Annotated in this window: 54 protein-coding genes (1 of these 54 only partly in view); 23 read left to right on the top strand and 31 right to left on the bottom strand. The window is 67.4% G+C overall.

Features of this window, described 5'->3' with window-relative positions:
* A protein-coding gene (gene rpoD / locus FM111_RS05995) for an RNA polymerase sigma factor RpoD (RefSeq protein WP_087139945.1) crosses the window boundary here: on the bottom strand, positions 1-1,187 show its 5' portion. Its footprint begins 736 nt before the window's first position; 1,187 of the gene's 1,923 nt are visible here — the first part of the coding sequence; it begins with the start codon at positions 1,185-1,187; the stop codon falls past the left edge of the window.
* A gap of 75 nt (positions 1,188-1,262) precedes the next feature.
* Positions 1,263-3,143 carry a DNA primase gene (gene dnaG, locus FM111_RS05990; RefSeq protein WP_087139944.1) on the bottom strand — a complete coding sequence of 627 codons (1,881 nt, stop codon included), beginning with the start codon at positions 3,141-3,143 and terminating at the stop codon, positions 1,263-1,265.
* Between the two features lie 173 nt (positions 3,144-3,316).
* Here dnaG and FM111_RS05985 point away from each other — a divergent pair, with 173 nt between their 5' ends.
* Positions 3,317-4,489, top strand: coding sequence for a patatin-like phospholipase family protein (locus tag FM111_RS05985; RefSeq protein ID WP_087139943.1), 1,173 nt, complete (start codon positions 3,317-3,319; stop codon positions 4,487-4,489).
* 186 nt (positions 4,490-4,675) lie between these two features.
* On the top strand, positions 4,676-4,939 hold the full coding sequence (locus FM111_RS05980) for a hypothetical protein (RefSeq protein WP_087139942.1): 264 nt from the start codon (positions 4,676-4,678) through the stop codon (positions 4,937-4,939).
* 6 nt (positions 4,940-4,945) lie between these two features.
* Here the strand turns inward: FM111_RS05980 and FM111_RS05975 are convergent, their stop codons facing one another.
* From FM111_RS05975 to FM111_RS05965, 3 genes are all read right to left on the bottom strand, one after another.
* Complete coding sequence (locus tag FM111_RS05975; protein ID WP_087139941.1) at positions 4,946-5,911, bottom strand: hypothetical protein; 966 nt, start codon at positions 5,909-5,911, stop codon at positions 4,946-4,948.
* Entirely contained in the window at positions 5,912-7,072 is a 1,161-nt protein-coding gene (gene carA, locus FM111_RS05970; RefSeq protein ID WP_087139940.1) for a glutamine-hydrolyzing carbamoyl-phosphate synthase small subunit, read from the bottom strand.
* A gap of 86 nt (positions 7,073-7,158) precedes the next feature.
* Complete coding sequence (locus tag FM111_RS05965; protein ID WP_087139959.1) at positions 7,159-8,466, bottom strand: amino acid permease; 1,308 nt, start codon at positions 8,464-8,466, stop codon at positions 7,159-7,161.
* Between the two features lie 119 nt (positions 8,467-8,585).
* Here FM111_RS05965 and FM111_RS05960 point away from each other — a divergent pair, with 119 nt between their 5' ends.
* From FM111_RS05960 to FM111_RS05925, 8 genes are all read left to right on the top strand, one after another.
* Complete coding sequence (locus tag FM111_RS05960) at positions 8,586-9,287, top strand: HAD family hydrolase (protein ID WP_087139939.1); 702 nt, start codon at positions 8,586-8,588, stop codon at positions 9,285-9,287.
* A gap of 145 nt (positions 9,288-9,432) precedes the next feature.
* Positions 9,433-9,753, top strand: a complete 321-nt coding sequence (locus tag FM111_RS05955; protein WP_087139938.1) for a ribonuclease E inhibitor RraB — start codon at positions 9,433-9,435, stop codon at positions 9,751-9,753.
* A gap of 11 nt (positions 9,754-9,764) precedes the next feature.
* Positions 9,765-13,064, top strand: a complete 3,300-nt coding sequence (gene carB, locus FM111_RS05950) for a carbamoyl-phosphate synthase large subunit (protein WP_087139937.1) — start codon at positions 9,765-9,767, stop codon at positions 13,062-13,064.
* 397 nt (positions 13,065-13,461) lie between these two features.
* A complete protein-coding gene (locus tag FM111_RS05945; RefSeq protein WP_087139936.1) occupies positions 13,462-14,790 on the top strand; it encodes an amidohydrolase in 1,329 nt (442 codons plus the stop codon).
* Between the two features lie 73 nt (positions 14,791-14,863).
* Complete coding sequence (locus tag FM111_RS05940) at positions 14,864-15,079, top strand: cysteine protease (protein WP_087139935.1); 216 nt, start codon at positions 14,864-14,866, stop codon at positions 15,077-15,079.
* 54 nt (positions 15,080-15,133) lie between these two features.
* A complete protein-coding gene (locus tag FM111_RS05935; protein WP_087139934.1) occupies positions 15,134-15,346 on the top strand; it encodes a hypothetical protein in 213 nt (70 codons plus the stop codon).
* Positions 15,347-15,524: 178 nt separating this feature from the next.
* Positions 15,525-15,998, top strand: coding sequence for a transcription elongation factor GreA (gene greA / locus FM111_RS05930; RefSeq protein ID WP_087139933.1), 474 nt, complete (start codon positions 15,525-15,527; stop codon positions 15,996-15,998).
* Entirely contained in the window at positions 15,989-17,017 is a 1,029-nt protein-coding gene (locus FM111_RS05925; RefSeq protein WP_087139932.1) for a mitochondrial fission ELM1 family protein, read from the top strand. The genes greA and FM111_RS05925 overlap by 10 nt, the downstream gene beginning before the upstream one ends.
* On the opposite strand, the gene FM111_RS05920 is transcribed toward FM111_RS05925, so the two are convergent.
* Positions 17,014-17,280 carry a hypothetical protein gene (locus tag FM111_RS05920; RefSeq protein WP_087139931.1) on the bottom strand — a complete coding sequence of 89 codons (267 nt, stop codon included), beginning with the start codon at positions 17,278-17,280 and terminating at the stop codon, positions 17,014-17,016. The genes FM111_RS05925 and FM111_RS05920 overlap by 4 nt on opposite strands.
* Before the next feature lie 27 nt (positions 17,281-17,307).
* Complete coding sequence (locus FM111_RS05915; protein ID WP_179205032.1) at positions 17,308-18,813, bottom strand: TIGR00341 family protein; 1,506 nt, start codon at positions 18,811-18,813, stop codon at positions 17,308-17,310.
* A gap of 79 nt (positions 18,814-18,892) precedes the next feature.
* Here FM111_RS05915 and trxB point away from each other — a divergent pair, with 79 nt between their 5' ends.
* Positions 18,893-19,912 (top strand): thioredoxin-disulfide reductase, encoded by a 1,020-nt coding sequence (gene trxB / locus FM111_RS05910; RefSeq protein WP_087139929.1) that lies wholly within the window; start codon positions 18,893-18,895, stop codon positions 19,910-19,912.
* 17 nt (positions 19,913-19,929) lie between these two features.
* Here the strand turns inward: trxB and FM111_RS05905 are convergent, their stop codons facing one another.
* Complete coding sequence (locus FM111_RS05905) at positions 19,930-20,886, bottom strand: MBL fold metallo-hydrolase (RefSeq protein ID WP_256968113.1); 957 nt, start codon at positions 20,884-20,886, stop codon at positions 19,930-19,932.
* Positions 20,887-20,967: 81 nt separating this feature from the next.
* Here FM111_RS05905 and FM111_RS05900 point away from each other — a divergent pair, with 81 nt between their 5' ends.
* Both FM111_RS05900 and FM111_RS05895 read left to right on the top strand, forming a co-directional pair.
* Positions 20,968-21,570, top strand: a complete 603-nt coding sequence (locus tag FM111_RS05900) for a DUF2975 domain-containing protein (RefSeq protein ID WP_087139928.1) — start codon at positions 20,968-20,970, stop codon at positions 21,568-21,570.
* A complete protein-coding gene (locus FM111_RS05895) occupies positions 21,570-21,821 on the top strand; it encodes a helix-turn-helix domain-containing protein (protein ID WP_087139927.1) in 252 nt (83 codons plus the stop codon). The genes FM111_RS05900 and FM111_RS05895 overlap by 1 nt, the downstream gene beginning before the upstream one ends.
* 11 nt (positions 21,822-21,832) lie before the next feature.
* On the opposite strand, the gene FM111_RS05890 is transcribed toward FM111_RS05895, so the two are convergent.
* The 4 genes from FM111_RS05890 to FM111_RS05875 all read right to left on the bottom strand — a co-directional run bounded on the left by FM111_RS05890 (position 21,833) and on the right by FM111_RS05875 (position 24,597).
* Positions 21,833-23,080 (bottom strand): cell wall hydrolase, encoded by a 1,248-nt coding sequence (locus FM111_RS05890; protein ID WP_256968112.1) that lies wholly within the window; start codon positions 23,078-23,080, stop codon positions 21,833-21,835.
* A gap of 73 nt (positions 23,081-23,153) precedes the next feature.
* Positions 23,154-23,630 (bottom strand): Dps family protein, encoded by a 477-nt coding sequence (locus FM111_RS05885; protein WP_087139955.1) that lies wholly within the window; start codon positions 23,628-23,630, stop codon positions 23,154-23,156.
* 168 nt (positions 23,631-23,798) lie between these two features.
* Complete coding sequence (locus tag FM111_RS05880; RefSeq protein WP_087139926.1) at positions 23,799-24,161, bottom strand: DUF6481 family protein; 363 nt, start codon at positions 24,159-24,161, stop codon at positions 23,799-23,801.
* Between the two features lie 238 nt (positions 24,162-24,399).
* Entirely contained in the window at positions 24,400-24,597 is a 198-nt protein-coding gene (locus FM111_RS05875; protein ID WP_087139924.1) for a hypothetical protein, read from the bottom strand.
* Positions 24,598-25,053: 456 nt separating this feature from the next.
* On the opposite strand from FM111_RS05875, the gene FM111_RS05870 reads away from it, so the two are divergent.
* Positions 25,054-26,142 (top strand): cell wall hydrolase, encoded by a 1,089-nt coding sequence (locus tag FM111_RS05870; protein ID WP_087139923.1) that lies wholly within the window; start codon positions 25,054-25,056, stop codon positions 26,140-26,142.
* 60 nt (positions 26,143-26,202) lie between these two features.
* On the opposite strand, the gene nadC is transcribed toward FM111_RS05870, so the two are convergent.
* The 7 genes from nadC to FM111_RS05835 all read right to left on the bottom strand — a co-directional run bounded on the left by nadC (position 26,203) and on the right by FM111_RS05835 (position 32,133).
* Positions 26,203-27,078, bottom strand: a complete 876-nt coding sequence (nadC, locus tag FM111_RS05865; RefSeq protein WP_087139921.1) for a carboxylating nicotinate-nucleotide diphosphorylase — start codon at positions 27,076-27,078, stop codon at positions 26,203-26,205.
* On the bottom strand, positions 27,079-28,647 hold the full coding sequence (locus FM111_RS05860; RefSeq protein WP_087139920.1) for an L-aspartate oxidase: 1,569 nt from the start codon (positions 28,645-28,647) through the stop codon (positions 27,079-27,081). It abuts the gene before it with no gap.
* Between the two features lie 4 nt (positions 28,648-28,651).
* Positions 28,652-29,494 (bottom strand): metalloprotease, encoded by an 843-nt coding sequence (locus FM111_RS05855; RefSeq protein WP_087139918.1) that lies wholly within the window; start codon positions 29,492-29,494, stop codon positions 28,652-28,654.
* A 160-nt stretch (positions 29,495-29,654) separates the two neighbouring features.
* Complete coding sequence (gene nadA, locus FM111_RS05850) at positions 29,655-30,734, bottom strand: quinolinate synthase NadA (protein WP_087139916.1); 1,080 nt, start codon at positions 30,732-30,734, stop codon at positions 29,655-29,657.
* A 107-nt stretch (positions 30,735-30,841) separates the two neighbouring features.
* A complete protein-coding gene (locus FM111_RS05845) occupies positions 30,842-31,051 on the bottom strand; it encodes a helix-turn-helix transcriptional regulator (protein ID WP_087139914.1) in 210 nt (69 codons plus the stop codon).
* Positions 31,044-31,736: a hypothetical protein gene (locus tag FM111_RS05840; protein WP_087139912.1), complete on the bottom strand. Its 693-nt coding sequence runs from the start codon at positions 31,734-31,736 to the stop codon at positions 31,044-31,046. The genes FM111_RS05845 and FM111_RS05840 overlap by 8 nt, the downstream gene beginning before the upstream one ends.
* 61 nt (positions 31,737-31,797) lie before the next feature.
* On the bottom strand, positions 31,798-32,133 hold the full coding sequence (locus FM111_RS05835) for a GIY-YIG nuclease family protein (RefSeq protein ID WP_087139910.1): 336 nt from the start codon (positions 32,131-32,133) through the stop codon (positions 31,798-31,800).
* Between the two features lie 173 nt (positions 32,134-32,306).
* Here FM111_RS05835 and ilvA point away from each other — a divergent pair, with 173 nt between their 5' ends.
* Positions 32,307-33,824, top strand: a complete 1,518-nt coding sequence (gene ilvA, locus FM111_RS05830) for a threonine ammonia-lyase, biosynthetic (protein ID WP_087139908.1) — start codon at positions 32,307-32,309, stop codon at positions 33,822-33,824.
* Here ilvA and FM111_RS05825 read toward each other — a convergent pair.
* The 7 genes from FM111_RS05825 to FM111_RS05795 form a co-directional block, all read right to left on the bottom strand.
* Complete coding sequence (locus tag FM111_RS05825; protein ID WP_143276051.1) at positions 33,821-34,126, bottom strand: hypothetical protein; 306 nt, start codon at positions 34,124-34,126, stop codon at positions 33,821-33,823. The genes ilvA and FM111_RS05825 overlap by 4 nt on opposite strands.
* A gap of 52 nt (positions 34,127-34,178) precedes the next feature.
* The gene (locus FM111_RS05820; RefSeq protein ID WP_256968111.1) at positions 34,179-34,580 is read right to left on the bottom strand and encodes a host attachment family protein; all 402 of its coding nucleotides are present in this window, start codon (positions 34,578-34,580) and stop codon (positions 34,179-34,181) included.
* A gap of 40 nt (positions 34,581-34,620) precedes the next feature.
* The gene (locus tag FM111_RS05815; RefSeq protein ID WP_087139954.1) at positions 34,621-35,184 is read right to left on the bottom strand and encodes a methylated-DNA--[protein]-cysteine S-methyltransferase; all 564 of its coding nucleotides are present in this window, start codon (positions 35,182-35,184) and stop codon (positions 34,621-34,623) included.
* The gene (locus tag FM111_RS05810; RefSeq protein ID WP_087139902.1) at positions 35,180-36,271 is read right to left on the bottom strand and encodes a bifunctional transcriptional activator/DNA repair enzyme AdaA; all 1,092 of its coding nucleotides are present in this window, start codon (positions 36,269-36,271) and stop codon (positions 35,180-35,182) included. Before FM111_RS05810 ends, FM111_RS05815 begins: the two co-directional genes overlap by 5 nt.
* A 67-nt stretch (positions 36,272-36,338) precedes the next feature.
* Positions 36,339-37,463 carry a hypothetical protein gene (locus tag FM111_RS05805; RefSeq protein ID WP_087139900.1) on the bottom strand — a complete coding sequence of 375 codons (1,125 nt, stop codon included), beginning with the start codon at positions 37,461-37,463 and terminating at the stop codon, positions 36,339-36,341.
* A gap of 20 nt (positions 37,464-37,483) precedes the next feature.
* Complete coding sequence (locus tag FM111_RS05800) at positions 37,484-37,783, bottom strand: PadR family transcriptional regulator (RefSeq protein ID WP_087139953.1); 300 nt, start codon at positions 37,781-37,783, stop codon at positions 37,484-37,486.
* Between the two features lie 176 nt (positions 37,784-37,959).
* Entirely contained in the window at positions 37,960-38,283 is a 324-nt protein-coding gene (locus FM111_RS05795; protein WP_087139898.1) for an ArsR/SmtB family transcription factor, read from the bottom strand.
* A 52-nt stretch (positions 38,284-38,335) separates the two neighbouring features.
* On the opposite strand from FM111_RS05795, the gene FM111_RS05790 reads away from it, so the two are divergent.
* From FM111_RS05790 to FM111_RS05770, 5 genes are all read left to right on the top strand, one after another.
* Positions 38,336-38,821, top strand: coding sequence for an SRPBCC domain-containing protein (locus tag FM111_RS05790; protein WP_087139896.1), 486 nt, complete (start codon positions 38,336-38,338; stop codon positions 38,819-38,821).
* An 8-nt stretch (positions 38,822-38,829) separates the two neighbouring features.
* Positions 38,830-39,192 carry a hypothetical protein gene (locus FM111_RS05785; RefSeq protein ID WP_087139894.1) on the top strand — a complete coding sequence of 121 codons (363 nt, stop codon included), beginning with the start codon at positions 38,830-38,832 and terminating at the stop codon, positions 39,190-39,192.
* 234 nt (positions 39,193-39,426) lie between these two features.
* A complete protein-coding gene (locus tag FM111_RS05780; RefSeq protein WP_087139893.1) occupies positions 39,427-42,057 on the top strand; it encodes a M14 family metallopeptidase in 2,631 nt (876 codons plus the stop codon).
* Positions 42,058-42,222: 165 nt separating this feature from the next.
* Complete coding sequence (locus FM111_RS05775; RefSeq protein WP_087139891.1) at positions 42,223-42,432, top strand: hypothetical protein; 210 nt, start codon at positions 42,223-42,225, stop codon at positions 42,430-42,432.
* Positions 42,433-42,673: 241 nt separating this feature from the next.
* Positions 42,674-43,060, top strand: a complete 387-nt coding sequence (locus FM111_RS05770; protein WP_087139889.1) for a hypothetical protein — start codon at positions 42,674-42,676, stop codon at positions 43,058-43,060.
* On the opposite strand, the gene FM111_RS05765 is transcribed toward FM111_RS05770, so the two are convergent.
* From FM111_RS05765 to FM111_RS05745, 5 genes are all read right to left on the bottom strand, one after another.
* On the bottom strand, positions 43,057-44,325 hold the full coding sequence (locus FM111_RS05765) for a dicarboxylate/amino acid:cation symporter (protein ID WP_087139888.1): 1,269 nt from the start codon (positions 44,323-44,325) through the stop codon (positions 43,057-43,059). The genes FM111_RS05770 and FM111_RS05765 overlap by 4 nt on opposite strands.
* Positions 44,326-44,386: 61 nt before the next feature.
* Positions 44,387-45,316, bottom strand: a complete 930-nt coding sequence (locus FM111_RS05760; protein WP_087139885.1) for a DUF6999 family protein — start codon at positions 45,314-45,316, stop codon at positions 44,387-44,389.
* Complete coding sequence (locus tag FM111_RS05755) at positions 45,313-46,053, bottom strand: iron-containing redox enzyme family protein (RefSeq protein ID WP_087139883.1); 741 nt, start codon at positions 46,051-46,053, stop codon at positions 45,313-45,315. The genes FM111_RS05760 and FM111_RS05755 overlap by 4 nt, the downstream gene beginning before the upstream one ends.
* Positions 45,993-47,129: a beta-ketoacyl-ACP synthase III gene (locus tag FM111_RS05750; RefSeq protein ID WP_087139881.1), complete on the bottom strand. Its 1,137-nt coding sequence runs from the start codon at positions 47,127-47,129 to the stop codon at positions 45,993-45,995. Before FM111_RS05750 ends, FM111_RS05755 begins: the two co-directional genes overlap by 61 nt.
* Before the next feature lie 118 nt (positions 47,130-47,247).
* A complete protein-coding gene (locus tag FM111_RS05745) occupies positions 47,248-50,268 on the bottom strand; it encodes a TonB-dependent receptor plug domain-containing protein (RefSeq protein WP_087139880.1) in 3,021 nt (1,006 codons plus the stop codon).
* Positions 50,269-50,665: 397 nt separating this feature from the next.
* On the opposite strand from FM111_RS05745, the gene uvrB reads away from it, so the two are divergent.
* From uvrB to FM111_RS16160, 3 genes are all read left to right on the top strand, one after another.
* Entirely contained in the window at positions 50,666-52,981 is a 2,316-nt protein-coding gene (uvrB, locus tag FM111_RS05740; protein ID WP_256968110.1) for an excinuclease ABC subunit UvrB, read from the top strand.
* Positions 52,982-53,099: 118 nt separating this feature from the next.
* Positions 53,100-54,539, top strand: coding sequence for a deoxyguanosinetriphosphate triphosphohydrolase family protein (locus FM111_RS05735; RefSeq protein WP_087139876.1), 1,440 nt, complete (start codon positions 53,100-53,102; stop codon positions 54,537-54,539).
* A complete protein-coding gene (locus tag FM111_RS16160; protein WP_143276050.1) occupies positions 54,536-55,333 on the top strand; it encodes a hypothetical protein in 798 nt (265 codons plus the stop codon). The genes FM111_RS05735 and FM111_RS16160 overlap by 4 nt, the downstream gene beginning before the upstream one ends.
* Positions 55,334-56,166: the final 833 nt, after the last annotated feature.

The following is a 56,166-nucleotide window of genomic DNA, read 5'->3' as shown; positions in this document are numbered from 1 at the left end:
TCGCCCTTCTGCACCATCTGGACGATGCGGCGATAGTCGTCGATCGGCACGCCCGCCTCGGTGGCGACGGCGGCGATATGGGTGCGGATCGCGTCGATCTGGACGGATTCGTTCTCGCTGAACTTGGTCCAGCGGACGCCCATCTCCTTGATGCGCTCAGCCCAGTTCGGGTCCATTTCCGAGCCGAAGTAGGCCTTGAGGAACTCGGGCCGCGAAATGCCGTAGCCGTCGGCCAGACGCAGCAGTCGGCCTTCCTGACCGATCAGGCGCTTGTTGATGGCGTACAACTGCTCGACCAGCGCCTCGATGCGGGCGTTGTTCAGCTTCATCGTCTTCAGGCGGTCCGAGATGGACGCCGTCAGGGATTCATAGGTCTTCTGATCCTTGGCCGTCAGGACGTCGCCCTTCAGGCGCGCCTCGACCAGCTTGTCCTGCAGCTTGCGGAACTCGCTGAAGTCGACGGCGATGGCGTCCAGCACCTCCATGACGCCGTCGCGCAGCTCGGCCTCCAGGGCCGAGATCGACATGGCGCCGCCGTCGTCGAAATCGTCCTCGTCATCTTCTTCGCCGTCGCCGTCCGGCTCGCCGGTCGGCTGGGCCGGAGCCGGCTGGTTGTGCGGCAGGGACGAGGGATTCAGGATGCCGTAGGTGGCGTCCAGGTCGATCACTTCGCGCAGCAGGATGCGGTTGTTGGCCAGCTCCTCGCGCCAGACCATGATGGCCTCGAAGGTCAGGGCGCTTTCGCACAGGCCCGAGATCATGGCGTCGCGGCCGGCCTCGATGCGCTTGGCGATGGCGATTTCGCCCTCGCGGCTCAGCAGCTCGACCGTACCCATTTCGCGCAGATACATCCGCACGGGGTCATCGGTGCGGTCATAGGCGGCCTTGGCCGGGGCTTCGGCGACCGAGGTCTCGGCGGCGGCGGCCACGTCGGTGCCGGTCGCCTCGGCGGCGTCCTCTTCGGCTTCGACGACGTTGACGCCCATCTCCGACAGCATGGCCAGGATGTCTTCGATCTGGTCCGGCGTGACTTCTTCGGACGGCAGGACCTTGTTCAGCTCCTCCATCGTCACATAGCCGCGCGTCTTCGCCTGACGGATGAATTTCTTCACCCCAGCGTCGGTGAGATCGAGCAGGGGCCCGTCGGCGTTGGTTTCGGCGTCCTGCGTCTCGGTCTGCGCGCTCATTCAGTCTGTCTCCACGGCCGGCGGGGGGTGATCAGGCCCCTGCGGCGAAAATACAACGCCCGACGACTTCGTTGGTTACGAAGAAGCCGAGTCTTCCCAAATCGTTCCGGTCTTGATGGCTCGCCGCAGGGCATCGCGCTCGGCCTTCACCAAAGCGAAAGCCGAGTTATCGAAGGCCCGATGAGCCTCCGACTTTGCTGAAGCCAGCGCCTCGTCCAACGCCGCTGCGCGGGTCAGAGCGTCGAACGCTTGCGACCACCGGGTCCTCGCCTCGCCGAGGGGCTTGTCTGCAGCCAGGAATGGCGCGCCGGACTTCGCCGCCGCCTTCTCGACCTCGTGCATCAAGGCATCATGACCCGATTGGGCCAGATGGCGGCGCAGGGCGGCAGAGTCAAGGGTCCGGCCCGAGAAACGCAGTCGAACCAGCTCCTGGGCCAGTCCGTCCAGGGCCGGATCGCCGAAACCGTAGCGCGCCACCGCCTCCATATGATCGTCCAGCCGCTCCGGGTCGTCGATGGCGCCGTGGGCCAGGGCGGCGGCGATCGGCTCGACCGAACGGAACAGCGCCTGCATGGCCTGGGCGCCCTCGGCCGTCTGCCCCTGCAAGGGCGGCGGACCACGCCAGCGCCCGCCCGGCCCCGGCCGTCCACCCTGTTGCGGCGGCCGCTGCTGTTGCTGGCGCGGGAACAGGGCGTCGAAGCGGTCGAACAGGTCGCGCCGGTACTGTTCGGCCAGATCCTTGTCCTGCACGGCGTTGGCCGCCTGACGCAGCCGCCCCTTCAGCCCCGCCTTGCGCTCGGGCGTATCCAGCGGCTCGGCCTCGACCTCGCGGCGGAACAGCACCTCGGCGAAGGGCCGCGTATCAGCCATGGCCTGACGCAGGGCCGGCGCCCCGCGATCGCGCAGGATGTCGTCCGGATCCTGCCCGCCCTCCAGCAGGGCGAAGCGAAAGGACTTGCCCGGCTTCAGCAGCGGCAGCGCCCGCTCGATCGAGCGATAGGCGGCGCGCAGGCCCGCCGCGTCGCCGTCGAAGCTCAGCACCGGCTCGGACGAGACCCGCCACAGCCGCTCCATCTGCTCTTCGGTCAGGGCCGTGCCCATCGGCGCGACCGCAGGCAGGCCCGCCCGGTGGCAGGCGATGACGTCCATATAGCCTTCGACGACGATGATGCCCTGCTCGCCCCGGCTCTCGGCGCCCATGATCCGCCGCGCTTCCGGCAGGCCGTAAAGGGTCGCCCCCTTGTGAAACAGCGAGGTCTCCGGCCCGTTCAGATATTTGGCCCGGTCGTCCGGGTTCATCGCCCGGCCGCCGAAGCTGACGATACGCCCGCGCGCATCCAGGATCGGGAACATCAGCCGGTCGCGGAAGCGGTCATAGGGCTGCCCCCCGCCTTCCGGCGCGATCAGCATCCCGGCCTCGACCAGATCGCCCGGCCGCGCCCCGCGCTGGACCAGCGCCTGCTTCAGCCCCTCGCGGTCGTTGGGCGCATAGCCCAGGCCGAAGCGCTCCCACTGATCCTCGGGCAGGCCGCGCTTTTCCAGATATTCACGCGCCGCCTTGCCAACGCTGCGGCGCAGATTGGCCGCGAACCATTTCTGGGACAGGTCCATCCAGTCGGCCAGACCCTGACGCTTCTGCTCGCGCTCGGCGGCCTGGGGGTCTTCGGCGGGCAGCTGCATCCCGGCCTCGCCCGCCAGTCGGCTAACCGCCTCGACGAAGCTGAGACGCTCCGTCTCCTGCAGGAAGCTGATGACGTCGCCGTGCTTGCCCGAGCTGAAGTCGTGGAAGAAGCCCTTGTCGTCATTGACGAAGAAGCTGGGCGACTTCTCCTTCGAGAAGGGGCTGAGGCCGACGAACTCGCGTCCCTGACGCTTGAGCTTCACCGTCCGCCCGATGATGTCGGACGGCCGAAGGCGGGCCTTCAGCTCCTCGATGAACCGTTCGTCAAATCGCACGCCTGACCTATGCCGTCCGATGGCGTGCAAAGGCCAGCCCTCGCCCGCCCGCCGCCGCGACGGCCCCCGGCCAAAACGCCGCCTGGGGATAAGTCCGGGGACAACCGCCTGACTTCCTTCTGTCGCACGACTGGGCTTTAAGTCATCCCAGCCTTGCCGGAGCCCTTGCGATCATGCGCCAACTTCGTCTGCTCGTTCTGATGTTGCTGCCCGCCGCCTTCCTGGCGCTGGGCGCCTGCCAGACGATTCCGCGCCCGGCCTTCGACGCCGCCGACCTGGCCGCCGCCAGCCCGCCCTGGCGCTACGACTTCCAGACGGAGGAAGAGCGCGCCCGCTTCGTGCACGAGACGATCAATACGCAGAACGCCGCCAGGGACGGGACTTTCGACATCCTGGCCCTGTCAGGGGGCGGGGCCAACGGGGCCTATGGCGCAGGCGTCATGGTCGGCTGGAGTCAGGCCGGAAACCGGCCCCAGTTCGAAGTGGTCACCGGCGTCTCGACCGGCGCCCTGATCGCGCCCTTCGTCTTTGCGGGCCGGCGGTTCGACCCCGCGCTGGAGCACGCCTACACCAGCGGCCAGACCGACCAGCTGCTGAAATCGCGTGGTCTCTACGCCCTGATGCTGCCCGGCGTGTTCAAGCCCGAGCCCCTGACCAATCTGGTGCTGAACAACATCTCGCCCGAGCTGCTGACGGCCATCGCCGAAGAGCACCGCAAGGGCCGTCGCCTCTATGTCTCGACCACCAGCCTGGACACCCAGACCCAGGTCGTCTGGGACATGGGCGCCATCGCCCAGCAGGACGATCCGGCCTCGCGCCTGCTGTTCGTCAATGTGCTGATCGCCTCAGCCAGCATCCCCGGCGCCTTCCCGCCTGTCCTGCTGGACGTCGAGCATCAGGGCCGCCGCATTCAGGAGCTGCACGTCGACGGCGGCACGGTGTCCAGCTTCCTGGTCGTGCCGCAGGCGCTACTGCTCGACACCCCGTCAAACCGCCCCCTCAGCAACGCCCGCGTCTGGATCGTCGTCAACGGCCAGTGGGACCCGCGCTTCGAGGTGGCGCGCATCTCGGCGGTCAGCATCGCCGCGCGCAGCTTCGACACCATGATGAAGGCGTTGCAGCGTTCGGACCTGACGGCCGTCACCCAGTTCGCGCACCGTCACAACATGACCCTGTCGGTCGCCGCCATTCCCGATGAGGTCGAGGCCAACACCCTGGACTTCACCCAGGCCCACATGACCAGCCTGTTCCAGGCCGGCGAAGCTCAGGCCCTGTCCGGCCGCGCCTTTGACACGCGCGTCGACCCCGCCGCGCCGCAGCCGCCGCGCGCCGTTTCGTCACCTTAAGGGTTGATTAACCATATGGGCCGCAATGCGGCGATAAGCATCTGAATATGAACAATATTTTCTCAGATAACGCCGGAACTATCCACAGACCTGTGGATTCTTCGATCGGCCCCTGAGAAGCAGGGACCGCCATGACGCCGCCGCCGCGGACCGCGTCCGGCGCCGTAGTTCAACGGTCCTCGTCCCATGTTCATCGCCATCGCCCGCCCGGCGGTGGAGCCCCAAGGCCCCGACGCCGTCGCCGTCCCCGGCTCTCCCGCTGTTCCCTTGCTCAAGCCCCGCGCCCTGCACGCCCGCCTGCTGGCCAACGCCGCCCTGCGGCGCCAACGCGGCTGGCTGCGTCGGCAGGAGAAGCGCAGCGAGGACGCCGACTACTGGCTGCACGCCGCCGTCATCGCCATCGGCAAGGCCGCCGCCTTGCGCCGCGCCGAGGCCGCGCCCCTGCCCTGAGCAGGCTCAGCGCAGTTCGGGCAGACGCCGCGCCAGCGAGTCCTTCAGCTTGCGGCCGCGCTCGGACAGGCTCTTGCCCCGGCGCCGCTCGCGCACCTCGAAGCCCTGGCCCCAGCGTTCGTGCATGGCGGCCATCAGGGTCGGATGGCGGTCATACTGGTGCACGATCGCGCTGGTCCCGCCATCCGGGTTCACGATCCGACCGTCCGCCAGGGACAGGCCCTCGCTCGGCGTCAGGCCGACGGTGGCGATGCGACCGTAGTTGGCCGCCGCCTCGCCCTCGACCAGCCCCAGATGCAGGGCGATGTTGCAGGCCGCCTGATCCGCTCCGAAGGCGCCGCCGATCTCGGAACGGGGAATGGCCGCCAGCATCAGCAGGGTGCGGCAGAAGCGGATCATGCTCTCGCGCGGCCCCATGACGGTGCCGACACAGACGCACGGCTTGTCCGCCAGGGCGCGCGCCACGTCCTCGCCGCCGACGCCGCGCAGGTATTTCATGTTGAAGGCGTGGCCCTTCAGCCCGCCGTCATACTCGACGTAGAACTCGGGCTTGGCGGGCGGCGGGTCGAACGGCGGCGCCTGGAAGACCACGTCGCGCACATCCGTCAGCAGGACGCTGCGCGCCCAGGGCCGCTCGCTCATCAGAATGTCGAAGGCGGCGAAGCGCTGCATCACCGCATGCGGCCGCCAGGCGCCGTTGCACAGGCACGCGGGCGGCACGGACTCCACGTCGTGTTCGGCCAGGAAGGCCAGGAGCGCAGGCTCCTGATCCGTCACCAGCACCACGGGACCAGCATAGACCGCGCGCAACGAGCGCACGAAGACCGCCACGTCGGCGGCCTCATATCCTGTGGCGTAGCCCAGGATCAGATCATGCTCGGCCGCCGCAATAGCCGGAGAGGCCCCCCTCTCCCCTGCGATCGCAGCAGAAACCCAGCCGAGATAAGCGGACCTCGCTGCGGGAGCCCCCATTTACGCCCTCATGGAATCCACGAAACGCTTGAACAGATAGAGGCTGTCGGTCGGACCCGACGAGGCCTCCGGGTGATGCTGCACGCTGAACACGGGTTTATCCTTCAGCGCAATCCCGCAATTCGTACCATCGAAAAGCGACACATGGGTTTCAACCACAGCCTCGGGCAGGCTGTCGCGGTCGACCGAGAACTCGTGGTTCATCGACACGATCTCGACCTTGCCCGTGGTCAGGTCCTTGACCGGGTGGTTGGCGCCGTGGTGGCCCTGCTCCATCTTCAGCGTCTTGGCGCCGAGCGCGATGGCCAGCATCTGGTGGCCCAGGCAGATGCCCATCAGGGGCTTGCCGCTGTCCAACAGCTTCCTGATCTCGGGCACGGCGTATTCGCCCGTCGCCGCCGGATCCCCCGGACCGTTCGACAAGACCACGCCGTCGGGATTGCGGGCCAGGATATCCTCGGCCGTGGTCGAAGCGGGGACCACGGTGATCTTCACGCCGGTCGAGGCCAGGGCGCGCAGGATATTGCGCTTCACGCCATAATCGATGACCACCACCGACTGGTCGCCAGCCTCGGGCTTGGCGTAGCCGATCGGCCATTCCCAGGCGCCCTCGGTCCATTCAAAGGCCTGGGTGGTCGAGGCGTCCTTGGCCAGGTCCAGGCCGACCAGGCCCTTCCAGTCGCGCGCCTGGGCCGTCAGGGCCTCCAGGTCGAACTTGCCTTCGGGGTCATGGGCGATGACGGCGTGCGGGGCGCCCTTCTCGCGGATCAGCTGGGTCAGGGCGCGGGTGTCGACGCCGGCCAGGCCGATGACGCCGCGCGACTTCATCCAGGCGTCCAGCCCGCCCGTGGCGCGCCAGTTGGCCGGATCGGTCGGCACGTCGCGCAGGATGACGCCGCGCGCGGCGCGCTCGGGCGCCTCGCCGATCTGCTCGACGTCTTCCAGGTTCACGCCGACATTGCCGATGTGCGGGAAGGTGAAGGCAAGGATCTGGCTCATGTACGACGGGTCGGTCAGGATCTCCTGATAGCCCGTCATCGAGGTATTGAAGACCACCTCGCCGATGGCCGAGCCGGTCGCGCCGACGCCGATCCCCGACAGGACCGTTCCATCTGCGAGCACGAGGACGCCAGTGGCGCCGGACAGGATTTGAGTCGTCATGGCGCAGGGCTCCTAGCAGTGAATACGGGCGGACAAACGGCGGGGTCGCTAAAGAGATGAAGGGGCCGTGTCAACACGGCCTCTGATTATGCCGCCTGGAAGCGTCCCTGTCGCTTGCGAACCCACAGCCAGGCCAGGCTGGTCATGGCGAAGAATCCGACGCTGGGCCAGATGTAGTCCCCCGCCGCCGCCGCGACGGCGAAGGCCGAGAACACCGCCCCGCCGACCGCCAGCAGGCGCCAGCCCGGCTTGGTCGTCAGCTTCCACAGCGTCACCGAGCACAGGGCGTACAGGCACAGCGTCAGCACCGAGGTCACGCCGATCAGCTTGCTGAATTGTTCTCCCAACCTCGGCTGGGTGCTGGCGATCACCAGAACGCTCATGATGACGCCGTTGATCAGGGGGTTGGACAGGGGCGTCTTGCCCTTCTGCGCCCCGCCGAACCAGCGCGGCAGCCAACCCGCCTCGGCCGAGGCGCGCGCCGTCTCGCCGCCCATCATGGTCCAGCCCGCGATGGTGCCGGTCGCCTTGATGACGGCGCAGGCCGCCACCAGACCGGCCACCGAGGCCCCCATCACCCGCGCCACCAGATCGGCGTAGGGGCTGGTGGAGTGGGCCAGGACGTCGGCCGGGATGACGCCGAACACCGCCACGCTGGCCGCCACATAGACGACGAACGCCAGCAGAACCCCGCCCAGCGAGGCGCGACCCACGTCGGTCGCCGGGTTCTTGACCTGGCTGGACAGGGCCGCCGCGCTCTCGACGCCCAGGAAGGCCCAGAAGATGACGGCCAGCGACGCCGGAACCGTCTTCATCAGCGGCTCGCCCGCCGGGCTCCACGACGCGGCGAAGGTCTCGCCGCTGAAGGCGATAACGCCGGCGATGATGGCCAGGCCGATCGGAATCAGCCCCAGCACCAGGGTGATCGCCCCGAACCGCGCCGCCGTCTTCGACCCGGCCGCATAGGCCGCCGTGGTCAGCCAGATCAGCGCCAGATTGCTGAGCGCCCCCCACATCGGCTCCTTCAGCGCCGGAAAGAAGAAGGCCAGATAACCCGTCCCCGCCACCGCCACGGCCACGTTGCCGGTCAGGCAGGCGGCCCAATAGGCCAGCCCCGTCTGATAGCCCAGGAACCGCCCCAGACCGCGCCGGGCGAAGTCCGACAGACCGTCCGCCTCCGGCTGCATCCGCCCCAGACCGCCGAACACCAGCGCCAGGGTCACCGCCCCGATGCCGCAGACGATCCAGCCGATGATGCTCGAGCTGCCCGTCGGCGCCAGCGTCGCCGGCAGCAGATAGACGCCCGATCCGATCATATTGCCCGCCACCACCAGGGCGGCCAGGCCCCAGCCGATGCGGTGCGAGGGTTCAGGCAGGATGTCGACTTGGCTCATGCTCGCCGCATAGACCGAAATGTCGCAGCCGTCGCCCTCAAGATTCACCCTGCGCCTTCACCGGGATGAGCGCTCGGCGCAGGCGTGCTAAAGCCCCGCCGAAGTTCTGGAGTTCGCCCATGCCCGTCACCACGGTCGGCCTCGATGCCGACGACACCCTCTGGCACAATGAGACCATCTTCCGCCTCAGCCAGAAGCGGTTCGCCGAACTGCTGGCCGACCATGCCGAAGAGCCGGTGATGATGGACCGCCTGGCCCAGGTCGAGCGGCGCAACCTGCGGCTCTACGGCTACGGCGTGAAGGGCTTCACCCTGTCGATGCTGGAGACGGCGATGGAGCTGTGCGACGGCTCGGCCCCGCCCCACATCGTGCGCGAGATCCTGGCCGCCGGGCGCGAGATGCTGGTTCACCCCGTCGAGACCCTGCCCGGCGTCGACGAAACCCTGGCTGAACTGGCCGAAAACTACCGTCTGGTTCTGGTGACCAAGGGCGACCTGATGGACCAGGAGCGAAAGCTGGCGGCCTCGGGCCTGGGCGAGCTGTTCGCCGCCGTCGAGATCGTGTCGGAGAAGGACCGCTCGACCTATGACCGCGTTTTCGCCCGCCACGGCTCGGGCGCGGCCGAGGCGGTGATGGCCGGCAATTCCATGAAGTCCGACGTCCTGCCCGCCATCGAGGCCGGGGCCTGGGCGGCGCACATCCCCTACCACATCACCTGGGCCCACGAACTGGCCGACGCGCCGGAGGGCAACGCCCGCTACGTCAGCCTCAGCCGCATCGGCGAACTGCCCGACTGGATCGCCGCGATCGACGATAAATAGGAGCCGGCGGGGCGGGCTCCCCAAGAAATCGCGCCCGCCCCATTCTGGCCCTTGCCCCCCGGCCCCTCCCTCTCTAAACGGGCCGCTTAACCGACAACCTGAACGGATCGGCCGCGACAACGCTCGCGCCCGTCCGTCTGCGCGCGTGGAGACCGCCGCCCTGACCAGCCACGAAGAAAAGGACGCCATGGTGCGCGCCGCGCTCATTGAGCAGGGCGACAGCGGGATCACCCCGCGCCATACGCTGTTCTACTTCTACGGCGAGGAAGAGGCGCACGGCGACCTGTGCGAGGTGGCCCGCCGTGCGGGCTTCCTGACGCGGGGCCAGGGCGACATGACCGTCCTGGAGACCACCATGCCGGTCGACGAGGCGTCGTTTGCGCCTGTGTCGGCCATGATGCAAACCTGGGCCGCGGCCTTCCAGCTCGACTACGACGGCTGGGAGTGCGCGGTCGTGACGAACTGAGACGAACGCCGATGCCCAAGCGCACAGACATCCAGTCCATCCTGATCATCGGCGCCGGCCCGATCGTCATCGGCCAGGCGTGCGAGTTCGACTATTCCGGCGTTCAGGCCTGCAAGGCGCTGAAGGCCGAGGGCTACCGGGTCATCCTGGTCAACTCGAACCCCGCCACCATCATGACCGACCCGGAGGTGGCCGACGCCACCTATATCGAGCCGATCACGCCCGAGATGGTCGAGAAGATCATCGCCAAGGAAAAGCCGGACGCCCTGCTGCCCACCATGGGCGGCCAGACGGCGCTGAACACGGCGCTTGCTCTGAACGCCTCGGGCGCCCTGGCCCGTCACGGCGTCGAGATGATCGGCGCCAAGGCCGAGGTCATCGACAAGGCTGAGGACCGTCAGAAGTTCCGCGATGCGATGGACAAGCTGGGTCTGGAATCGCCCCGCTCGCGCGCCATCCACCACATTGAAGAAGCCGACGAGGCCCTGGCCTTCGTCGGCCTGCCGGCCATCATCCGCCCGTCCTTCACGCTCGCCGGCACCGGCGGCGGCATCGCCTACAACGTCGAGGAATTCCACGAGATCGTGGAGCGCGGCCTCGACCTGTCGCCGACCACCGAGGTGCTGATCGAAGAGTCGGTTCTGGGCTGGAAGGAATATGAGATGGAAGTCGTCCGCGATCATGCGGACAACTGCATCATCATCTGCTCGATCGAGAACATCGACCCGATGGGCGTCCACACCGGCGACAGCATCACCGTCGCCCCGGCCATGACGCTGACGGACAAGGAATATCAAATGATGCGCGCGGCCTCGATCGCCGTGCTGCGCGAGATCGGGGTCGAGACGGGCGGCTCGAACGTCCAGTTCGCGGTCAACCCCAAGGACGGCCGTTTGGTCGTCATCGAGATGAACCCGCGCGTGTCGCGCTCCTCGGCGCTGGCGTCCAAGGCCACCGGCTTCCCGATCGCCAAGATCGCCGCCAAGCTGGCCGTCGGCTACACGCTGGACGAGCTGAAGAACGACATCACCATGGTGACCCCGGCCAGCTTCGAGCCGGCCATTGATTACGTGGTCACCAAGATCCCGCGCTTCGCCTTCGAGAAATATCCGGGCTCCGAGCCGTCGCTGACCACGGCGATGAAGTCGGTCGGCGAGGTCATGGCCATCGGCCGCACCTTCCAGGAATCCATGCAGAAGGCCCTGCGCGGTCTGGAAACGGGCCTGAACGGCTTCGACGACATCGAGATCGACGGCGTGACCGGCGCCGAAGACGACGCCGCGATCAAGGCCGCCGTCATCCGCGCCCTGGGCCTGCCGACGCCGGACCGCATCCGCGTCATCGCCCAGGCCTTCCGTCACGGCCTGACGGTCGAGGAAGTGCAGGCCGCCTGTTCGTATGAACCGTGGTTCCTGCGCCAGATCGCCGACCTGATCCGCACCGAGGGCCACGTCCGCGTTCAGGGCCTGCCCGCCAACGCGACCGACTTCCGCAAGCTGAAGGCCAAGGGCTTCTCCGACGCCCGTCTGGGCGCCCTGACCGGCAAGACCGAGGGCGAGGTCCGCAAGGCCCGCCGCGCGCTGGACGTGCGCCCGGTGTTCAAGCGCATCGACACCTGCGCCGCCGAGTTCGCCTCGGCCACCGCCTATATGTATTCGACCTATGAGACCGGCGCCCTGGGCCAGGTCCCGGCTTGTGAGGCCGCGCCGTCGGACAAGAAGAAGGCCGTCATCCTGGGCGGCGGTCCGAACCGCATCGGCCAGGGCATCGAGTTCGACTACTGCTGCTGCCACGCGGCCTTCGCCTTCGACGACATCGGCGTCGAAAGCATCATGGTCAACTGCAACCCCGAGACGGTCTCGACCGACTACGACACCTCCGACCGCCTGTATTTCGAGCCGCTGACGGCCGAAGACGTGCTGGAGCTGATCGACGTCGAGCGCTCCAAGGGCGAACTGATCGGCGTGGTCGTCCAGTTCGGCGGCCAGACCCCGCTGAAGCTGGCCCATGCGCTTCAGGAAGACGGCGTGCCGATCCTGGGCACCAGCGTCGACAGCATCGACCTGGCCGAGGACCGCGAGCGCTTCCAGCAGATGCTGAACGAGATCGGCCTGATCCAGCCGCCGAACGGTCTGGCCCGCTCGGCCGAAGAAGCCGCCCAGAAGGCCGAGGAAGTCGGCTATCCGGTCGTGCTGCGTCCGTCCTACGTCCTGGGCGGCCGCGGCATGATGATCGTCCACGACCGCGAGCAGCTGGACCGCTACGTCCATGAAGCCATGCGCGTCTCGGGCGACGATCCCGTCCTGATCGACCACTATCTGAACCGCGCCACCGAAGTGGACGTCGACGCCCTGTGCGACGACGAGACCGTCTTCGTCGCCGGCGTGCTGGAGCACATCGAGGAAGCCGGCGTCCACTCGGGCGACAGCGCCTGCTCCATGCCGCCCTTCTCCCTGCGCCCCGAAACCGTGGCCGAGCTGAAGCGCCAGACCACCGCCATGGCCAAGGCCCTGAAGGTGCGCGGCCTGATGAACGTGCAGTTCGCAATCGAAGAGCCGCACAGCGACAACCCGCGCATCTTCGTGCTGGAAGTGAACCCGCGCGCCAGCCGCACGGCGCCCTTCGTCGCCAAGACCATCGGCCAGCCGGTCGCCGCCATCGCCGCCAAGGTCATGGCCGGGGTTCCGCTGGCCTCCTTCGGTCTGGTCGATCGCGACCTGGACCACATCGCGGTCAAGGAAGCGGTCTTCCCCTTCGCCCGCTTCGCCGGTGTCGACACCATCCTGGGCCCGGAAATGCGCTCGACCGGCGAGGTCATGGGCCTGGACTGGAAGCGTGAGGGCGAGGCCGATCTGGCCCCCGCCTTCGCCCGCGCCTTCGCCAAGTCCCAGACCGGCGGCGGCACCATCCTGCCGACCGAAGGCACGGCTTTCGTCTCGGTGCGCGACGCCGACAAGCCCTTCATCGTCGAGGCGGTGAAGACCCTGCTGGCGCAAGGCTTCGCCGTCATCGCCACCGGCGGCACCCACAGCTACCTGACCGAACAGGGCCTCGACGTCGGCCTGGTCAAGAAGGTGCTGGAAGGCCGTCCGAACATCGTCGACGCCATGAAGAACGGCGAGGTCCAGCTGGTCTTCAACACCACGGACGGCAAGCAGGCCCTGGCCGACAGCTTCTCGATCCGCCGCACGGCGCTGATGATGAAGATCCCCTACTACACCACAGCGTCCGGCTCCCTGGCCGCCGCGCAAGCCATCGCCGCCGTCCGCCACGGCGAAATGGATGTCCGCCCGATCCAGAGCTACAACTGAGATCAGGCCCAGACCTGAAGAAAGGCCCCCGGCGACCGCTCGCCGGGGGCTTTTTCATATCCTCCCCATTCCATGGGGAGGGGGACCGCGAAGCGGTGGAGGGGCCGCCTCGCGCGCTGCCGCCTTTCTCTTCCCCGCTTCCCTCTTTCTCTCTCTTTTTCCTTTCCCGCCCCCTCACCCCCGCCGTCATCCTCGGGCTTGACCCGAGGATCCAGCCGTCTGCCTGCGCGACAGCGCCGGATTGAGCGATAGCGGAGCCGCATCGGGCCGCTCGCCGCCGCCACCCTGGATCCTCGGGTCAAGCCCGAGGATGACGGCAAGAAGAGGCTCGCCTTCCCCGGTTGCCCCCTTCCCTCCAGCGGCTAAGGTCGTGCGTGACATTGGAGGGGACGCCATCATGAAGAAGACCACGCTCACCGCTATCCTGGCCGCCGTGCTGGCGGCCGGTTCCGCGCCCGCCATCGCCCAGACCACAGGCGACGCCGCCGCGCTCAAGGCTGCGGTCAAGGCGGACTACGACGCCAACCTCGGCGCCCTGTTCGACCACTTCCACCGTAACCCCGAACTGTCGGGCCTTGAGGTCCAGACCTCGGCCCGCATGGCGCAGGAGCTGCGCGCGCTCGGCTATGACGTGACCACCGGCGTCGGCGGCACGGGCGTGGTCGCCGTCCTGCGCAACGGCCCCGGCCCCACGGTCATGATCCGCGCCGACATGGACGGCTTGCCGGTCGAGGAGAAGTCGGGCCTCACCAACGCCTCCACCGCCCGTCAGGTCGACAGCGACGGGGTGGAGAAGCCCGTCATGCACGCCTGCGGTCACGATGTGCATATCACCGCCCTGGTCGGCACGGCGCGCCAGATGCAGGCGCGCAAGGCCAACTGGTCCGGCACCCTCGTCCTGATCGCCCAGCCGGCCGAGGAGCGCATCTTCGGCGCCCGCGCCATGGTCGAGGACGGCCTCTATTCCCGCTTCCCGAAACCTGACTACGCCCTGGCCTTCCACGTCTCGGCCGACACCCCGACCGGCAGGATCGAGGCGCCGCTGGGCATCACCTCCTCCAGCTCGGACAGCGTGGACATCGCCGTCCATGGCGTCGGCACCCACGGCGCCTCGCCGCACCTGGGGGTCGATCCCATCCTGGTCGCCTCGCACATCGTGGTGGCGCTACAGTCCCTGCGCAGTCGCGAGACCAATCCGCTGGACGGCGCCGTAGTCACGGTCGGCGCCATTCGCGGCGGCATCAAGCACAACATCATCTCCGACCGCGTGGACCTGCAGCTGACCGTCCGCGCCGACAGCCCCGAGGTGCGCGCCCAGCTGTTGGACGGCATCGACCGCATCGCCCGCAACACGGCCCTGGCCCTGGGCGTGCCCGACGACAAGCTGCCGACCGTGGTGCGCTCCAAGCTGGAAAACACCCCGCCGACCATCAACGACGCCGAGACCGCCGCCCGCGTGCGCGCCGCCCTGACGGCGGGCCTGGGCGACGACATCCTGATCGACAAGCCGCGCGGCGGCATGGGCGCCGAGGACTTCGCCTATTTCGTCACCCCCGAGAGTGGCGTGAAGGGCGTCTATTTCAGCGTCGGCGGCACCCCGCCCGCACAGGTGGACGACGCCCCCGGCCACCATTCGCCCCTGTTCCGCATCACGCCCGAACCCGCCGTCACCCTGGGCGTCGAAGGCTCGGTCCTGGCCGCCGAGGCCCTGATGCCCAAACGCTAGGCAAGGGGCGCTGAACCCGGCGGCGTCCCGACCGTTCCTCAAGCAGGTTCCGCTTCCAGAGGAGACGCCGTCCATGCCCCTGTCTCGCCTTTCCACCTTGCTGGGCGGCCTGCTGCTGTCGCGCCGAGGACGCAGCCTGGCCGCCCGCCATGCAGGCAAGATCGCCCTGGCGACCCTGGCCTGGCGGTTGTGGAAGAGCCGCCGCGCGCCGATCCAGGGCGCACAGCGCGCCCGGACGGCTTCAGCCGCGCCGCACCGCCGTCAGCGCTGGAGCGGACGGCGCCGCTGACCGCGCTGTATCCGGGCGACGAAACCCCGACCCGCCGTCGGCGTTAACACCTTCATGCGTCTGTCCGTTCTTCAGGTCATCGCCGCCCTGTTCGCGGCCGTCTGTCTCGTCATCGCCTTCATCGCCGCGGGCGTCGCGGTGGTATCGGGCGTCTTCATGCTTCTGGCCGTCGCCGCCCTGGGCTTCATCGCCTGGACCGCCCTGCGGCGTGCATTCAGCAAGGATCGCGGGCCGTCGTCCCCGCCCGCGCCGCCCTCCGGGCCGTAAGAAAGCGCTGAAACACGGCTGCGCGCTTGCGTCGCGCGAGATGGCGCCGTTTCGCCATCTTGAGTTTGGGCGTCGGGCGCCCTACCTTCCTTGGCCGGTCACGCAACGCCCCCGTGGCCGCAGCGGTACCGGAACGTCTCTCACCTGTCTTCGGGCGTAGCAAGAAACTCACGACACAATGGAAAAAGTGCCGATGACGGCCGAGGGATATCGCTCCCTCGACGATCAACTCAAGCAATTGAAATCGGTGGAACGACCCAGCGTGATCGCCGCCATCGCGGAAGCCCGCGAACATGGCGATCTGTCTGAAAACGCCGAATACCACGCAGCCAAGGAACGCCAGGGCTGGATCGAAGGCTCGATCGCCGAGATCGAGGACAAGCTGTCGCGCGCCCAGGTGATCGACGTGTCCAAGCTGTCGGGCAACCAGGTCAAGTTCGGCGCCACCGTCACCTTCGTGGACGAGGACACCGAGGAAGAGGGCGTCTATCAGATCGTCGGCGAACACGAAGCCGACGTGAAGCTGGGCAAGATCTCCATCGCCTCGCCGATCGCCCGCGCCCTGATCTCGAAAGAGGTCGGCGACGTGGTCGAGGTCAACACGCCCGGCGGCGTGAAGGCCTATGAGATCCTCAAGGTCGAGTGGAAGTAAGCTCCGCCGACATCGAGACTGAAGGCAGGGCGCGCGGCACAGCCGCGCGCCCTCTTTCCATCTGGGTCATGTCCGACGGCCGCACCGGCATCCAGAACCAGGCCCTGGGCCTGGCCGAGGCCGTCGCCCGCCTGACCCCCGCCGAGATCGCCGTAAAGACGGTCCGCTGGCGTCCCGTCTTCGACCGCTGGCCTTCGGCGCTGAAGACCCCCGCCATGCTGGCGCCGGGGTCGTTCGATCCGCGCAGCATCGCCGAATGGCCCGACCTGTGGATCGCCACCGGCCGCGCCAGCCTGCCCCTGTCGGCGCGCGTGCGCGACTGGAGCGGCGGCAAGACCTTCGTGGTCCAGACCCAGGACCCGCGCTGGCGCAACGACCGCTATGACCTGATCGTCGCCCCCGCCCATGACGGCCTCAGCGGCCCCAACGTCCTGTCGATCACCGGCAGCCCGCACCGCATCACCCGTGAAAAACTGGCCGAGGCCGCGCCCGCCTTCGCCGCCCGCATCGCCCCCCTGCCCCATCCGCGCGTGGCGGTGATGGTCGGCGGCGCGTCCGCCGCCTTCAACCTGCCGCCCGCCCACGCCGCCGACCTGGCCCAGCGGATCGCCGAGGCCGTATCGGCTGCGGACGGCTCCCTGCTGCTGACCTATTCGCGCCGCACGCCCGAGGCGGCCAAGGCGGCGATGACCGAGCGCCTGTCGGCCCTGCCCGGCTGGATCTGGGACGGCGAGGGCGACAACCCCCTGTTCGCCATGCTGGACGGCGCCGACCACATCCTCGTCACCGAGGACAGCGCCAACATGGCCGCCGAGGCCGCCTCGACCGGCACGCCCGTGCACATCCTGCCGATGGTGTCGAAGAAGGCGCCGGGCAAGTTCGCCCGCCTGCACGCCGACCTTCAGGCCCGCGGCGCCGCCCGCCCCTTCGACGGGACGCTGGCGCCCTGGACCTATGAGCCGCTGAACGAGACCGAACGCGCCGCCCGCGCCGTGCTGGCGGCGATGCGTCGAGCCTAATCGCCGCCGCCGTCAGACGCGTCGCTGTGGTGGCTGTTCACGCAGGGAACGCTGTCCGTCAGCGGCGCAGCCTCTTCAGTCTTCTTGTCCGCTCGCTTGACGCCGCTCAGCCCCATCAGGGCCACGCCCAGACCCGAACCGATGGCCACGCCCAGCGCCAGCCACATCGCCAGATTGTCGGTCACCGCGCCGATCCCGGCGCCGATCGCGATGCCCGCGCCGATGCCGACCGGCATCCAGACCGCATTGTTCACCTGTTTCATCTCGTCTCCAATCGTTGAAATCCCGACCTAACCCAGTGACAGCCGGGCCAGATTCTGATCGCCGCGCTGACAGGCCGGCCCGCTCTCGGAACGGATCGACACCCCCGCCGCCACCAGTTCAGACAAGAAGACCTGTCCGGCGTCCGGCTGGGCCTCGCGCCCCTCGGTCGCCGGAGCGCCCGGCGCCGGTCGGCACAGGCTCACCGCCGGCGCGGCCCGCCAGCGCGCCAGCGCCCAGACCATGCGGACGCGCGCCTCGGCGTCGCCCAGATCGACCGCCTTCGGCTCCTGCACCGGCGGCGTCACCCAGACGTCCACCCCGTCGAACCGCGCCCGCAGGGCCGCTTCCAGCGCATAGGCGCTGTCCAGGTCCAGCCCGGCGTCGGGCCGCAACAAGACGATAGCCCGTCGCCCCTCGGCGTCCGTCATCACCGCGTCGGTGGCGAAGGGCACGGCCTCGGCCAGGCGGTTGCGCAGGGCCGCCGCCGGATCGGGAGCCGCCGTCTGGCTGGTCTGGACGGCGCGGGCCGCCGCCTGAGGATCGGCCACGACGATCTGGTCCAGCGTCGCCGATACCGGCACATGCAGCGCCGCCGTCAGCCGCTCCTGCAGGCGCGCCTGGGCGTCGGCCACCAGCTTGCGCGTGCTGACCAGGGTCGAGACGGTCACGCCGCGCCCCTCGCTGCGGGCGTCCAGCAGGGTGATGCGCGACTCGGCGCCGGCGAAGATGTCCTCGACCGCGACACGGGTCTCGGCCGTGGCCCGGCTCTCCAGCGCGATGCTGCGCAGCGACAGGGCCAGCGGCACGGCCAGCAGGACAAAGACCACCATGACCGCCACCCCGCGCCACGGCTTGGGCCGCTCCAGCAGGCGCGGCCGGAAGCCGTAGAAGCCCGCCGTCACCGTCGCCGCCAGGGCGATCGCCACCAGGTTGGTCATGAACAGGAAGAAGGCGCCCGCCGCGATATTCAGGTCGCCGGTCCCCAGGCCGAAGCCCACCGTCGCGACCGGCGGCATCAGGGCGGTGGCGATGGCCACGCCGATGATGGTCTCGCCGCGCTGGCGGATCACCGCATAGGCGCCCGCGACGCCGGAAAAGACCGCGATCAGCAGGTCGAAGAAGTTGGGCCGGGTGCGGGCCAGGATCTCGGCCGTCGGCTCCTTCAGCGGCGACAGCAGAGTCAGCAGGATCGCCACGAACAGGGCCAGCCCCACCCCGACGCCCAGCGCCGTCAGCGACTGCTTCAGCTCGTTCCAGTCCAGCAGGGCCAGGGAAAAGCCCAGGGCCACGATCGGCCCCATCATCGGCGACACCAGCATGGCCCCGATCACCACCGCCGGCGACGACAGCATCAGACCCAGGGCCGCGATGGCCGCAGAGATCACCGTCATCATCAGATAGCGGCCGCTGAGCCCGCCATTCTCATAGACGGCCTGTGCGGCCTCGGCGTGATCCACGCCGCGTCGAGCGCTGACCAGCAGGCGGCGCAGCAGGTTTCGGGTCTGGGCGGCGGCAGGCGTTTCGGCGGTCATCCCCGTTTCATATCGCTCCATGAAGCGTGACGGAACGACAGGCGTCGCGAAATCGGGAATCAGCGCCTAAATAGGAGCCATGACCCAAGCCAAAGTCCCAGCCCGTACTGTCCGTGTCGCCATCATCGGTTCCGGCCCCGCCGGCTGGACCGCCGCCATCTACGCCGCCCGCGCCTCGCTGAACCCCGTGATCATCGCCGGCCTGCAGCCCGGCGGCCAGCTGACCATCACCACGGACGTCGAGAACTATCCTGGCTTCGCCGAGACCATCCAGGGTCCCTGGCTGATGCAGCAGATGCAGGCCCAGGCCGAACATGTCGGCACAGAGGTCATCCACGACATCGTCACCCAGGCCGACCTGTCCCAGCGCCCCTTCCGCCTGACGCTGGACTCGGGCGCTGAAATCCTGGCCGAGACCGTCATCATCTCCACCGGCGCCCAGGCCAAGTGGCTGGGCCTGGACTCAGAGGCTGAGTATCAAGGCTTCGGCGTCTCGGCTTGCGCCACCTGCGACGGCTTCTTCTATCGCGGCAAGCAGGTCGTGGTGGTCGGCGGCGGCAACACCGCCGTCGAGGAAGCCCTGTTCCTGACCAACTTCGCCGAGACCGTCACCGTCGTTCACCGCCGCGATGAGTTCCGCGCCGAGAAGATCCTGCAGGACCGCCTGTTCGCCCATCCCAAGATCAAGGTCGTCTGGGACGTGGCCGTCGAGGAAGTCGTCGGCGTCGTCGACGGCGTGGCCCGCAACGTCACCGGCGTGCGCCTGAAGAACGTCAAGACCGGCGAGATCAGCGAAATCCCCGCCGACGGCGTCTTCATCGCCATCGGCCACGCTCCCTCGTCCGAACTGTTCAAGGGCCAGTTGGAGACCAACTCCGGCGGCTATCTGCGGGTCAAGCCAGGCACGGCCGCGACCGCCATCGAGGGCGTCTGGGCCGCCGGCGACGTCACCGACGACGTCTACCGCCAGGCCGTCACGGCGGCGGGCATGGGCTGCATGGCCGCGCTGGAAGCCGCCCGCTTCCTCGCCGAAGAAGACCACAAGACCGCCCAGAACCCCATCAGCCACAAGGAAGCCGAGAAGATCGGCGCCTGGTGAGAAAAGCGGGAGGCGCCTCAGCGCGCCTCCGCCTGCCCTGTTCGGGACTGGTGGCCCAGGAAGACCGTCACGGTCGGATGCGCGGCCGCGAAGCTGCGTAACCGCTCGGCGGACGCTTCAGCGTCGGCGCGGGCGGCGGCTGCGACCGGCTGCGGCATCTGCTGCTCCCAACCCAGGCGGGTGCTGACCGCATCGCCGACCACCAGCTTCGGCCCGTCCACCGCATTGACCAGATAGGCGGTCGATCCCGCCGAATGCCCCGGCGTGCTGATGGCCCAGATCGAACCGTCGCCGAAAACGTCCAGCACCCCGGCGAACCGGCCGTCGGGGTCCGGCTGGAATCGCCACTCGCGCAAGGGGCCGTAGCCGCGCAGGGCGGCGTCCGCCGGGCGGCCCAGCACCAGGTTCACGCGACTGCGTTCCTGAGCCTCGCCTGCGCCCACATAGACCGGCGTCGTGACCGGCAGGTCGACCAGCCCGCCCACGTGGTCGAAATGCAGATGGGTCAGGAAGACGGCGCGCGGCGGCGTCTGGCCGTCCAGCCACTGGGCCGTGGTGCGCGCGATGCGGACATCAAGATCGGACACCGCCCGGCGCATCAGGCCGTTCAGTCGATCCCCCAGTTCAGCCGACACCCCGCTGTCGATCATCACCCGGCCGAAACGGGGATGATCGACGACATAGGCGTAGATCGTCGCCTCCTCATCGCCCTTGGGAACGGCCGCCGTACGTGGATCCTTGCGGTCGATGAAGACCCCTCGTCCCGCCGTCCACTGGGCGAAACGAACGCGCTCGAAGGTCACGACGCCGGGCCGCGCCAGGCTCGCCTCCAGCGCCGAGGTGCGCGACGCCGCACCCAGGTCTGCGAGCGTCAACGGGTGGCGGCTGGCCGGGGTGGCGCAACCGGCCAGCAGGGCCGCCAGAGCCAGACCTGCGATCATGGGCGCCCCGCGCCCTTGGCCTTGATGCGACATGTCGTATCCTTGGTTGAGTTGTTATTCATATCGAAATACATAAAAATATAGCCGTCAATCGAATTGGAGCAGCGTTATCCCATGGCGGTCGTCGTCGCCCTGCCCCCACCAGTTCCGCTGGAGCCTGACGCCTTCGTCCGCATCCGGCGGCTCAGCCGCCCGCTGGAGTGGCTGTTCACGGTGCTGTTCGCGCTGGGCGCCGCCCTGTTGGCGATCGCCGTCGTGGCCGTGCTGACCTATGTCGGAACCCGGCTTCAGGTCCGCCCCGGCGGGATGCAGATCTATATCGAGGCGACGGTCCCGTCCGTGCCGCCCGGCTGGACCACCGTCGGCGCCCTGCCCTGGGTTCAGAAGATCGCCCTGGCTCTGTCGGCCAGCGTGATGATGGTCCCCGCCCTGGCGGTGCTGTGGGGGCTGCGACGACTGTTCCGCCTCTATGGCTCAGGCGTCGTCCTGACCCAGGAGAACGCCCGCTGCATGGGCGGCATCGCCCTGTGGCTGATGGCCTACGCCGTGGCTCCGACGCTCGGCCATGTCCTGGTGACGCTGGCGGGTTTCGACGACGAGGGCTGGCTGAGGATCGACAGCGCCAAGGCCCTGGCGCTGGGATTGATCCTGTTCGTGGTGGCGCGGGTCATGGCCTGGGGCGCCGAGGTGCACGACGACGCCTCGCGGTTCGTCTGATGCCCATCATCGTGCGGCTGGACGTGATGATGGCGCGGCGCAAGGTGCGCTCGAACGTGCTGGCGCGCGCCATCGGAATCTCGGAGACCAACCTGTCGCTGTTGAAGTCGGGCAAGGTGCGCGGCCTGCGCTTCGCCACCCTGGACGCCATCTGCCGCTATCTGGACTGCAGCCCGGCCGACATTCTGGAATACGCGCCCGACGCCTCAGAAACGGACGACGACGCGGTTCGCAAGACCGGCACGGGCTGATCGCCCGCCCTTCACCCCTGCGGCTTGCCGACCTCTTCGACGGCCATCGGCGTAACGCCCGCAGGCGGCGGCGCGGTCACGGTCACGTTGGCGACGGCGCCGGTCTCGAAAGCCTTGAGCCGTTCGTTGATGGCGGCGATCTCGTCCTTGCCGGCCTGACGACGGCCGCCCAGGCTGGCGATGCCGACGACGCGGGTCTGACCGTCGATCTCGACCGTGCGCAGTTCGCCCGATTTGGCGCCGTCCAGGGCCGCTTCCACGCTGTCGGCGGCCGTGGCCAGCAGGACGCGCGACTGGGCGAAGCGGGCCTCGTCGATCGACGGCTCGCGGCCGGAATAGGCGGTGACGAAGGCGGCCGTCTCTCCGGCCGCGCCCTTCCAGCGATAGAAGATGTGCGCCCCGACCTGGGTGATCTTGGCCAGGCTGGGCGACCACCAGGGATGGACGTAGTCGGCGTGGTAGTGGGTGGCCGTGCCAACGCGCTCGGACACATAGCCGTTCAGGGCGCGCGCCGCGACCCGTTCGGCTCGGTCCCAGGCCCAGCGCACCGGCCCGCGCGCCAGCGAGCCGTCGCAGGTGAAGCTGAACTGGCAGCCCGTGGTCCGCTCAGCGCCCTGATAGACGACGCCGCAGACGCTGGCGGGATAGTTGGAATCGCGCACCCGGTTCAGCACGACCTGGGCTACGCCCTCCTGGCCTTCGGTCGGCTCCAGCGCCGCCTCGTAATAGACCGCCTGGGTCAGGCAGCGCAGGGCGCGCTTGCGCGACGCCTCGTCCGCCGGACGGAAGACGAAGGGCCGCGCGGGCTGAAGCGCGCCGTAGGCGTTGGGCATGGCGGCGTTCAGCTGCTGGGCGGCGACGCCCACCGCGCCCTGATCCAGGCTGGGCTTGCCGCCCAGGGTCAGGCTCTCCCATCCGGGGGTCAGGCCGTAAAGCTCAGGCAGGCCCAGCACCGGATCGTGCCGCCGGGCGATCGCCAGCTGTCCCGCATCCATTCGCGCCGTCACCGCCGCCAGACCATCCGGGCCCAAATCCCCGCCAGTGGCGCGCGCCACCGCCTCGGCGGTGCGGTCGATGTCGGGGCGAGGAGTCGAACTGGCCGACATGGCCACGCCCATGACCGCCACGGTGACAGCCATGGCGGCGGGCGCCGCAGCCATGGCCCGGCGTCCTGTCGTCTTCAGCGGCGTGAGGCGGCCGAGGTTCATGCGATGTCCGTATAGCGGCGTCTGACGGCGCCGGAAATCAGCGATCTGCATGACCGCCCAATCCGGCGCTTTTCAGACGCGAAGATTACCGTTCCGTGAGGCAGGAACGGCCATCCCCTTCGCCTTAACGGTCGCCCAGGCTGGAGCGCAGCATCCAGGCGGCCTTTTCGTGGGCGGCCAGGCGTTGCGTCATCAGGTCGACCGAGGCCTCGTCCCCGACCTCGTCGGCGGCGCCCAGGGCGGCGCGGGCGGTGGCGATGACCACGCCGTGGTCCTTGATCAGCTCCTTGAGCATCTCCGACGAATCCTTCTCGGGATCGCCGTCCTTGATCGAGGTCAGGTTGGCGAAGGCCGAGCCGCTCTGCGGGGCCAGTTCGCCCAGGGCGCGGATACGCTCTGCGATATCGTCCAGCGCGGCCCAGATTTCGCGGTACTGCTCTTCCAGCAGGTTGTGCAGGCTGAAGAACTCCGGGCCGCGCACGTTCCAGTGATAGCCGTGCGTCTTCAGATAGAGGGCGTAGCTGTCGGCCAGAGCCTTGGACAGTTCGCGCGCGACGTCGGCGCGTTCCTTGGGCTTAAGACCGGTGTCGATGGCGTTCATGACGGCTCCCATTGGCAATGCTGAGTGAAGATCAGCCTTGCAGTTAGGTCGTCGCGCCCGCGATCCAAGGGGCGGGCGGCGAGCCGCTGCAGGAATCTTCGTCCCTGTAACGCTACAGCCGCATGAGCGTTGCCCCTCCCCGACCGGGAAGGGGCGCATGACGCTTGCTTAGCGCTGGCGCGCCTTGCGGGCGGCGTAACGCGCGTCGCGGGCCGCTTTCTGCTCTTCCTTGGTCAGTTGCTTGCGCTCCTTGCGAGCGGCGCGCTTGGCGGCGTCGACTTCGTCCTGAGCGGCCATTTCGGCGGCCAGACGGATCGCGTCCTGCTCGGCCTTCTCGCGGCGCACCTCGGCCTTGGCCAGTTCGTGCTGCTGGCGGATCGCCTCCTTCTCGGCGGCGCGCTTTTCGGCCAGTTTCTCGAACTCGGGATCCTGAACCGTCGGCTTCGGCTTGAACCGGGCCAGCAGGGCTTGTTTGGCGTCTTTCTGGGCGGACAGGCGGTCGTTGAAGCCGGTGTTCTTGAGGTCGCGCATGCTGAGAGGCGGGTGTCCTTGATAGGGAATGGAGACGGCGAAAAAGACCGATCGCCGAAGCGACGGCCGCAGATCAGGTCGGAAGGCGCATCTCGGCGCACTCGACCCGGCGCGAGGCCAAAGCCGAATTTCGCGCCGAAATCAAGCTCTACGGCCCGTTTTCATGGGATTTAGCGGCAATGGGGCCGCCAGAACGCAGAATGCGGCCGCTCGACGCGGCCGCATCCATGCCGATGGATCAGTGCGGCTTCTGGGCGTGGCCGACCGCCGCACCGGCGGCGCCGCCGACCGCCGCGCCGACCGGACCGGCCACCACGGCCCCGGCGACCGCGCCGGTGGCCGCCTTCTGTTCAATGCTGTGGCCGCAGGCCGACAGGGCCAGGGCTCCAGCGCCGGTCAGCGCCAGGACGGCCAGGCGGGAAGCGATGCGGGTCATGGGGTCAACTCCTTGAAATAGCACAGCTTGCAACGCGAGAGTCGCAAGCAGGTTCCCATCTATGGCGCGACTCTGACATCCAAGATGTCGCACCCCACCCAATAGCTTATTCACCCACACTCCGCTCCACTCTCAATCTTCGCACAACATACAAATACAGTCTTCGCAAGAAACTCTAAGGCGCAATTTCGTCACGATTAAAAACACGAGAAACAACGACTGAAAGTCATTTCATCTATGCTGCGAAAATTACAATTCTAGCGAATCAGTCACATTGAGGCCATGATCGGGTGGATAAAGGCCCGCCTTCGAGGGCCGGCGTTCAGTCGGCGTTCGCCCGACCCGCTTAAGCGCGACGCGTCCTTGTCGCCGGGGTTCGGGATCTACGGGGGCGGCATCCTCGCCCTGTTGTACAGGACTACGCCTTTGTTTCTCTCCTCGCAGACGCGTGCGCTGATGCACGCCGCCCGCTCATTCCGCCTGCGCCCCACGACGGCAGCGGCGGCGTTCGGCGGCGTCGTCGGCCTCGCAGTCGGAGGGGCTTATCTGGGCGGCCTGGCCGCCCAGGCCTCGACCGTGCGCGCCCAGGCGGAGCGCCTGCAAGGCGCCGGCGCCGGCGGCTATACCCAGGAAGCCCTGGCCGAAGCGGCCGGCGGCCTGGACGCCAGCGCCCTGACCATCGCCCACCGCCACGACCCCTATTCCGTCGCCGGATCGGCCCAGCGCGATCGCCAGTCCGAACTGTTGACCGCCCGCCTTGAGCAGCTTCAGGGTCAGGACGGCCTGCGTCGCGCCAGCCTGCAGGGGAACGGCGCGACCAAGGTCTCCGCCGCCCGTCCTTTCCGCCTCGACGGCGCTCTGGATCAATCGCGCGACCTCGATTGCCTGACGCAGGCCGTCTATTATGAAGCGCGCGGCGAAGGCCGCGACGGCATGAAGGCCGTGGCCCAGGTGGTGCTGAACCGCGCCCGCCACCCCGCCTTCCCCAACACCGTCTGCAGCGTCGTCTATCAGGGCGCCAACCGCAGCACGGGCTGCCAGTTCAGCTTCACGTGCAACGGCGCCATGCGCGGCGCCGTCAACCGCAGCGCCTGGAACCGCGCCCGCGAAGTGGCGACCAAGGCCCTGTCGGGCCAGGTGTTCGCCGCCGTCGGCAACGCCACCCACTTCCACACCACCGCCGTCTCGCCGTCATGGCGCAACAGCCTGGTGCGTGTGAACCAGGTCGGCGACCACCTGTTCTACCGCTTCGGCGGCCGCTCGGGCGCCAACCAGGCCTTCGCCTACAACCCGCGCCCGTCGGGTCCGGCCGAGCAGGCCCCGCGCCTGATCCAGGCCAGCCTCGATCCGGTCGAGACCGCCCGCAGCGCCTCGGGCGCCGTGGCCTACACCGCCGTCCTGGCGCGCGAGGCCCTGACGTCCGGCGGCAAGACGGAGGAGCGCCCGGCCGCGCCCCGCGCCGCGACGACGCCCGCAGCGGTCGCCGCAACGCCGGCTTCGGCCAAGCCTGCCGCCGCGACCGCCACGGTCAACGCCGAAGCCTGATCGTCCGACAGACCGTCACGCTCGGGACCAGCCCAAGGACGGCGGCGGTCGGCGTCAGGCTCAGCGCGCGTCCAGTCCGATGTCCAGCTGGGCGACCGAATGGGTCAGGGCGCCCACGGAGATCACGTCGACGCCGGTCGCGGCGATGCCGGCAAGCGTGCTCAGGTTCACACCGCCCGACGCCTCCAGCACCACCGGCCCGAAGGTGCTGTTGCGCACGCGCCGCACCGCCTCGGCCATGTCGTCCAGGCTGAAGTTGTCCAGCATGATGACGTCCGGCCGCTCGGGCAGAACCTCGTCCAGCTGATCCAGCCCGTCGACCTCGACCTCGACCTTCATCAGATGCGGGGCGAAGGCCTTGGCGCGGCGCACCGCCTCGCCCGCGCCGCCGCAGACGGCGACGTGGTTGTCCTTGATCAGGATGGCGTCATCCAGACCGAAGCGATGGTTCAGCCCGCCGCCGCAGGCGACTGCGTGCTTCTCCAGCGCCCGTAGCCCCGGCGTGGTCTTGCGGGTGTCGGCGATGCGCGCCTTCGTCCCCTCGACCGCCTGCACATAGGTCCGCGTCAGGGTCGCGATCCCGCACATCCGGCCCAAAAGGTTCAACGCCGTCCGTTCCGCCGCCAGCAGGGCGCGGGCGTTCGCCTCGACCGCCACCAGCACGGTTTCAGCCTCGAACGCCTCGCCGTCGGCGACTTGGATCGTCACCCTCGCCTGAGGGTCAAGCGCATGGACGGCGATCCGCACCACCGCCCCGCCCGCCATCACCCCGGCCTGACGCGCCGAGAAGACGGCGCTGAAGCGGGCGTCCTCAGGAATGCAGGCCTGCGCCGTCACATCGCCCGTGCGCCCCAGATCCTCGGCCAGCGCCATGCGCACCACGGGCTCGATCAGCAGGTCCGGCAGGGTTCGGGTCACGGATACGTCCTTCGTCATTCAGATCACGGCCGCCAGGGCGGCGAGCATCGCCGCCTCGGCCTCTTCGTCGCGTGCAGGTTCAACCGTCCGGCGCATCCGCGTGTGCTCCGCCTTGTGCAGGCTGTCGGGGAAGTCGCGGCGATAGTGGCCGCCCCGGCTCTCGCGTCGGTTCAGCGCGCCCTCCGCGACCAGCCGCGCCGCCGTCAGGCACGCCGCCGTCGGATGCGCCTTCGCCAGATCGTCGATCAGGGCCAGCAGCGCCGTCAGCCCCGCCTCGTCCCGCACCACGCCCGCATGGCGCGTCATGGCGGCGCGCAAGGCGGCCAGCGCCTCGGGCGGCAAATCCGTCATCGCCTGCACCGCCGCCAGCGGCCGCCGCTCAGGCTGGACCTCGTCCGCCGCCGCCTGCCCGGCGCGCCGCCCGAAGGCGCCCGCCTCCAGCAGGGAGTTGGACGCCAGCCGGTTGGCCCCATGCACCCCCGTCGCCGCGCATTCGCCGATGGCGAACAGGCCGGGGACGGTCGTGCGCCCCTCATCGTCCGCAATGATCCCGCCCATGTGATAGTGGGCCGCCGCCGCCACGGGGATGGGGCTCACGCGCGGGTCCAGACCCGCCCTCATGCAGGCGGCGAAGACAGCCGGAAACTCATGCGGAAAGGCCTCGCCCACTGCCTTGGTCGCATCGAGGAAGGCCCCGCGCCCCTCGATACGCGCCGCGTGCACCGCCCGCGCCACGATGTCCCGCGGCGCCAGATCGGCGTCAGGATGGTCGCCCAGCAGGAAGACGCCGTTTCCATCGACCAGCCGCGCCCCCTCGCCGCGCAGGGCCTCGGTCGCCAGCGGCGCCGGGTCCAGCCCCACGTCGATGGCTGTCGGGTGAAATTGCACGAACTCGGGGTCCAGAATCTCAGCCCCGGCCTGATACGCCAGCGCCAGCCCCTCGCCGCGCAGAGCCGACGGATTGGTCGTCGCCTCAAACAGGCCGCCGATCCCCCCGGTCGCCAGCACCACGGCGGGCGCGAACACCTCGTCCAGACGACCGCCGCGCCGCTCGATCACCGCGCCGCGCACCCGGCCGTCGACGTCGCGGATCAGGCCGCGCAGCCGCCCGTCTTCCCAGATCTCAATGGCCTTCGTCGCCCGCGCGGCGGCGACCACGGCCGACAGAATGGCCCGGCCCGCACCGTCGCCGCCCACCCGCGCCACGCGCGGCAGGCTGTGCGCCGCCTCCAGACTGACCGAGAAGCCGCCGTCGTCGTCGCGGTCGAAGGGCGCGCCCAGCGCCGCCAGCCACTCGACCGTCTCGCGACCCCGCTCGGTCAGGGCGCGCGCCGCCTCAGCCTCGACCAGACCGGCGCCCGCGCCTTCGGTGTCCTTGGCGTGCAGGGCCGCGCTGTCCTGCGGCGACAGGGCCGCCGCCATCCCGCCCTGCGCCCACGCTGAGGAACAGGCGCTCAACAGCGGCTCAGGCGTCACCACCAGCACCTTGCCCTCCGCGCCGAGCGCCCCGGCCGCCTCCAGCGCCGCCGACAGGCCCGCCAGCCCGCCGCCGATGATCAGAGGCCCCTCATGCCGGATGCGCGCCATTCGCCTAACGGCCTCCCACGCCGAAGAAGCGTAGGCCCATCTCGAACGCCGGCTCGACCGCCCCGCCCGTCAACGGCAGCAGGGCGCCGATCGCCGCCGCCGCGCAGACCGCGGCCGTCAGCAGATACAGGGCCAGGCTGCGTCCCGCCTCGGGCCAGCTCAACTGTCCCCACGCCGCGCGCCAGACGCCGCGCTTCAGGTGGCCGAACACCGCCAGCCCCAGAAAGACCGCCAGGATGAACCGCCCCGTCGACACGCCCCACCACACGGCCAGACCGCCGATGAGCAGCAGCACGACCTGCTCCAGCCGCGGATGCACCCGCGTCAGCACCGGCCCCAGCGCCTTGGACCCGTCCAGCGGCGGCGCGGGCAACAGGTTCAGCAGATTGATCATGGCGATGAAGAAGGCCCCCATCAGCCATTCCTGCGACTGCATCGCCAGGCCCACGGCCACAAAGGGGATCATGGCCAACAGCCCGAACGCGGGCCCCGCCAGCGACACCAGCACCCCGTGCCATTCGCTCTTCGGCTCGCGCTGGCCCTTCGCCAGCCCGCCCAGGAAGGGGATGATGTAGATGCGCGCCGGACCCATGCCGACCCGGTTCATCGCCAGCACGTGACCGTATTCATGCACGAACAGGCCGAACAACACCGCCCCCGCCACGACCCAGCTGCCGGTCAGAAACCACAGGAACCCCGCCATCAGCAGGGTCGACGCCACCGCCCAGACCGGGTGCTGCCCCTTGTCCTCCTGCGGCGCTTCATGGCGCGCACTGTAGCGGGGCGCCTCACGCGCAGGCTCAGGCGCCGACCCGTCGCGAGATCCCCAAGGCCCCTCGACGCTCATCCTTCTCCCCTCGGGGGAGAAGGTGGACGGCGGAGCCGGACGGATGAGGGGGACGCCAGCCACACCCTCGCCGTTTCGCCCGTATCCGACAGCCCCCTCATCCGAGGCGCTGCGCGCCCCACCTTCTCCCCCAAGGGGAGAAGGACAGCAGCGCCTGCCATCAGATCAGCTCCACATCGACATGATGCCGCGCCTTGACCAGATCATAGCGCGCAGGCTTCGACGGCGGCGGCAGGTCGATCATCCGCTGCACCGCCAGAGCCGCCCTCTCCAGCATCTCATCCGGCACCGTCACCTCGAACTGCATGTGCAGCAGGCAGTCGCGGATGTTCTCCAGCGTGATGCGCTTCATGTGCGGGCACAGGTTGCAGGGGCCGACGAACTCCACCTCGGGCACGTCGCCCTTGATGTTGGAGGCCATCGAGCATTCGGTGATCAGCACCACCCGCTTGGGCCGGCGCTGCTCGACATATTCGGTCATGGCGGCGGTCGAACCGGCGAAGTCAGCCGCGCGCAGGATCTCTTCGGGGCATTCGGGGTGAGCCAGAACCTCGGCGTCCGGCCAGGCGTCGCGCATATCGGCGATGTCCTGCGTGGTGAAGCGCTTGTGCACCTCGCAGTGTCCCGCCCAGGCGATGATGCCCACCGTCGTCTGGGCCGCCACGTTGCGCGCCAGATATTCGTCGGGGATCAGGATGACCTTGTCGACGCCCCATTCCTTGGCCGCCCACTCGACCACCTGAACGGCGTTGGCGCTGGTGCAGCAAATGTCGGTCTCGGCCTTCACGTCGGCCGTGGTGTTCACATAGGTGACGACCGGCAGGCCCGGATGCCGCTCCTTGATCAGCCGCACGTCCGCCCCCGTGATCGAGGACGCCAGCGAACAGCCCGCGCGCAGGTCGGGGATCAGCACCGTCTTGTCCGGCGACAGGATCTTGGACGTCTCGGCCATGAAGTGAACGCCCGCCTGAACGATCACCTTGGCGCTGGATCGCGCGGCCTCCTTGGCCAGCCCTAGGCTGTCGCCGACATAGTCGCCCACCCCGTGGAAAATCTCGGGCGTCATATAGTTGTGGGCCAGGATGACCGCGTCGCGCTCGCGCTTCAGCCGGTTGATCTCGCTGATCAGCCGGGCCTGCTCGGGCCATTCCAGAGGCGTGACGTGGTCCTTGACCTTCTCCCACACCGGGGCGGTTTCTTCCGCCAATTCCTTCGACAGACCGAAAGCGCCGTCCGCCATCGTCCCTACTCCCTCAACGACCGTCTGCGCGGCCCCGACTTATGCTCAAACTTAGCATAAGCAGGCGCAATGTAGGCCGTTCCGCACACGGCGCAAGGGAAATCGCCTCAGTCCTCGAGGGTGAACAGGGCGTCCAGCGGCACGCCCAGCGCCCGCGCCAGCGTCAGGGCCACAAGGACGGACGGCGTGAAGACCTCGTTCTCCACCGTATTCACCGTCTTGCGCGACAGCCCGGCGCGGTCGGCCAGTTCCTGCTGCGTCAGACCCGCCGCCGTACGCACGGCCTTCAGCTTCACGACCAGACGCGGATCAGCCATCGGCGGCCCGCCGATCCAGTTGCCAGTAACGCAGCCCCGCCGCCGAAGCGGTGACGAACATCAGCCCCGGCATGGCCGCCACCGCCGCCTGCGGCTTCCACAGGCCGAGGGCGAAGACGAGCAAAAGGCCAATCATGGCGATGCCGAGGGCTGCGTTCAGAGCGCTACGCCGGAACGACAGCGTCAGTTCGTCCTCCAGCAACCGCTTCATCTTCTTGTCGCCGGGATTGTCCAGACCGGCGACCATCATCAGCAGCACCGCTGAAACCATCGGCGACAGCCCTACCATAACCCAGTGCTGTGTGTTCACCTGACCTCCAGCAATCGCCCACGCCGAGATCGTGCCCTGAAGGACAAGATAGAGCGACGTGAGCGGCATAATCGCCATCGTCACAGCCCGCTTCTTTTGAACGCTATCGCGGTATCCGCCTCTGGCGTTCTCGACACGGATGGTGTCGCCGTCGGGCAAAAAACGACCCGCCAGAGGAAAGGAGGCGATGACGACGCCCAGGCCCACAAAGGCCAGCACAACTCCGACGACCGCCATCCAGCCTTCGCTGTTCTTCGCAATGCCAACGCCCAGCACGCCCGCGGTCACACCCAGTCCGCCCAGCGCCGCAACCATCTGCAACCGGCTTACCCGCCGCCGCTCGTTCGCCTTCGCCCGCTGCAGATCGTCGTCCATCGGAGTCTCCCGTGATACCTACAGGTTACATATCACCTACGGGTTACATCGCAAGCGCGATCTACAGCGCCTCAGCCCCCAGCCGCGCCGTCCACAGCGCCGCGCGTTTCTTCAGCTCGTCCTTGCGGGCCATGTCCGACAGATCGGGCGACAGGCGGTCCAGTTGCTCGAAGCGGAAGCAGTCGGAGCCGTGCGCCTTCCATTCCGCCTGCAGCGAGGCGAACGGGCTGCCGCCGGTCTTCAGCGAGAACCACATGCCGTTCTGCTGGGTGTCGATATGGCGGCTCTGCCCCACCCAGGTGCGGCCCGTAGCGGAACAGATGACGGCAAACACCCCGGCGATGACGGGGCGCTCCTTATAGGCGGCGACCAGCGCCTTTCGTTCGGTCAGATGCATGAGAGGACTCCATATTTACCCGGATGATATAGGCTATTATTTTATCCGGGTAAATAAACAACACGCGACGCACGCCGCTGCACCGCAACAGGCAATCTGTTGCTCTTCATGCGCAATCCGACCTAGACGATAGGTCATTCGATCCCGGCTATAGGTCGACCAGAGATATAATCGTGCAAGACACCGTCCGCCGCATCCTGACCGCGCGCGTCTATGACGTGGCCGAGGAAACTCCGCTCGATCCGCTCAAGCGGCTGTCGGCGCGGATCGGGCGGCCCGCCCTGCTGAAGCGCGAGGATCTGCAGCCGGTCTTCTCATTCAAGATCCGCGGCGCCTACAACAAGATCGCAGCCCTCAGTCAGGCCGAACTGGCGCGCGGCGTCATCTGCGCCTCGGCGGGCAATCACGCGCAGGGGGTGGCGCTGGCGGCGGCGAAACGCGGGGCGGCGGCGACCATCGTCATGCCGACCACCACGCCGGGCATCAAGGTGGCGGCGGTTCAGGGGCTGGGCGGCCATGTCGTGCTGCACGGCGAAAGCTTCGACGACGCCTACGCCCACGCCCGCGCGCTGGAGAAGGAAACCGGCGCCGCCTTCGTCCATCCGTTCGACGACCCCGACGTCATCGCCGGGCAAGGCACGGTCGGGCTGGAGATCCTGCGCCAGCACCCCGATCCGATCGACGCCGTCTTCATCCCCATCGGCGGCGGCGGGCTGGCGGCGGGGGTGGCGGCCATCATCCGCTTCCTGCGGCCCGAGACGCGGCTGATCGGCGTCGAGCCCGCCGAAGCCCCGACGATGAAGAGCGCCATCGACGCCGGGCGCGTGGTCGACCTGGATCAGGTCGGCCTGTTCGCCGACGGTGTGGCCGTGCGTCGCGCGGGCGACGAGACCTTCCGCCTGTGCCGAGACCTGCTGGACGAGATCGTGCTGGTCGACGCCGACGCCATCTGCGCCGCCGTGAAGGACATCTTCGACGACGTGCGCGCCGTGGCCGAACCGTCAGGCGCCGTGGCGCTGGCGGGCCTCAAGGCGTGGGCCGCGCGCAACGCCGGGTCGGGGGCGCTGGTCGCGATCAACTCGGGCGCCAACGTCAATTTCGATCGCCTGCGCCATGTCGCCGAACGGGCCGAGATCGGCGAGGGCGCCGAGACCCTGTTCGCCGTCTCCATGCCAGACCGGCGCGACGACTATCACCGCTTCCTGCGCAGCCTGGACGGCCGCTCGATCACGGAATTCAACTACCGCTGGTCCGGCGACGGCACGGCCCAGATCTTCGTCGGCGTGGCCCTGCGCGACGGCGTCGCCGAGCGCGAAAATCTCATCAGCCGCCTGACCGCCGACGGCTACCGCGTGGTGGACATGAGCGACAATGAAACGGCCAAGCTGCACGTCCGCCACATGGTCGGCGGGCGCACCATCGGCCTGCCGCACGAGCGGCTGCTGCGCTTTGAGTTCCCTGAGCGGCCCGGCGCCTTCCTGCGCTTCCTCAACAGCCTTCAGCCCGCCTGGGCGCTGACGCTGTTCCATTACCGCAACCACGGCGACGATGCGGGCCGGGTGCTGGCGGGCGTCAGCGTCCCGCCGCATCAGCAGGCGGCTTTGGCCTCAGCGCTGGACGAACTGGGCTACCCCTACGTCGACGAGACCGACAACCCGGCTTGCCGCCTGTTCCTGGACGGATCGACCTAGCCTCGCCGCCGGGCGAAACAGCGCCAGACGAACACGACGGCGATCACCGCCAGCGTCACGAGGGCCACCGCCCCGTGCGACATCTCCAGAAAGCCGGTCTGCCACGGATGCTCGGCGCGGGTGGCGGCGTCGAACGTCCACCAGGTGTCCGATCCCCGAACGCTGGCGCCCCGCCGGATCATCTCGCCGCCGAGGCGCTCCGCCATGATCGGCCGCACCACGCCGTTCAGCAGGACGCCGATCGCCAGCGGGATCACATACCAGAGGGAATCGATCAGGGCCTTGCGCCGCGGCGTCGTCATGGCCGGAACCAGAGAAGCTCCGCCGGCCAATGTCAACGCCGCCGCGCGGGCTTTACGCCCGGCTGATCGCTTCGGCGATCTCTTCGACCGGACGCGCCGTCAGATCCTTGGGAATCTCGCCGACCAGACGTTCCTCCAACGCCTTGTGCCAATGCTTGCGCAACTGGCCCAGGGTCTTGGGCGCCGCCACGACGGCCAGGGCCTCGATCTTGTTGGTCAGGGCCATGTGGTTCAGCGCCTCGGCCACGCCCATGGCGAAGCCGTCCTCGGCCTGGGTGTCGTTGTCGGGGTTGGCGTCGCTGGATCGGCGGCCCGGCGCGCCGGACAGGCGTTCGGGGATCTCGGGCGTCGCCATCGGCTTGAGCTGGATGTCGAGGTTGTGGCCGGTGTTGCGGAACAGGCTCAGCTTCTCGCCGTCGGCGACGGCGACCAGGGCCCCGTTGGGCAGGTTCATCATCAGACTCCAGAAATGAGCGCCGAAAGGGAGGGCGCTGTCAGTCTAGCGCAAACGCCCCTTGCACCGTTCCCTCCTGCGACGCTTCGTGCGCCAGCAGCCACCGCTTGCGCTCCAGCCCGCCCGCATAGCCGGTCAGGGTGCCATTGGCGCCGACGACGCGGTGACAGGGCACGATGACGCCGATCGGATTGGCCCCGTTGGCCAAACCCACGGCACGCACGGCGGCGGGCTTGCCGATGGCGTGGGCCAGTTGGCCATAGCTCCACGTCCGGCCCACCGGAATGGTCCGCAGCGCCGCCCAGACGGCGCGCTGGAAGTCCGTGCCGCCGGTCTTCACCGGAATGCCGTCCAGCGCCGCCAGGTCGCCGTCGAAATAGGCGGCGATGGCGTTCCGCACCGCCTCCGGCGCGCGCCCCGGCGTCAGCCGCGCCTCGCCGTAATGGCGGGCCAGCAGCTTCATCATCCGCGCCTCATAGTCGGTGAAGTCGAAGGCGCGCACGGCGCCGGCCGCGTCCACGACCAGCAGCACCTCGCCCACCGGCGTGGCGATACGGTCCAGGGTGAAGGCCTCAGGCCGCGTTTTTGGCTGCGTCTTTTTAATCGTCGTTCTCCATGATTTGCGCGCCGTCGATGCCCGCCTCGCGCAGATGCAGCACGCCATAAGCCCGCCAGGGCCTCCATCGTTCGGCCCGCCCCGCCAGCCGTTCGTCCTCAAGCCGGTCGCTGGCCATGTCGGCCGCCTCATCCATCCAGACGCCCGGCAGACGCAGACCCGGCCGCGCCTTCACCAGCGGCGCCAGCAAGGGATCTGCGGACAGATCGCGCCGGATCGCCTCGGGGTCGGCCGACAGGTCGAACAGCCGCCGCACCCGCGCCAGCACCGCCGGCAGGGCCTTCAGATCATCCAGCGCCGCCGTGACCGCCAGCCGACTGCCCGCCTCGAACCGGGCCGAGACCTCCCCCGTCGCCCCGTCCGTCGCAGGCGTCAGGAGACGACGCCAGACCCCGCCCTCGACCGTCTCGCCGTCCGCCTTCAAGGCGGCAAGCATGGCCTCGACCTCATAGGGCGGACGATAGGGCAGGCTCAGCCGCACGCCGCCATCCCACGGCCGCTCCGCCCGCGCCCTCAGCGCCGACGGCGGCCGCCCGTACAGGGCCTGAAACGTCTCGTTGAAGCGGCGTACGCTGCCGAAGCCGGACGCCATGGCGACCTCGGCCATCGGCAGATCGGTCTGGTGGATCAGGGCCTTGGCCAACAGGACGCGGCGCGTCTGGGCCACGCTGACCGGGGCAGCGCCCAGATGCTGGCGGAACAGACGGCGCAGATGCCGCTCGCCCACGCCCAGCCGCGCGGCCAGGGCGTCGACGTCGCTCTCATCCAGCGCCCCCGCCTCGATCAGGTTCAGCGCCCGGCTGACGGTGTTGGAGGTGCCGCGCCACGCCCCCATGTCGGGCGCCGTCTCGGGCCGACAGCGCAGGCAGGCGCGGAAGCCGCCCTCCTCAGCCGCCGCCGCGCTGGCGACGAAGCGCATGTTCTCGCGCTTGGGCGTCCGCGCCGGGCAGACCGGGCGGCAATAGATCCCGGTGGACTTCACACAGGTGAAGAAGCGCCCGTCGAAGCGCGGGTCGCGCGTCAGGACGGCCCGGTAGCAGGCCTCCTGATCCAGCATGTCGCGGGCGTTTTCCATGCCCTCACCCTGCGCCCTCGACGCCGCTCTGTCTCGCGGTTTTCGGACATGACGGCGCCGCAGCCAGTTAATCTCTGGCTATCGCCACTCGCCACATCTGCCGCAGGATATCCACCGCCAGCCCCAGCATCAGCGCCGCCAACACCCAGCTCAGCACCGTCGACAGCGTCATGGCGGTGTCGATCACGCCTCGCCCGGCGTCGTTGATGGCGCCCAGAGCCTCCATGCTTAGATGGGTCGGGCCTCCTTCGATCGGCGCCGTCTGATCGCCCTGCGCCAGGGTGAACCAGCTATCCGCCTGGAACAGGCGCCAGCCTAGCCACAGCCCCGCCGCCGCCACCGGAATCTTGAGTAAGGCCCGCAGCCGTTCCGCATGGGGCCAGAACAGGCCGGTCACATCCACGGCGATCCCCGCTACGGCCCAGGCCAGGATCGGCGCGAACAGGACGCTCCAGATCGGCGCGGCCGTCACCACGACGTCGCCGCCCCTCATGCCAAAATTGTTCAGGCCGGGGATATGCAGGGCGCCGATCCACCACAGGACGAAAACGCCGCCGCCGATCAACGACCACAGAGCCTCGGCCGCGGGGGGCGTCTGGCCCCTCAGGCCCCAGACCTTGGCGTCCCTCGGCAGCCATTCGGCCTTGGCCTTGTCGGTTCCGGCCATCGACGCGCCCCACTTGGCCGGGTCGGCCAGGCCAAAGGCCGACAGGTCACGCACCCGCCATTTCGTCAGCCAGGTCGGCTTGATGTCGTAATGCTCCATGATCGCCCCGGCCAGGGTCAGCGCCCCCAGCAGGGTCAGCGCCCCGGAGAAGAAGCCGTGGAAGGCCTGGCTGATCGCCCGCCCGAAATCGGCCGGCGCGCCCATCACGGCGATCAGCAGCCCCAGCGCCTGCACCGCCGCAATCACGATCAGCCCCGCCTTGGCCCCGAACAGCCAATAAGGAAACAGCTCCGGCCCGATCAGACTGTCCGGCCCCTTGCGATAGCGGGCGGCGACGATCAGGGGATGGCCGATCTCGTGCAGGATCGCCTCCTTCTCCTCGTCGCTCAGCGCCCGGCCCAGCTCCTCCTCGCGCGCCTCGACGCGGCTCAGGATCAGGTCGCGCAGCTCGGCGACGATGTCCTCGCGGTCCTCGGTCGGCAGTTGCGCCGCCACGGCCTCCAGATAGCGTTCGATGATGTCCATCGCGCCCTCTCCCGTCCCTTTCAGAGAATCCGTTCCAGCGAGGCGTTGATGCCGCGCCATTCCTCGCTCAGGGCGGCCAGCATGGCCTCGCCCCCCGGCGACAGGACGTAGAAACGCTTCCTGCGCTTCTCCTCCTCGCGCCATTCGCTGGTCAGCAGCCCCTGCCCCTCCAGCCGCCGCAGCAGGGGGTAGAGGGTGGACTCCTCAATCTCCAGCCCATCCGCCGCCAGCGCCTGCCGCAGGGTGTAGCCGTAGCGTTCGGTCCGCAGGCAGGCGAGCACCGCCAGGACCAGCGTCCCGCGCCGCAGCTCCAGCCGCATCGTCTCGAACAGTTCCCGGTCCACGTCGCCGCCTCACTCGTCGCCACATAGTGTGTGATACACAGTGTATGCGACATACTGTACGACACTGTCAACGATCTTCGCTCGCCTGGTGGGCGGCGGCGCTGGGCGCAGCGCGGGCGCAGGTCGCCGGTTAAGGCAGATCGTCTCAGGCCCTAGCTTTCCAGGTCGCGCTTCAGCCGGTCGATCAAGGACAGGGCGTGACCGGCGTATTCGCTGATCCAGCGGTCATGGATGCGCTTGATCGGCAGGGCGTCGAGGTGGTTCCACCGCTCGCGCCCTTCCCTTCGCGCCACCACCAGACCTGCGCCTTCCAGCACCTTCAGATGCTGCATCACGGTGCAGCGGTCCATGTCGTCGAAACGCTCGCACAGCCCGCCGGTGGTGACAGGACCCTCCTTCAGGCAGTCCAGCATCTGCCGACGGCGAGCATGGGCCAATGCCTTGAAAACACGATCATCTTCGGTCTCGTTTGACATGTTATTTTTTTATAACATAAAATAGCCTCCCGCAAGCACGAAGGGGTCGGACATGTCCTTGGGTTTCACCGTTTCAGGACGCATCGCCAAGCCGCCTCCCGAGGTCTTCGACGCCGTCGTCAATCCGACCAAGCTGAGCCGCTATTTCACCACCTTGGGCGGCGCCAGCGCGCCGCTGACGCCCGGCGCCGTCGTCACCTGGTGGGGTTCTGTCCCCGTGGAAGTCGATGAGGTCACGCCGGATCAGCGCATCGTGCTGCGCTGGGATGCGGAAACGGCTGACGGACAACCCGCCTTCAAGACCCGCATTGTCATGGATTTCGAGCCGCTGGACGACGGCTCCACCTTCGTCACGATCGCCGAGTCAGGCTGGGTCGACGACGCCGCCGGAAAGAAGGCCTCATTCGCCAACTGCGAGGGCTGGGCGGCCATGCTGTCAGCGATGAAGGCCTGGCTCGAATATGGGATCAACCTGCGCGAGGGCTTCTATCCCTCCGAGATGCGCGGCGCCCTTCCCACCAGCGACAACCGGAAGTGAGGCTCCCCATGACCATCAAGATCGAAGGCGGCGTCAACATCGCCATGAAGGTGCCAAGCCACCAGCATCAGGCCGTCGTCGCCTTCTATCGCGACGTCGTCGGGCTTGAGAGCATCCCCGAAAAGGCGCCGGCGGTCGGCTTCAAGCTCGGCCCGAACCAGCTCTGGATCGACGCGTCGGAGACCCTGACCCAGGCCGAGGTCTGGCTCGAACTGTTCAGCCCGAACCACAGCGCCGCCCTGCGGCGGCTAGAGGACGGCGGCGCCGTCCGCTGCGACCCGATCGAGCCGCTGGGCGAGGCGTTTCGCGGCGGCTGGATCATGAACCCCGCCAACATCGTTCACATGGTTCGCGAACCCGACGCCTGGTGATCTCCGCAAGACATCGACCCGTTCGCCATAAGGCCGCATCCGTTATCGGCGGTGAAAGGGCCTCGCGGCGATTGCGCCGCGCGTGCGTTTTCCATCCAGCCCTTGCTGACCCAAGCCCCCAACCTGATCTCCGTCGCGTTCCGGCGCAAAACCCAAAGAAATGACGGCGCAACGCCGCTTCCCTTCGCCTCGGCTCCACGGTTAAGGTCGGCGCTCCGTAGGGGGAGTATTCTCATGCCGTATCGTCGCCGCGCCGCCTGTTCTCTGCTGGCGCTCAGCCTGGCCCTGGGCGCCGCGCCCGCCCTGGCGCAACAGAACCCGCCTGCGCTTCAGGCCGTGGTCGGCCACGACAGCGGCGAGCGCATCACCCGCTCGGCCGACGTGCGGCGTTATTTCGAGGCCCTGCGCACCGCCAACCCCGACCGCATGGTCATGGGCGACTACGCCCAGTCGTGGGAGGGTCGCCCCCTGTTCTGGGCCGCCGTCGGCTCGCCGCGCAACATCGCCCGGCTGGACTCGATCAAGGCCGCGACCAACGCCCTGGCCGACCCGCGCAAGACCTCGCCCGAGCAGGCCCGCGCCCTCATCAACGACACGCCGGCCATCGTCTGGATGGCCTATTCCGTCCACGGCAATGAGATCAGCCCCGCCGACGCCGCCCTGACCGCCGCGCGCCGCCTGACCGACAGCCTCGACGCCGAGGCGCAAGGCTGGCTGGAGAACGTCGTGGTCGTCTTCGTCCCGACCCAGAACCCCGACGGGCGCGAGCGCTTCATCAACAGCTTCGAGGCGGGCCTGGGCGCCCAGCCCAACGGCGATCCCCTGTCGGCCGAGCGGGCCGAGCCGTGGCCGTCCGGCCGCTTCAACCACAATCTGTTCGACCTGAACCGCGACTGGTTCATCCAGTCCCAGCCGGAGACGCAGGGCCACTCGGCCCTCATCCGCGAATGGCGCCCGCAGGTGGTGGTCGATTCCCACGAGATGGGCACCGACTCCAGCTTCTTCTTCCCGCCCGAAGCCCAGCCGCTGAACCCGTGGATCTATCCGCCGATCCTGGACGCGCGCGAACGGTTCGGCCGCAACACCGCCGGGCGCTTCGACCAGGCCGGGCTGGACTATTTCACGCGCGAGACGTTCGACGCCTTCTATCCCGGCTACGGCGACGGCTGGCCCGCCTATTTCGGCGCCGTCTCCATGACCTATGAGCAGGGCTCGTCGCGCGGTCTGCTGGCGCGCCGGTCGTCGGGCGAGATGCTGACCTACGCCGACACGGTTCAAGGCCATCTGACCGCCACCCTGTCGACCATCGAGACCGCCGCCCGCGACCGCGAAAAGCTGCTCAGCGACTTCTACGCCTTCCACCGCGACGGCATTGCGGGCGGGCGCGGCGCCTATGTCCTGTCGCGCTCCGCCGCCGCCGACCCGGCCGCCGCCGACAAGCTGGCGGGCCTGCTGGTCCGTTCGGGGCTGGAGGTCGGGCGCGCGACCGCATCCTTCTCCGCCTGCGGCCAGAGCTATCAGGCGGGCGACTACGTCGTGAACCTGGCCCAGCCCCAGCGCCGCATGGCCGAGACCCTGCTGGCCAGGGACGTACCGCTGGACCCGAAATTCCTGGCCGAGCAGGAAGCCCGCCGCGCGCGCGGCCTGGGCGATGAGATCTATGACCTGACCGGCTGGTCCCTGCCCCTGCTGTTCAACGTGCCGAGCCAGCGCTGCACGGGCGCCCCATCGGTCCAGACGGCCGCCGTCGGCCCCGAACTGATCCGCCCCGCCGCCGTGGCCTCGGGCGACGCGGCCTATGGCTACGCCATCCATCCGGGCACGGCGGGGATGCGCTTCCTGACCGCCGCCCTGACCGACAAGGTGCCGGTCCGCTCGGTCGAGGAGCCCTTCACCCTGGACGGCCGCGCCTATCCCGGCGGGACCTTCATCGTGCCGCGCGCCGGGTCGCCCGCCGATCTGGACGAGCGCGTCCGTCGTCTGGCCGCCGGCAGCGGCGCCCAGGTGACGCCGCTGGCCACCTCGTGGGTCTCCAGCGGCCCCAGCGTCGGCTCGGATAAGGCCACCGTCATCGCCGCCCCGCGCGTCGCCATGGCCTGGGACGACCCGACCGAGCCGGAATCGGCCGGCTCCATCCGCCATGTGCTGGAGCGCGAATACGGCTGGCCGGTCACGGCCGTCCGCACCCGTCGCCTGGCGAACGCCGACCTGTCCCGCTACCAGGTGCTGATCCTGCCGTCGGGCGGAAACTATGAGCAGGCCCTGGGCGAGAGCGGCGTCGCCAATCTGCGCGCCTGGGTCCAGGCCGGCGGCGTCCTGATCGGCGTCGGCTCGGCCAGCCGCCTGCTGACCGACCCCGACTCCAAGCTGCTGGAAAGCCGCCGCGAGAGCGCCGCCTCCGGCGACGGCGACAAGGATGAGAAGGATGGCGGCAGCGAAATCTCCACCGACGCCGAATACCTGGCCCTGACCGGCCACCACGGCGGCGCACCCGATCCGGTCGCCGGCGTCCTGGCCAGCGCCGTGGTCGACAACGAGCACTGGCTGGGCGCGGGCGTCGCCCCGACGCTCAGCGTCATGGTGCGCGGCTCGGACATCTACACCCCGCTGGCCCGCGACCAGGGGACCAACGTCGTGCGTCTGGCCGGACCGGATCAGGTGCTGGCGTCCGGCCAGCTGTGGGCCGAGAACCGTCGCCAGCTGGCTTACAAGCCCGTCGCCATGGCCTCTGAAGTCGGTCGCGGCCAGGTCGTCGCCTTCACCCAGGACGTGACGATGCGCGCCTTCCTGGAAGGGCTGAAGCCGCTGTTCCTGAACGCCGTCTTCCGCGGGCCCGCGCATACCTCGGGCGCGAAGGGGAACTGACCTAGCGCCTCCCTTTAAAGAGAAGCCGAACAGATAAGGGCTGCGGGACGCCAGGTCTCGCAGCCCTTTTCATAGGCCGCCCGCCGTCGCCGAAAGCCTCAAGGGGCTTTGACACCCGCGCCCGCACAGGCTTTGCTGCCTCCACCAGCAGGGAGCCGACCACGCATGCCCATCCAGACGCCGCGACCGCCTGCTGATGACGGTGATTGGACCCTGCTGCAAAGCCGGATCGACCGCAGCTTCTGGCAGTGGGATCGCCGCCTTGAGCCGAGCACCTCCGTCACCAGCCGCTTCGTCATCCTGCGCCCGCCCGAACGTCTCGACTACGACACCTTCGACGAGGCCGAAGCCATGTTCGAAGCGATGGAGGAATAAACCCATCCGCCGTTCATCCCTGCTTGCCGCGCCCCTTCTTTTGCTCAGCGCCTGCGCCTCCAGCATCGGAGGCCTTCCTGCGCAATGGCAGGGCGGCGGACCGCCTGTCGTCACAGCCTCCGCTGGGCCCTGTCCCGCGCTCGAAGGCGCATATTGGTCGGATGGACATGAACTGACGGCCGCGGCGGGCCCGGCGATCCTTCAGCATGTTCTCGGACATGACCTGGGCCTGACGGAACTCTTGCCCAGAGACGGCTCGCTGGACACGACCACGGCCTTTTCACGCGAGGGCGACGACTGGCGGGTGTGGGATCTTCATGGCGAAGCCCGGCTCGCGGTCGACGGGCGGCCGTCGTTGCTGGATCGCAACTGGTCGGCGCACGGCTCACGCATCGCCGGATGTGCGGACGGGCGCCTGTGGATCGGCCTCAGCAGCGCCCGTACTCAGTATGAAAGCATGACCCAAACGCGCGCTCTGGGCGTCCTGTCGCTCGCCCCTGACGGCAACCTGCTGGTCGAGGTGCGGACAGAGCGCCGCCATTACGGCCTGCTGCCCTGGCCGTCCGTCCAGCGGCGCTCCGCGCGCTACAGCTTCGCTCCTGCCACCGCCCCTACCTCCGTCTCCTAGACGTCTTCACGCTGGACGTCTCCACCCTGAACGATGCGGACCACGGCCAGGTCGGCGGTGACGTTGCCCAGGGTACGGAAGATGTCGGGCACGACCTCGACCGCCAGCAGCAGCGGCAGCAGCTCCAGCGGCACCCCCATGGCGATGCAGATCGGGGCGATGGAGGCGAAGAAGCTGGCCTGACCGGGCAGGCCCACCGTACCGATCGAGATCAGCACCGCCGTCAGCATGGCGGCCAGCAGTTGCCCCGCCGAAGGCTCCAGCCCGAACAGGTGGGCGCAATAGATGGCGACGCCCAGGTTAGCCACCGGGCTGGTGATGCGGAACACCGCCACCGCCAGCGGCAGGACCAGGCCCGCCGTCGACCGCTTGACGCCCAGTTCATCGACCGCCCGCTCGACCATGACCGGCAGGCTGGCCAGCGACGACTGGGTCGAGAAGGCCACCACCTGCGCCGGGGCCGCCGCCCGCGCGAACCGACCCAGGCTCACCCGCCCGAAGATCACCGCCAGCGGATAGAAGATCAGGCCGATGCCGATGCAGGCGATGGAGATCAGCGCCACATAGTGCAGCAGCACCCCCGCCGCGCTGGCCCCCGCTGTCAGCCCCACCCCGATCGACAGGGCGAAGACGCCCAGCGGCGCCGCCTTCAGCACCCAGCGGACGATGACGATCATCGTCTCGCCCACCGCCTCAAAGAAGGTGATCAGCGGAACCCGCAGCCGCTCGGGCAGGCCAGACGCCGCAAAGCCGAAGAAGACCGCGAACACCACCATTCCCAGAATGGCGTCCTCGGCCGCCGCCCGGATCGGGTTGGCGGGGGCGATGGTCTTCAGGAACTCGCTGAACGGCGCGCCCGCGCCCAATCCTTCGGCGCCTTCGGGCTTGATCGCCAGCAGCAGGCGCGCGCCTTCCGGGTCGATCGGCCAAAGAGCGTGCAGCCCGTAAGCCGCCGCCACGGCGTAAATCGTCGCAAAGACGATCAGCCCCCCGAACCACGACACCGCCTTCAGCGCCAGCCGCCCGGTCCGCGCCGCATCGGCGATGGAGGCGATGCCCGTCACCAGCAGACTGAACACCAGCGGGATGATCGTCATCCGCAGCGCATTCAGCCACAGCTGGCCCAGCGCCTGGATGAAGTCCGCCGTGACATGGCCGCCCGGCAGGCCCCACGCCTGCGCCGCCGCCCCGGCCAACAGGCCCAGCACAAGCGACAGCAGCACCAAGGTGCTGAGAGAGGTCAGAAGAGAACGCGCCGATTTCATACCGGCCACGCTAGCAGCCGCCGCGCCGCGCGCCAGCGGAAATCAGCGCACGCCTCACGCCCTAACGCGGCGCGCCCGAGTTGGCCGGGTCCAGCGGCAGGCCCGCCGCCTGGCGCGCCTTCATCACCCGCAGCCAGCCGTGCATGGCCTCTGAATCCAGCCCGTGCATCATCAGCCGATAGCCCGCCTGCAACGTCGACAGCGCCACCAGCGGATGGCCGTTCTTGACGAAGGCCATGTGGTAACTCGTGCCCAGAATGCGGGCGATATAGATGGCCATCACCTCATCCAGCTGCAGCGAACTGGAGGCCCGCACGAAGTCGTCCCTCGGCAGCATCAGGGCATAGATGGGGGTGTAGAACTCCACCGCCGTCTGCACATCGACGAAGTTGTGCCACTTGCGCGGAAACTCCTCGAACGGCGGGAATTCGTCCGAGATCATGGAGAAGTCGATGCGCTCGGGCGGCATCAGCTCGCGCCCCTCGGCGCGCAGCACGGCGTTCATCTCGATGACGAAGTTGAAGATGTTCAGGTCGTGCTGAAGGAATAGGTCCGGCTCGATGTCCTTCAGCCGTGTCGGCGTCAGCGGCCACTTGGTCACCTTGTCGCCCACCCCCGCGTTCTCGCGCACGAAGGCCGTCAGTTCTGACCCGACATGGAAGTGGCGCAGGATCACGCGATTGCCCTCGGGCGTCACAAAGGTCCGCAGCCCCCAGTGGATGGTCTTGTGCAGCAGGCCGTTCAGGTTCGGATATTTGGGCGAAATAACCCGCAGCACCTTCACCAGACAGAAGAACAGAAACACCAACGGCCGCGCCACCGGGAACAGCCAGCGCCGCGAGCGCGAGCGCGCATCCAGCAACAGGTCGCGCTTGGCCGCGTCGTCGATCGGCAGGCTGTGGTCCAGATACAGCGCCATCCACGGATCGGGATCCTTGGGGTCGAACCGCGCGGGGTCGAATGGATCCTCGTGCGGCTTGTAGTATCTCACGCCGCGATCTCCTCGATCTGCAGGGCGTAGAGGCGGGCCGTCACCTTGGCCGTGACGACAATGCGTTCGGCGATGAAGGGATCGGGCAGCACCATGCCCAGCATCTCCTCGAACTCCTTCATGTGCTCGGCGTCGTTGTCGCCGTGATACAGCAGGAAGCGCACCGCCTCGTCGGGCAGCTCCAGCCGCTCCTGCACCTTCAGGCCCCACGGCCGCGCCTTGATCGAGCCCAGCCCCTCGATGATGAACATGGCGCCCAGAAGGCCGAAGGGATCGGGCTTCGACGCCTCATGGAACATCCATGCCGACAGGGCCTCGGACCCGACGTTCTTCGGCGCCGACTGAATGTCCTCCAGCGCCCCGCCCGCCGCCACGAAGTCGGCCTCTAGCAGGCGGAAGTCCCGATGCTCCGTCACCGCATGGCGCATTAGGGTCGAGCGCAGCTCCAGATGGCTCTCGCCGATGTTGGACGCCGCCCGGCTCATCCACAGCGCCCCGTCCTTCACCTGCTGGCGCAGGTTGATCAGGAAGGCGTGGTAGTCGGCGACCTCGAACCGCCCGCGCGTCAGCTTGCGGATCAGCGGCGTCGCCTCCAGCCGCTGCTCGAAGTCAGCGAAGACGACCGCCAGCTTCCGTAGGGTATCGGCCACCGCCGCCTCGGCCAGTTGTTCCGCCATCACACAATCTCCAGCATCATGAAGCCGATCATCGCCCGCCCGCTCTCGGGCACGATGCACAGCACCTTGTCTCCACGCTTTCCGCGTCCCGACTTCAGGAAGGCGTCCAGCATGACCCAGATCGAGGCCGAGCCGACATTGCCGCTGTCGGCCAACGTCGTGAACCACTTCTCTTCGGGGATCATGGCGGCGGTGCTTTCCAGCAGGCCGACGATCTCCTGACGCAGCGACCGCGCGGAGTAATGGCACAGCAGATGGTCGACCTCATCCGGGACGATCCGCCCGGCGTCCACCTTCTCCAGCCAGACGCCGATCCAGGCGCGAATGACGATCTTCAGCAGCTCGAAGTCCTGCAACAAGGCCACTGCCCCCGCCGCATGAGCCGCCGCCGGTCCGGCGTGGCTCCAGGCGCTGGTCATGTCGGCGCGCGCTTCGGGCGTCGATCCGGCCCACATGCAGGGATCGAAACGCCCGGCCAGCGAGGTCATGTCGATCCACTCGACCTTCAGGCTCAGACCGTCGGGCTTCGGCCTCGGCTCCATCACCACGGCGCCCGCCCCGTCCGACAGGGTGAAGCGCAGGAAGTCCGCCTCGATCCGCGCCCGCCCCTTCTCATCCACCAGCGCCGTGCCCTCATAAAAATGAGGGCGGAACCAGCGCGAGGAAAACTCGCCCGCACAGGCGGCGGCCACATCCGCCTCGCCCGCGCGCACGCTCAACCACGCCCCCTTGGCCGCCATCAGGGCGCTGGCGCAGACGGACTGATAGCTGAACGCCTCCAGCGGCCCCGCGCCCAGTTCGGCCTGAACCGCGCTGGCGTGACCGGGCACCAGATAGTCGCCCTGCGTCGCCGCTGCGCCCAGATGCTGCAAATCTCCGAGGCTCAGCCCCGCCCCATCCAACGCCGCCTGCACCGCCCCGGCGCACATGGAGGCGTTGGAGTGCAACGGCGCGCCGTCGGCGTTCAGGGCGTAGTGCCGCCCCTCGATCCCGTTCCAGCGCAGGGCGCGTCGCCCGACGGCGGACGGCCGCCCGCCGATGCGGCCGATGAAGTCCTCCATCCGATCGTTGCCGATCCGTTCGCCGGGCAGGATAGCGCCGGTCCCGGTGATGAAGACGTCGCGAAGCTCACTCATGGCGCGGAGCTTGGCGACCCGCCCCGCTTCGCACAACCCAGAAACTGCCGTTTCAAAAGCAGAAAAGGCGGCGGACCGAAGCCCGCCGCCCTCTCCTCAACCTGAAATCAGGTCAGGCTTAGAAGGACTTCGTGAGGTTCACGAAGGCCGTCCGGCCCAAGTAGTCGTAGCCCGAGTACAGCGGGGCGTTGCCGACCCGGTTGTACACGCCCGACGAAATCGTCGGCGGATCTTCGTTCAGCAGGTTGCGAACGCCGGCCGTCACCGTCCAGCCTTCAGCCGTGTACTGAACCGAGGCGTTGTGCAGCCAGTAGTCCGGCACATCGAGGTCGTACTGGGTCGTGGCGGGATCCAGACCATAGTAGTCGTAGCTGTCCGTGCCTTGGATCCACTCGACGCCATAGCGCACGCGCCACTTGTCCCACGCATAGGAGACGTCAGCATTCCCGGTGAATTCCGGGTTGTTGATCATGCCCTTGTCGTCTTCCAGCGGGTCGTCCGCGAACAGCTTGCTGGAGATTTCCGTGTACTGAGTGATCGCCAGGTTGAACAGCGCCGTGCCCGGTCCGACATCCTTGCGATAACGCAAGGTGTAATCCAGGCCCTTGACGACGTCAGTCGCCAGGTTGACGTAGCCGTTCTCGACCGTGAGCTGGTTGTTCTTGGCCGCGTCACGCGAAATCAAGCCGCACATGCCGGTCTTGTTGGCGAAGTCTTCCGGACGAGAGTCGTAGCACTCCGACAGGATGTTCGAAGCGCCATAACGCGCCACGCCGTTTTCGACTTCGATCTCATAGTAGTCGACGGCGAAAGCCAGGTCGCCCCAGCCTTCCGGCAGGGTCGGTTGCAGAACCATGCCGACCGTCAGGTTGGTCGAGGTTTCAGCTTCCAGGTTGTTGGCCGCACCGCCGACGCTGTAAACCGCCACGCTGCTGGTCGCCTGGAAGTTGTCCGGCAGGCCTTGCGAGGCGCAGTTGGCGACACGGTTCTCGTTGACGCCCTCTGCACCATAGCTGTTGCACGGGTCAGCGCTCGCGTTCTGGAAGCCCGACGTGGCGCCCAGGAACTGTTCGAACAGCGCAGGCGCGCGGTACGACGTGCCATAGGTGGCGCGGAACGTCAGCATGTCGATCGGACGATAGACCAGGCCGACCTTATAGGTCGTGTCGTCGCCGTACGAATCGTAGTCCGTGTAACGGAACGAAGCGTTCAGCGTCAGCTCCTGAGCGAACGGCGCGTCACGCAGCAGCGGCGCTTCGACTTCACCGAACACTTCCCAGACCGAGTCCGAACCGCGGGTCGGCTGCGAGCTGGAGTAGTTGTACAGGTTGGCGTTGATCGAATCGAGCGCAGGCGTGTCATCGATTTCCGAGTCGCGCCATTCCGCACCGAAGAAGCCCATGACCTTGCCGGCCGGCAGATCGAACAGCGGACCATCGACGCCGAAGCTGACGATCTTCTCTTCGAACTCGGTGACGCCCTTGACCGGACGGAACACGTAGTCGACCCAGGTCTTCGGCAGCACGCCGCCGATGGTCTGCGAGCTCAGGGCCGGCGCGGCGACGCAGCCCGGGTTCGAAGCCAGGTTGCGGCACTGGAACTGACCCGGCGCGGTTTCGACCACGTCCAGGCTAGCGATCATGCGATCCTGCAGGAACTGCTGGCTCGTGTATTCCGAACGCGACTTGGAATAGCTGGCCGACAGGTCGTAGCGCCAATCGGGGATGAAGAAGTCCCCCTTGATGCCGACGACGTTGCGGTTGAAGCGCTGCTCTTGGTGCGAGCGGTCGTTGCCGAAGCCGATGAAGGCGCGGACACCGATGTCCTGGCCCTGGTTCAGGCCCTGGTCAGCGGAGAAGACGCTGTTGCGTAGGTCGCCGGCGGGGATCAGCGGGCTGCCCTTGGCGTAGTCCAGCGTCAACTGACGGTAACCCGTCTGCGACGACTCACGGTTGTTGATCAGGAATTCGCCATACAGTTCGGCGTTGCCCAGAGCATTCAGCTGGTAGCCGCCTTCACCGTACAGGGTCACGATCTCGACCGGCGAAACCAGCGACTGGTTCAGCATACGGTCATCGAAAGTGTCGCGAACGTTGAGGTTCACGCCCGTGCCGCCGACGCCTTCGAACCCGGCCATCGGCCCAGTCGTGACGCCCGAGTTCGGACGGAAGCGGTTGAACAGGCCTGCACGCGCGCCAGTGGCGGCCGTGCCGGCGATTTCGCGGAAGGTGCGATTGCCGGCGCTGTTCAGCGGGCCTTCGACTCCGACGCCGATCGTGTTGATCGACGAACCGTTCGAGCCGGTCGAGGTGATCGGATAGCACTTCGACTCGCCGGTCAGCGGGTCGATGTAGTCGCGGCTGGCGCCCGCGGCGGTCGGACGACGGCCATCGGTCTGGCAGCGCGTGAACTCACGGTCGCGCAGGGTCAGCTCGTCGCGTTGATAGTACTCGATCGAGCCGGCGGCGCGCCAGCGATCGCCGCGCGTGCCGCCCGTCAGCGACAGACGGGTCGAACCGCCGTTGCCGTTGGCTTCCAGCGGCTCGTTGCGCTGAGCTTCGAGGATCAGGCCTTCGAAATTCTTGCGGGTCTGGATGTTGACCACGCCGGCCACGGCGTCCGAGCCGTACACCGACGAGGCGCCGTCGCGCAGGACTTCGACGCGGTCGATCATGGCGGTCGGCAGCACGTTCAGGTCGGCCGAGCCGACCGAGCCGCGCGAACCGGCGGGCGAAACGCGACGGCCGTTCAGCAGCACCAGGGTGCGGCTCGGGCCGAGGCCACGCAGGCCGATGGTGTTGGCGCCGGGGCCGCCGTCCGTGACGTAGCCGCCGAACGAGTTGTTGATCTGCGAGGTGCCGCCCGTGACGGCCGTGCTCTGCAGCGCTTCCGTGGTCGAAGCGAAGCCTTGCAGCGTCGCTTCTTCGCGCGTCACAACCTGAGTGGGCGAAGGCGCGTTATAGTTGTCGCGACGGATGCGCGAGCCGACGACGACGATTTCGTCGACTTGGGTCGCTTCCTGGTCAGTATTCGAAGCGCTTTGAGCGAGCGCCGTCCCCGGAATAAGCATGGCCATCGACAGTGCAGCAGCGCCAGCCGCCATCGTCGTGCCCAGCAGGTAGTCTTTACGAGTGCGCATAAGCCTCTGTGTACCTGTTAATTGTTACTGAACATCACGCCGTTCTATGAACGACGCTGAAAACCAATGTTCGTCATTACGCTTCTTGGCTGGTTCAATGGCTATGGCTGGCTCGTCACAGCATCAACCTATTTCTTTCAAAAAATCATTGTTAGGGCAAATTATGAGGCATTTTTGACGCGCAAACGCCGAGTTCGCACCGTTATTCCGTCCCTTTTTACCACATTTTGCCCAATTATGTTCCAAATAAGCCGAATTCGCCTCACTTAAGGCGAAGCTCGAGCCAAAGCATGGCGGAGTGAAGATCAACCTGTGGTAGCAAGAAGACGGATTTAGGCGCCCTCCCCGCTTCACCACGCCCTAGCGCCTTGCGCGTGCGCGCATTACCTTGATGTTCATGGCCCGTTCTCCCGCGAAACCAAGCAAACCCGTCCACACGCCCAATCCGGGCCTGAGTGAAGCGCCCGTCGCCTTCGACCACGGCCGCGCGCCGATGTTCGCGCCTGTGAGCGGCCCGCGCCTGACGCCGGAGGAGGCGCCCGCCGCCCCTGCCGACTGGGTTCCCCACCGCCCCGACCGGCCAACCAACAAGAAGCGCGTCCCCTTCCGGCTGGAGACCCGCTACCAGCCCGCTGGGGACCAGCCCGCCGCCATCACCGAACTGGTCGCCCAGGCGGCCGAGGGCGACCGCGAGCAGGTGCTGCTGGGCGTCACCGGCTCGGGCAAGACCTTCACCATGGCCAAGGTGATCGAACAGACCCAGCGTCCGGCCCTGATCCTGGCCCACAACAAGACTCTGGCGGCCCAGCTCTATTCCGAGTTCAAGGCCTTCTTCCCCGACAATGCGGTCGAGTATTTCGTCAGCTACTACGACTACTATCAGCCCGAGGCCTACGTTCCGCGCACCGACACCTACATCGAGAAGGACAGCTCGATTAACGAGCAGATCGACCGGATGCGCCACTCGGCCACCCGCGCGATCCTGGAGCGCGACGACGTCATCGTGGTCGCCTCGGTCAGCTGTATCTACGGCATCGGCTCGGTCGAGACCTACACCGCCATGACCTTCTCGCTGAAGGTCGGCGACACCATCGACGAGGCCAAGCTGCGCGCCGACCTCATCGCCCTGCAATACAAGCGCAACGACCTGAATTTCGAGCGGGGCATGTTCCGCAAGCGCGGCGACGTGCTGGAGATCTTCCCCGTCCACATGGAAGACCGCGCCTGGCGCATCCAGCTGTTCGGCGACGAGTTGGAGTCGATCCAGGAGTTCGACCCCCTGACCGGCAAGAAGACCGCCGAGTTGGAAGAAGTCACCGTCTACGCCGCCAGCCACTACGTCACCCCGCGCCCGTCGCTGAACCAGGCCATCACCGGCATCAAGGCCGAGCTGAAGGAGACGCTCGACTGGATGGTCGAGAACGGCAAGCTGCTGGAGGCCCAGCGCCTGGAACAGCGCGTCCGCTTCGATCTGGAGATGATGGAGGCCACCGGCTCCTGCGCCGGCATCGAGAACTACAGCCGCTGGCTGACCGGCCGCGCGCCGGGCGAGCCGCCGCCGACCTTCTTCGAATACATCCCCGACAACGCCCTGCTGTTCGTGGACGAGAGCCACGTCACCGTGGGCCAGATCGGCGCCATGTTCCGCGGCGACTACCGCCGCAAATCGACCCTGGCCGAGTACGGCTTCCGCCTCCCCTCCGCCATCGACAACCGCCCGCTGAAGTTCGAGGAATGGGACGCCATGCGGCCCCAGACCGTCTTCGTCTCGGCCACCCCCGGCGCCTGGGAGTTGGACAAGACCGGCGGCGTCTTCACCGAACAGGTCATCCGCCCCACCGGCCTGATCGACCCCCCGGTCGAGATCCGTCCCGTCTCCGGCGCCACCCGCAACCAGGTCGACGACGTCATCGACGAGGTGAAGGCCACCGCCCGCGCGGGCTACCGCTCCCTGGTCACCACCCTGACCAAGAAGATGGCCGAGGACCTGACCGAATACATGCACGAGCAAGGGGTGCGCGTCCGCTACATGCACTCCGACGTCGACACGCTGGAGCGGATCGAGATCCTGCGCGACCTGCGCCTGGGTTCGTTCGACGTGCTGATCGGCATCAACCTGCTGCGCGAGGGCCTGGACATCCCCGAGTGCGGCTTGGTCGCCATCCTCGACGCGGACAAGGAGGGCTTCCTGCGCTCCGAAACCTCCCTGATCCAGACCATCGGCCGCGCGGCGCGCAACGTGGACGGCCGCGTCATCCTCTACGCCGACCGCATGACCGGCTCGATGGAGCGCGCCATCGCCGAGACCGACCGCCGCCGCGAGAAGCAGCAGGCCTACAACCTCGAACACGGCATCACGCCCGCGACGGTCAAGCGCGACATCAAGGAGATCCTCGACAGCCCCTATGAGTCCCGCGACCTGGACCGCCTGACCCGCCCCGGCGTCGCCGAGGAAGCCAAGCCCTTCGTCGGCTCCAACTTCCAGGCCGCGCTCAAGGATCTAGAAGGCAAGATGCGCGACGCCGCCGCCAACCTCGAGTTCGAGGAAGCCGCCCGCCTGCGCGACGAGATCAAGAAGATGAAGCTCCTCGACCTCGAATTCGCCAACGAAGCCCTGACAGGCGCGGGCGAAGACGTCGACAAGTCAGCCCCCAAACGCTGGCGGAAAGAGGCGGCGGCCGAAAAGGCGGAGGCGTTCAGGAAGGGGCGATAGAGGGGGCAGCAGGCAGGAGTACACGCCGGCCGCCACCCTCAAGCAGGCCCCGCAGGAGGCATTCACACATCGACGATACTTCGCTAGCTTAGCCGCAACTGTCGAGATTGAGAACTTCATGAAACCCACGATCTGGTCCGAAGCGCGTTACCCACGCAACAATACGCTGCATGCGTCTACGCCCAGCGAGACAGATAATAGCGGCGAAGCTACAAACGCCCATCGCAGCGAGCACCAACGAGACTTTGATCGTCTACTTTTTTCGACTCCAGTACGTCGCCTGTCAGACAAAACTCAAGTTTGGCCGATGGACCTTAACGACGGAGTTCGGACGCGCCTAACCCATTCCCATGAGGTCGCAAATCTTGCGCGGTCAATCGGGGCGAAAATCCACGCTCAATGTGCAGAAGCCTTTTCGGCCGACTTCCACGATGTAGTCGCGCCGATCCTGCAGGCGATTAGCATATGCCACGACCTGGGAAATCCTCCATTCGGCCATCAAGGCGAGACGGCGATCGCAAGATGGTTTGCTGACAGACAGTGGATATTTGTTAATCTGGATGATACGCGCTGCGCGCGCATACCGATGATCCCCGAAAACCTACGGGCTGAATTTCTCCAGTTTGACGGCAACCCTCAGTCTATCCGACTGCTTACCCGCCTACAGACACACGTTCACGACCTCGGCTTGGACCTCACCGCCGCTACCATCGTATCCGCTCTTAAATACCCATTTCCGGCTTCCAACTATGGAAAGCCGGACAATCCTATCTCTAAGAAGTACGGATACTTCGCTTCAGAATATCATATTGTAGAATGGGCAAGGTCTGCGACCGGAATAAAAGAAGGACAGCGCCATCCGCTCACATGGATAATGGAGGCCTGCGACGATATTGCTTACTCTGTCCTAGATGCCGATGACGCCATGAAAAAAGGCGTAATATCCCCTAACGATGTACTCACCATTCTCAAAAAAAATGATAAAATAAGTCAAAAAACTATAAGTGTAATAGAAAAATCATTCGAAAAGACCGACGCCCTTAATAAAGATCGAAACCTAATCAACGACATTAAGATCAGCTACCTTAGGGCCGCACTTATTGACAGCTTAGTGGACAACGCAAGCAACAAATTTGTAACTAATCTCGATAATATAAATAAATACACCCATCAAATACCATTGATGGAAGACGACCCCCTATGCGATACGTTAAAAAAAGTCGCAAGAGACTATGCATTTTGCCACGCAGACCTTCTGCGTGCCGAAGCACTAGGTGCCCAAGCGCTGACAGATCTCATGACGTGGTTTTGGGACGCCATCACAACCAGAAAAAACCCTAACGACATCCTCTCAAGGCGAACCCACCCGAGAGCCGCCTACATTTTCTCGCTTATCAGCCCCAACTACAAGGATGCGGCAGCCAACCCACGGCCGGAAACGAGCAAAGAAGGGAATCTAGTTCGCTACCGAGAGCTACGCTTGCTGACCGATATGGTTTCAGGCATGACCGACACATTCGCCCTCAACCTCTGGACCCGCCTCCGAGAGATGACGTGACGTCCCTCACCCAAAACCGCCGCCTAGTTAAGAGACGCCTCGATCACTTGCTTTGGCACAGCCAGACCGAGCGATCAGAGGCCCTCCGACACACGCTACGCCAACACTTTGCATCATTTGAAAACATCGCAATCGTCGGCGGCATGGTTAGAGACGTGGCCCGGCAAGGCGGCGCAAATTTTTGCTCAGACGTCGACATTGTAATAGACGCCCCCGCGGATGAGGTAGCAAATCTCGCCAAGAAACTTTCAGCGCAGCCCAACCGTTTCGGTGGATTTGGCGCAGATACCCCTGGATGGAAAGTTGATTTCTGGGCTCTAGAAACTACATGGGCGCTAAAAGCGGGACACACATCTATAAATTCACTAGAAGATGTAACTAAGGCAACATTTTTTGATACGGATTCTGTAATATACAATATATGGAATAGAACCATACACTGTTCCGATGGATATTTTGAGCTCCTTACTCAAAACAGCATCGACATCAATCTTGAACCAAACCCATCCCCAACAGGAAACCTACTTCGAGCCCTACGGCGACTAAACGCCTGGAAAGCCAAGCCTGGCGAAAAACTTATAAATTTCATCGCACAACATCTAACTGATGAAAATTTGGTCGAGATGAAAAAGATTGAAAACAGGATCTATAAAGTCAGTTACTTAAACGAATTTTCTCGAGCATCAGAGCTAGAGTACCGGATACTCATAGATAATTACTGCCAATACGCGCCTTTATCGCACCCTAGACAGCGTGATTTTTTCCATTTTTGGCCTCCTCCGTCCCACAGATGATGGCAAAGTTAATGCAGAAAAAAGCACACTCCTCACCGTCCCAATCCCGGTAATTTCCCGCCCTTCCTCCTCCGCCATCCCCTTTCAGCCCGCCCTAGTTCGCCCCCATGCCACCCTGCGCTCGTTCCGTCGCATGGAGGGCTCGTGAGGCCTGCGACCTTGCGGGCGGCGGGAGCGGATGGAGCGGGGTCCTTGTCGGGCCGCGCGGCGTCCGTCGCGGTCTCCGGTCAAGGGCTATAGCCCAGCGGACAGGTCGCGGCGGGCTTCGCTGCGCGGTTCAGGATGCGAAGGGCGGCACAGCGGGCGAACGCCGGTGCTGTCGCCCGGCTTGCCACAACCTGACGGGCGAAGGTCAAATCGACCTCAAGTAGCCCGAAGGGCGATAGGTCACTCAAGATGACCGGCAGGCCGCACCAGACAAGGAGCCGACGGGACCTAGCGACGGGGCGTTCGACCCGTCCCCCATAGAGGTCTCGGCCAGGGTCGCGGGGGTTACGCGGACCGTTCCGGGAGGCCTGTCGCAAGCAGGCCCCCGCCCGTCGCGGGCGCCGGGGGTAGCCGATAAGACCGGCGCCTGCCCCGAGCTCGTGGAAGCCCGTCCGCGCGGAGCGTCAGCCTACGTCGAAACGGTACACACACATTCACTCCGGGCGTCGGCCCGGCGCTCCGCCCAGCCCTCCAACCGCCCGCCGAAAGGCGCGGCGGCCAAACCCGTGCGCCCCGTCTCACCCTCCCCTTCATGGGGAGGTGGCTGAGGCGCAGCCGAAGCCGGGTGGGGGCGACGCCGCTCGGCGATGGCCCACAGGTGATCGATGCGGCTGGCCAGTTCACGC

Origin of the sequence: Brevundimonas diminuta 3F5N, from assembly GCF_900163625.1 — a bacterium.
Lineage (GTDB): Bacteria > Pseudomonadota > Alphaproteobacteria > Caulobacterales > Caulobacteraceae > Brevundimonas > Brevundimonas diminuta_A.
This window is presented reverse-complemented; position numbering and strand designations above follow the sequence as displayed.

Excerpts from the sequence above, each read along its gene's own strand:
- FM111_RS05880 (WP_087139926.1), bottom strand. The coding sequence starts at position 24,161 with ATGCGCGACCTCAAGAACACCGGCTTCAACGACCGCCTGTCCGCCCAG.
- FM111_RS05810 (WP_087139902.1), bottom strand. The coding sequence starts at position 36,271 with ATGGAAAACGCCCGCGACATGCTGGATCAGGAGGCCTGCTACCGGGCC.
- FM111_RS05920 (WP_087139931.1), bottom strand. The coding sequence starts at position 17,280 with ATGAAACAGGTGAACAATGCGGTCTGGATGCCGGTCGGCATCGGCGCG.
- FM111_RS05870 (WP_087139923.1), top strand. The coding sequence starts at position 25,054 with ATGCACGCCGCCCGCTCATTCCGCCTGCGCCCCACGACGGCAGCGGCG.
- FM111_RS05940 (WP_087139935.1), top strand. The coding sequence starts at position 14,864 with ATGCCCCTGTCTCGCCTTTCCACCTTGCTGGGCGGCCTGCTGCTGTCG.
- carB (WP_087139937.1), top strand. The coding sequence starts at position 9,765 with ATGCCCAAGCGCACAGACATCCAGTCCATCCTGATCATCGGCGCCGGC.
- carA (WP_087139940.1), bottom strand. The coding sequence starts at position 7,072 with ATGACGACTCAAATCCTGTCCGGCGCCACTGGCGTCCTCGTGCTCGCA.
- FM111_RS05795 (WP_087139898.1), bottom strand. The coding sequence starts at position 38,283 with ATGTCAAACGAGACCGAAGATGATCGTGTTTTCAAGGCATTGGCCCAT.
- FM111_RS05895 (WP_087139927.1), top strand. The coding sequence starts at position 21,570 with ATGCCCATCATCGTGCGGCTGGACGTGATGATGGCGCGGCGCAAGGTG.
- FM111_RS05800 (WP_087139953.1), bottom strand. The coding sequence starts at position 37,783 with ATGCGGCTGGAGCTGCGGCGCGGGACGCTGGTCCTGGCGGTGCTCGCC.
- FM111_RS05820 (WP_256968111.1), bottom strand. The coding sequence starts at position 34,580 with ATGAACCTGCCCAACGGGGCCCTGGTCGCCGTCGCCGACGGCGAGAAG.
- FM111_RS05775 (WP_087139891.1), top strand. The coding sequence starts at position 42,223 with ATGCCCATCCAGACGCCGCGACCGCCTGCTGATGACGGTGATTGGACC.
- FM111_RS05790 (WP_087139896.1), top strand. The coding sequence starts at position 38,336 with ATGTCCTTGGGTTTCACCGTTTCAGGACGCATCGCCAAGCCGCCTCCC.
- FM111_RS05875 (WP_087139924.1), bottom strand. The coding sequence starts at position 24,597 with ATGACCCGCATCGCTTCCCGCCTGGCCGTCCTGGCGCTGACCGGCGCT.
- FM111_RS05965 (WP_087139959.1), bottom strand. The coding sequence starts at position 8,466 with ATGAGCCAAGTCGACATCCTGCCTGAACCCTCGCACCGCATCGGCTGG.
- FM111_RS05890 (WP_256968112.1), bottom strand. The coding sequence starts at position 23,080 with ATGCAGATCGCTGATTTCCGGCGCCGTCAGACGCCGCTATACGGACAT.
- FM111_RS05805 (WP_087139900.1), bottom strand. The coding sequence starts at position 37,463 with ATGGACATCATCGAACGCTATCTGGAGGCCGTGGCGGCGCAACTGCCG.
- FM111_RS05855 (WP_087139918.1), bottom strand. The coding sequence starts at position 29,494 with ATGAGCGTCGAGGGGCCTTGGGGATCTCGCGACGGGTCGGCGCCTGAG.
- FM111_RS05735 (WP_087139876.1), top strand. The coding sequence starts at position 53,100 with ATGAAACCCACGATCTGGTCCGAAGCGCGTTACCCACGCAACAATACG.
- FM111_RS05750 (WP_087139881.1), bottom strand. The coding sequence starts at position 47,129 with ATGAGTGAGCTTCGCGACGTCTTCATCACCGGGACCGGCGCTATCCTG.
- FM111_RS05845 (WP_087139914.1), bottom strand. The coding sequence starts at position 31,051 with ATGGCTGATCCGCGTCTGGTCGTGAAGCTGAAGGCCGTGCGTACGGCG.
- FM111_RS05825 (WP_143276051.1), bottom strand. The coding sequence starts at position 34,126 with ATGACGACGCCGCGGCGCAAGGCCCTGATCGATTCCCTCTGGTATGTG.
- FM111_RS05985 (WP_087139943.1), top strand. The coding sequence starts at position 3,317 with ATGCGCCAACTTCGTCTGCTCGTTCTGATGTTGCTGCCCGCCGCCTTC.
- FM111_RS05905 (WP_256968113.1), bottom strand. The coding sequence starts at position 20,886 with ATGTCGCATCAAGGCCAAGGGCGCGGGGCGCCCATGATCGCAGGTCTG.
- FM111_RS05840 (WP_087139912.1), bottom strand. The coding sequence starts at position 31,736 with ATGGACGACGATCTGCAGCGGGCGAAGGCGAACGAGCGGCGGCGGGTA.
- FM111_RS05780 (WP_087139893.1), top strand. The coding sequence starts at position 39,427 with ATGCCGTATCGTCGCCGCGCCGCCTGTTCTCTGCTGGCGCTCAGCCTG.
- FM111_RS05785 (WP_087139894.1), top strand. The coding sequence starts at position 38,830 with ATGACCATCAAGATCGAAGGCGGCGTCAACATCGCCATGAAGGTGCCA.
- FM111_RS05745 (WP_087139880.1), bottom strand. The coding sequence starts at position 50,268 with ATGCGCACTCGTAAAGACTACCTGCTGGGCACGACGATGGCGGCTGGC.
- greA (WP_087139933.1), top strand. The coding sequence starts at position 15,525 with ATGGAAAAAGTGCCGATGACGGCCGAGGGATATCGCTCCCTCGACGAT.
- nadC (WP_087139921.1), bottom strand. The coding sequence starts at position 27,078 with ATGACGAAGGACGTATCCGTGACCCGAACCCTGCCGGACCTGCTGATC.
- FM111_RS05835 (WP_087139910.1), bottom strand. The coding sequence starts at position 32,133 with ATGCATCTGACCGAACGAAAGGCGCTGGTCGCCGCCTATAAGGAGCGC.
- FM111_RS05860 (WP_087139920.1), bottom strand. The coding sequence starts at position 28,647 with ATGGCGCGCATCCGGCATGAGGGGCCTCTGATCATCGGCGGCGGGCTG.
- uvrB (WP_256968110.1), top strand. The coding sequence starts at position 50,666 with ATGGCCCGTTCTCCCGCGAAACCAAGCAAACCCGTCCACACGCCCAAT.
- FM111_RS05915 (WP_179205032.1), bottom strand. The coding sequence starts at position 18,813 with ATGACCGCCGAAACGCCTGCCGCCGCCCAGACCCGAAACCTGCTGCGC.
- FM111_RS05945 (WP_087139936.1), top strand. The coding sequence starts at position 13,462 with ATGAAGAAGACCACGCTCACCGCTATCCTGGCCGCCGTGCTGGCGGCC.
- trxB (WP_087139929.1), top strand. The coding sequence starts at position 18,893 with ATGACCCAAGCCAAAGTCCCAGCCCGTACTGTCCGTGTCGCCATCATC.
- FM111_RS05975 (WP_087139941.1), bottom strand. The coding sequence starts at position 5,911 with ATGGGGGCTCCCGCAGCGAGGTCCGCTTATCTCGGCTGGGTTTCTGCT.
- FM111_RS05960 (WP_087139939.1), top strand. The coding sequence starts at position 8,586 with ATGCCCGTCACCACGGTCGGCCTCGATGCCGACGACACCCTCTGGCAC.
- nadA (WP_087139916.1), bottom strand. The coding sequence starts at position 30,734 with ATGGCGGACGGCGCTTTCGGTCTGTCGAAGGAATTGGCGGAAGAAACC.
- FM111_RS05765 (WP_087139888.1), bottom strand. The coding sequence starts at position 44,325 with ATGAAATCGGCGCGTTCTCTTCTGACCTCTCTCAGCACCTTGGTGCTG.
- FM111_RS05885 (WP_087139955.1), bottom strand. The coding sequence starts at position 23,630 with ATGAACGCCATCGACACCGGTCTTAAGCCCAAGGAACGCGCCGACGTC.
- FM111_RS05980 (WP_087139942.1), top strand. The coding sequence starts at position 4,676 with ATGTTCATCGCCATCGCCCGCCCGGCGGTGGAGCCCCAAGGCCCCGAC.
- FM111_RS05935 (WP_087139934.1), top strand. The coding sequence starts at position 15,134 with ATGCGTCTGTCCGTTCTTCAGGTCATCGCCGCCCTGTTCGCGGCCGTC.
- FM111_RS05900 (WP_087139928.1), top strand. The coding sequence starts at position 20,968 with ATGGCGGTCGTCGTCGCCCTGCCCCCACCAGTTCCGCTGGAGCCTGAC.